The sequence below is a fragment of the Acidobacteriota bacterium genome (assembly GCA_020349885.1).
Classification (GTDB): domain Bacteria; phylum Acidobacteriota.
Genome location: CP070701.1, coordinates 1,910,339 through 1,968,009, shown reverse-complemented (window position 1 = coordinate 1,968,009; position 57,671 = coordinate 1,910,339). Strand labels below are relative to the sequence as shown.

Genomic DNA, 57,671 nt, shown 5'->3' with positions numbered 1-57,671 from the left:
AGCCTCGGCGGTTCGACGGCCCGGGCTTGAAGGCCATCCGCAAGGCGCAGGGCCGCGACCTTGAAAGCATCGCCCGCGTCACCAAGATTCCGCTCTCGAAGCTACAGGCCCTTGAATCGAACCGCTACTCGCATCTTCCGGCGCGCGTGTACCTAAAGGGGTTCGTCAAGGAATACGCGCGCTTACTCGGCCTCGACCCCGAGAAGGTGGCCGAGGAATACCTGCGCCGAAGCGGCCGGTAGGGGAGCGGCTCGCCCCTGGCGTGGGCGGCTACTGGTTTTCGGCTACTGGTTTCCGGGTACTGGCCCCTGGTCCCTCGTCCTTGGCTGACGGCTCCCCGCTGGCGGAATGCTCCGCTTGAAGGCGGGCCCACGCGAGGAGGCCCTGCATGCGTTTTACAAGAGGGAACGCGCCGAGAATTTCTTCCGCCTCGGCTTGATGTTCCGAGCTTGCCCCGCTCTTAGTGCCTTGGCGCTGGCCGGTCTCCCACAAGCCGAGGGCGCACTTGATCTCGATGCGGTAGCGGGCGTCCGAGCCGCCGTAGCGCCGCCGCACCAGGGCCGCCATCACCCGAAAGAGTCGCGCGCGTCCGACCTCGACGGCGTCAGGTCGCAGCAGGTCCAGAAAAGTTTCGGCGTCCTCGACGCCGCTTCCGTCCCCGAGCGGGGTGACCTCGGCCTGGTTCAGGCCGCGCTCCAGGGTCTGTACGAACGACGGCGTGTCGTTCTGCCGGAGGTGGGAAAGGGCTTCGAGCGCGAAGCTCTGGAGCGAGCGCGCCTCGTCCTCGAAGCGGTAGAGCAGGCGGTTCGCGTCGGCGTAGCGCTCGCGGCGATAGAGGGCCCACGCGAGCTCCAAAACGGCCTCGTCGGGCGCCGTGGTGCCGAGGTAGCGCCGCGCCGCGTCGAGGTGCTTCTCCTCGCCCGTCGCCTCGTAAAGGCGCGCAAGCGTGCGGACGAAGTGAAAAAAAGCGCCGTGGATGAGCGGCTCGAAGGTTTCGGTGCGCGGCTTCGTGCGGTGGAGGAACGCCTCCATGCGCTCCAGGTGGCGCGGCTCGCGCGTCAGGAACACGATCTCGCCCAGGATTTCCATCAGGCGCGTCGCGAATCGGCCCCGCCGCGCCAGCAGGAAGGCGCGGTCGGCGCGCGCGAAGCTCTCGTCGAGGAACACGTCTACGTCGGCCCGGCGGCCGGCCTGCGCGCTTAGGTGCGCCGCCTCGGCCGAGGCGAGCACGCGCTGCGGCCGCTCGCCCATCGCCGAGAGAATTTCCAAAACTTCCCCGTGCGAAAGCGTGTGGCCGAGCAGCGGGCCGAACTCCTGGCCCGCGCGGTAGAGCAAGAATTTTCCGCGCATCACGTTGTAAGGATCCTGAAGCAGTGCCGCAATGCCCTCCAGGACGGGAAGATAGTTGACGCTCGTCGAGCGCCCCACCTGGGCGTAGCCTTCCGCGAGCGCGTAGAGAAGGTCTCCGTCGAGGGACTCTACGTGTTCCGTGCGATGCGGAGTTTTTTCGAGGAAAGCCCTCGCGCATTCGAGGTAGTGCGTGTCGTTCGTGGCTACGGCGTAGCCGATGTACTCCGAGATGACCGCCTCGCGGAGCTCCGAGCGGGCGTCCGCTGAAAGCGCAAGCGCCGTTTCCTCGACCTTGTTGAGATGGGGCTGCGCTTCGAGGGGATGGAGCAGCTCGTGCTGGAGCGCCTGGAGCACGAAGGTCAGAAGCTCGCGCGCGAAGAGAATGCGGAATTGCTCGTTTCGGATTGCGAGCTTTTTGACCTGCTCGTTGAGGCGGCGCATGATGTCGCGCCGCAAGGCGTCGGCTTCGACGCCGAGTCCATGGCGACGCAGCAGTCGGTGCAGCGAAACGAAAAGATATTCCCGCCCCTCCATGTCGTGCGTGAAGAGGTCCAGCTTCTCCCGTGCGCCCAGGACGTTCAAGAGCACGTTTGCGGTCATGCCCGCCATCGTAGCACGCTCGCACCGCCCCCGCAAACCGCAGCAGTCGGTCGTTTGCCGTCAGGGGTGGCACGACGAGGTCTCGGAAGGCATGCAAAGTGCGCCGCCATGGGGTAAAATGTAGTGGTTATGCCCTCCCGCTCCTCCCGCGCACGTAAGGCAAAGCCGGCCAAGCGCCCTCCGAAAAAAAAACGCGCGTTCCGCTTTTCCGATTTGGCTGACGTGCATGCCGAACTGGGCGCCTTGTTTGCCGAGCACCGGGAGGCGCTCCTCGGGGGCGGGCTCAAGGCGGCCCTGGAGCTGCTGGAGCCGTTCTGGAAGATTCTGCGCGCCCATATCCGCGTCGAAGAGGTGCTTCTTCTCCCCGCCTACACCCAGCGCGTGGGGCGCGTCGAGGGGGGGACGGCGGAGTTGTTCCTGGCCGAGCACCGGAAAATGGAGCGTTTCGTCCAGGAGTTCCGCCGCACGATAAAGCGCATCGCCTCCCGCCGTGGCCCGCCCAAGCGCCGCGATATTTTGGCGCTTCTTGACCGCGAGGCGCTCTTTTTGAGACTCATGGAGCACCATGCGGAGCGCGAGAACACGTTTCTTTACGCCCTCCTCGACAGAGCGACCACTCCCGCCGAGCGCGCCCAGGCGGCCGAAGCCATCCGCCGCATCGAGGTGCGCCGGAGTCAAATCCGTCGTTAGCTGTCCGTTTTGGGGAGAGACAAAAGGGGAGCCTGCGTTGACGGGTCGTTGACCCTCAGAGAAAGCCGGGTAAGCCTGCCTTCCTACCAGGCCGTATGGCGGGCGGACGGGCCCCCAAGTATGGGGTCAGGCTTCGCAGGCGGGGTTCGGAGATTCCGGCGTACGTAGAAAATTTTTCCGGGAGCCTCAGCTTCGCCGCGAACGGCGCTTAGTACTCCTCGTCAAAGTCGTCATCCTCCTCCTCGTCCTCTTCGTCGTCGTCGTAGTCGTCGTCGTCAAAGTCGTCGTAATCGTCGTCATCGTCATCGTCGTAATCGTCGTCATCGAAATCGTCGTCATCGCCGCGTGCAAAGCCAACTCCCGGCGCTCCGTCGACGCCCGCAGAAATCCACGGCCTGCGCAGCGCTTCTTCTTCAACCACCGTCCAGTGACTCATATACGTTATTCTCCTTTTAATGGCGCTTATAAAAATTCTCACTCGTTCCTTTCGCTGAGGCGGACAAGCCCGCTTGAGGCGGACAAGCTTCCGATGCGCCGGAGTCGGCCGCAAAGGAACGCCTCATTCATACTTGATGCTATAGCAACTCTTTTTCAAAAAGCAAGTCCGCCCCCGGGCGGGGCTATCGGCTTCCCAGTGGCAGGGTAATCCGCGACGGATGCTCGGCCGTGTGGAAAACCGTCTGGGTTGCGGGGATTGTCTTGACGGCGGTCCCGAAGGGCTCTCCGGTGTTCGGGTTCCGGTCGTAGCGGTCGAAGTTGCTGCTCGAGACCTCGACGCGAATCCGGTGACCGGCCCGCGCGACGTAGCGGGCCGCGGATTACGAATGGCACATCTTGTAGAATTCACGGAACGTCTTGTTCTCGGCGAGCGTCTGGTTGATTCTCATGTAGTCGTTCAGGGTCTTGTTGGTGAAGCGCAGGCGCTCGCTCAAAATCTCGGCGAGCGCCCGCCAGAATTTTCTTCCGATCTCGCGCTCGTCCTCGATGAGGTGCAGGAAATGCGGACGCGAGAGGCACCAGAATACGCACGGCTCGATGGTCTCGACCGTGGCGGAGGAGCCCTTGCCGTCGATGACCGCCATGTCGCCGAAATGCTCGTGGGGGCCGAGCGTGGCGAGCACCACCGTCTGGCCCCCCACCAGGTTCTTGACGCGCACCGCGCCCCGCTCGATGAAGTAGAGCGTGGAGCCCGGCTGTCCGCCTTCGAGGATGACGGTTCCCGCGGACGCCTCGGCGCGCTCCAGGTGGTCGAAGATGCGGTTGAGTTCCTCTTCCGTCATTTCCCGGAACATGCGCAGGCGGCGCAGGTCGATGGTATGGCCGTAGGTCGTCATTGGGGTGCGCGGCTTTCTTCACGCCATGGTAGCAGAGGAGCGCGGGCGTGCCAAGCGGGGCCGGAGGGCCGCGTTGACGCGCGGAGCGTGTGTGCGCTATTCTGGAAAATGGCGAAGGCGCGCCGGACTTCCAAGGCCAAGAAACCCTCCAAGTGGGAGGCCATGCGCGAGGAGCTCGAAGCGCTCGCGCAGCGCCTCGACGTCAAGGTCCGCTACGACGCCCGCGTGCCGGGCGAGGGGGGCTTCTGCCGCATCCGCAGCGTGCCGTTCGTGTTCGTCAACTCCACGCTGCCCGCGAGCGAGCAGGTGCACGTGCTCGCGCAGTCGCTCCGCGCGGCGCGGGGAGAGGAGGGAGTCGAAGCCGCCTACGTCCGCCCCGACCTGCGCGACCTCTTCGAGTCGCTCGTAGAGCGCTCCTAAGTGCCGCTCCAACGCAACGAGCCGGAAGCTTTTCTTTATACCCTCTTTAGAAGAGGGAAAACTTGGCTGCCGAATAGCGTACAATGCACAACGCCGACGTGATCCGCGTCCTGGCCGAGATGGCCGACCTGCTGGACATCGAGGGCGGCAACCCGTTTCGCATCCGCGCCTTCCGCAACGCCATCGAGCTTCTGGAAAATTTTCCCGTCGACCTGGGGCAATACCTCAAGGAGGGCCATGTGCTCGAGGAACTGCAGGGAATCGGCAAGGGGCTCGCGCGCGACATCCGGGAAATTCTCGAAACCGGCGACTGCGGCGCGCACCGCGAGCTCTTGAAAAAATATCCCGCGAGCCTGCTTTCGCTCCTGCTCGTGCCCGGCCTCGGCCCTAAGAAGGTGCGCAAGTTGTTCGACGAGCTCGGCGTCGAGTCGCTCGATCCTCTGGAGGAGGCGTGCCGCTCGCACAAGGTGCGCGCCCTCGCGGGCTTCGGCGCCGTGACCGAGGAGAAAATTCTAAAAGGCCTCCTCCACGCGAAGACCACGGCCGGGCGATTTCTTCTGAGCGAGGCCGATGACGTCGCCCGGGCCCTGGTCTCGCACCTGCGAAAGGTGAAGGGCGCGGAGCGCATCGAGACGGCGGGTAGCCTGCGCCGCCGGAAAGAGACCGTCGGCGACATTGACGTGCTCGCTGCCGGCGGGGCCGCGCTTGCGCCCCGGGTGATGGACGCGCTCGTGCGCTATCCCCGCGTCGAGGAGGTGCTCGCCCGCGGCGACACGAAATCGAGCGTGCGTCTCCGGGGAGGCATGCAGGTGGACTTGCGTTTTCTCAAACCCTCGGAGTTCGGCGCCGCGTGGCAGTACTTCACCGGCTCGAAGGAGCACAACGTCGCGCTGCGCCAGCGCGCGAAGCAGCGCGGCCTCAAGCTCAGCGAGTACGGCATCTTCCGGGACCGCGACGAGAAACGCGTCGCGGGTGCGACGGAGGAGGAGGTATACGAAGCGCTCGACCTCGTGTGGATTCCGCCCGAGTTCCGGGAGAACCGGGGCGAGATACTGGAGGCGGAGAAGGGAAAGATTCCCGCCCTGGTGGAGCTCGCGGATTTGCGCGGCGACCTCCACACCCACACGGTCGAGACCGACGGCTCGGCCACCATTGAGGAGATGGCCGAAGCGGCGCAAAAGCGCGGCCTCGAGTACCTCGCCATCACCGACCACTCGAAGGCCGTCACCGTCGCGCGCGGCATGGACGAGCGAAGGCTACTGCGGCAAATCGAGGCCGTCCGGCGCGCTCAGGAGAAGTTCGAAAAAATTCGGCTTCTCGCCGGCGTCGAGGTGGACATTCTCAAGGACGGCTCGCTCGATCTCAGGGACGATGCGCTCGCCCGCTGCGACTTCGTCGTGGCGTCCGTCCATTTCGCCCTCTCGATGGGGGAATCGGAGATGACGAAGCGCATCGTCAAGGCTATGCGGAGCCCGCACGTGGACGCCTTGGGCCACCCGACGGGACGCCTCATCAAGGGGCGCGGGGGCTACGCCGTCAACCTGCGCGCCCTCATCGAAGCGGCGGTGGAGACGGAAACGTTCCTCGAGCTGAACGCTTATCCGATGCGGCTCGACCTCGGCGACGCCGCCCTGCGCGAGGCCAAGGCGGCCGGCGCCGGGGTGGTCCTTTCGACCGACTCGCACGACACGAGCGATCTGGAAAACGCCCGCTATGGCGTCGACACCGCCCGCCGCGGCTGGCTCACGAAGCACGACATCGTGAACACGCTCGCGTGGCGGGATTTTTGCAAAGCGCTCGGGGCGAGGAAGAAAAAAAGCACGCCCGGCGGCATGTGATGGCCTCTCGCCCTCGCGGAGCCGCCCCTCGCTTTCGCTTTAAATAAAAAGGGGTGCTCGCAGGCAGCACCCCTTTGCAAGAAATTATTACCGGTTCAGGAAATCGCCGCGACTCCAGCCAGCGCGACCGTGTGGTCGTTTTCGACCGTGCTGCCCGACACCCCGATGGCGCCGATGATCTCTCCGGCCGAGTTCTTGATGGGAATCCCGCCGGGGAAAGTGATCAAGCCGCCGTTCGAGTGCTCGATGTTGTAGAGCGCCCCGCCGGGCTGCGAGAGTTCTCCGATTGCTCCCGTGTTCATGTCAAAAAAGCGGGCGGTTTTGGCCTTTTTGATGGCGATGTCGATGGAGCCGAGCCATGCGCCGTCCATCCGGCCGAACGCCTTCAGGTTAGCGCCGGCGTCGACAATCGCGATGTCCATCTTAGTCTCAATCTCCTCGGCCTTCTTGGCGGCCGCTTTGAGCGCGACATGGGCCTGTTCCCAAGTGATGTCGCTTTTCGGCTTGGGGGCGTCCTGAGCGCTTGCGACGGTGAATACGAGCGCGCCCAGACAGAGCACGACCGCTGAGGCGAAAGCGTACCTTGCGAGATGTTTCTTCATGGGATTTTCTCCTGAGTCGAAGCGTTGTTTTTCGACTCGCGTTTGTCCGTGAACGTTGTTGGGTCTATTTAAAAGCGTAGGGCGAGATTACCACGCAGGCTTCAGCTTGTCAAGCATGCGGAACACGGCGGACGCTTCGGACCGCCCTCTACCGCTCCAGCCAGAGGTCTTCGGGGCGCAGGAGCGGCGGCGTGAGATTTAGGCGCACGCCGCCCACGTAGGGCTGCGTGACGACGTAGGCGCGCTCGTGCAGGAGGAAGACGACGGGCGCGTCCCCGACCACGAGGTCCTCGGCCTTGCGGTAGAGCCGCTCGCGCACGTTCACGTCCGACTCGCGGCGCGCCTCGTCGATTAATATGTCCACGCGGGGACTGCCGTAGCGGATACCCGCGACGTCCTGGTTCTTCGAGTGAAAAAGGTTCGAGAAGAAGTTGTCGGGGTCCGGGTAATCCGCATACCAGCCCGCGTAGGACATGGGCGGCTGGTCTTCGCCGCGCTGCATCTCGCGGAGCTCGGCCTCGCTCACGTCGCGGACTTCGACCTCGACGCCCACCCGCGCAAAGGAGGCGAGAACGAATTGGACCTCCCTGGAAAGGCCGAGGTCCGAGCGCGATTTGTAGTACACGGTTTTGAAGCCGTTCGGATAGCCCGCCTCGCTCAGCAAGGCCTTGGCCTTTTCAGGGTTGTAGGGATAGCCTTCAAGCTCGGGATTGTGCCCCAGGATCCCGGGCGGAAGAATGCCCTCGGCCGCTTCGTGGGCGCCGTGGTGAACGCTTTGGTTGAGCTCCCCGCAGTTCACCGCATGGTTGAGGGCCTGCCGGACGCGCTTGTCGTCGAAGGGGGGCGCGTCGTTGCGCAGGGCTATGTAGGAAGTGTGGAGCTGAACGCTCGAGTGGATGTTCGCCTCCCATGCGGGGTCCTGGCGGAGCTCGTGGAGAAACTCGGGCTGGAGGTGCGCCGTGAAATCCACCTCGCCGCGCCGAAGCAGGGGCAGTGCGTCGCGCACGTCGAGGCGAATGACCAACTCGTCCGCGTAAGGACATCCCTGAAGGAAGTAGTCGGGGTTCCGCTTTAAGACGATGCGCTCGCCGGGCGTGATTTCGGCAAGCTGGTAGGGGCCCGTTCCGACAGGCTGCTTGTTGAACTCCGGGCCCTTTCGGGAGCAGAGCTCGCGAGGGAGCACCGACGTGGCGGGGAGCGTCAAATAGGAAAGAAAGAAGCCCACGGGCTCCTGAAGCTCGATATCGAGGGCGTAGTCGCTGAGGATCTTGATCCCCTCGACCTCTTTTGCTTCCCCTGCGTGAAAGGCCGGAGCCCCCTGGATGGGCATGAGGGCCCATACCGCAGGGTAGTTTCCTCCGGGCCGCAACATTCGCTCGAACGAGGCCTTGACGTCATGGGCCGTGAGGGGCTGGCCGTTGTGGAACTTGACGCCTTCCCGCAGGTAGAAGGTGTACTTGATGCCGTCGTGCGAGACGCTCCATCGCCGCGCGAGCGCCGGGTGCAGGTCCGTTCCCTCGCCGAAGCGCACAAGGCCGTCGTAAAGGCTATAGACCATCTCCGTCTGCTTGATCGTCTCGGCGAAGCCCGGGTCGAGGTTAAGCTCGCCGGAGTCCGCCATGGTATAGCGAAGCGTGCCTCCGCGCTTCGGCTCGGGAAGCCGGAACTTCGCCGCCGCATCCTGGAAGAGAAGCGTTTCCTGGCGGAAGGCCGTCAGCGTCGTGTAGAGACTGCGCGCGCCCGCGGTGTTTTGCTGGGTGGCCTCCTTGATGACGTCGACGGCGCGGAGGACGGTCTCGCTCGCCTGCGAAAGGCTCGTGATGGCATCCTCGATGCCGTTGACGATGGCGTTGACGCGCTCCATGCCTTCGGAGATGGCGTGGCTTCCGGCCTTCTGCTCCTCCATGGCCCGCGAGATGTGGGCGGTGACTTGGGACATGTGGCTGGTGCGCTTCTTGATCCGCTGGCCCGTCTCGCTTTGCTCCTCGGTCGAGGAGCTGATTTTTTCGATCATCGATGTCATTTCGTCGATGGACTGGGTGATGCGCCGGCTGCCGAGCGTCTGCTCGCTGGTCGCCTTGGCGATTTGCGCTACGTTCTCGACGGCGCGCCGGGTGCGCTCCATGATGACGCGCAGCGACTCCTCGGCCTTCACCCCGAGGGTCACCCCTTCGGCCACGCGTCCCGAGGTGGTCTCCATGAGCTGCACCGCCTTGGTGACCTCGCGCTGGGTGGACTTCACCATGGAGGTGATTTCCGAAACCGAGGTGGCCGTGCGCTCCGCCAGCTCGCGAATCTCCTCGGCCACAACCGCGAAGCCGCGCCCCTCCTCCCCCGCCTGCGCGGCAAGGATGGACGCGTTGAGCGCGAGCAGGTTCGTCTGGTCTGCGATCTCTTTGATGACCTTGACGATTTTTCCAATCTCGACCGACTGCTTGCCCAGGCCGTGAACCACGGCCATCGCCTTGCCGACCGACTCTTGGATGTTCTTCAGGCCCTCGGACGTCTGTTGAACCGTGCCGCGGCCTTCGAGGGCGCTCCGCTGGGCGGCCTCGGAAAGCTCGGCGGTCACCTTGGCGCTCTCGCCCACCTCCTCGATGGCCGTGTCCATCTCGGCCATGGAGGCTGCGTTGTCCGAGGCGCGGCTGAAGATCTCGCGCGCCGCTTCGGCCACCTGCGCCACGCTTTGCGCCATCTCGTCGACGGCCACCGTGGTTTCCTCCACGTAGGCCGCGCCGCTTCGGGCCGACTCCGTCACCTCCTCGATGTTCGCCGCCATCTCCAGCACGGCGCTCGACGTGTTGCCCACCACGTCCATGAGGTTGTGGACGTTTTTCCGAATCTCGGCGACCGAGGCGTTCGTGTCCGCCAGGCTCTGGCGGACATCCTCGACCGAGTCTCCCTGCTCGCGGGCGCTGAAGGAAAGGCTGTCGGTCATGTCGAGCAGACCCCGCGACACCGACTCGAGCTCCTGGGAGAGGCGGCTGAATTTCCCCACGGCGCGCCGCAGCTCGAGCACCATCTTGCGCACGGCGAAATAAAGCGCCCCTGAGAGGTGCGCGCGCTGGGAGCCGCGGAAAACGTCGTCAGTGAGGTCGCCCCCGGTGATTCGCTCAAGCGCTTCCCCGACGCCGGAGCGCGGCGCCTTCGCGCTCAGGATGCTGCTCGCGGTCAGCGCGTGCAGGCCGGCGCCCGCGGCCCACGAGACCGCGAACACGACGATTCGCGCCCAGGCGCTTCCCTCGAGAAAAAGTGAAGCGCACGTGACGATCAGGGCCAGCAGAAACCCTGCGGCCGCCGAGCGGGCGTGTCGTCTGGCCACGCGCGTCACGCTTTCGAGAAGTCGTATATCCATAAGGAAACCACGGAGGAGGTTATTATGCCATGTCTTTCGAGCCATGCGAAACGCCCGCCCGAACGGCGGGGACGACGAGGCGGCTCCGGTCTCGCCCCGCTCCTCCCGTGCAGAAAGTGCGGAAAGTACGGAAAGTGCGAAACGGCAGACGCGCTTTCCGCACCTGCTGCACCTTCCGCACCTGCCGAACCCTTCAGGAACGGTTCATCGGTTTTATCAGAAGTCTCGTAATTGTATGCCGCGTAAAAAGATTGGAGGCCCCGCTTTCCCGGGCGCTGCGGATTTACTCCCGGTCCTTGTCGCGGTGCTCGATGTGGGGCGCGTAGCCCAGGTTCGAGAGCGCCTCGGCCAGGGCGTTCGCCACGGCCACCGAGCGGTGGCGCCCTCCCGTGCAGCCCACGGCGATGCCCAGGTAGGAGTGCCCCTCGCTTTGGTATTTCGGAATGAGGTAGGCGGCAAGGTCCATCGCTTTTTTCAAAAACTCGCCGCACTCGGGCGAGGTTTCGACGAAACGGCGCACGAGGGGATGCGAGCCGTCGAAGGGGCGCAGTTTTTCGTCGTAGTGCGGGTTCGGCAGGAAGCGCACGTCGAAGACGAGGTTCGCGTCGCTCGGGATCCCGTACTTGTACCCGAAGCTCGTGAGCGAGAGGCGCAGCGTCTCCTGCGTCGTGTCGCCGCCGAACTTGCCTCGCAGAAACTCCTTGAGCTTGGGCGCCTGAAGCGTCGTCGTGTCCACGACCACGTCCGCGAGCTCGCGTATGGGAAGCAGGAGGCGGCGTTCCTCCTCGATGGCCGCCTCGAGCTCGAGGGACGCGTTGGCCTGGGCGCTCAGGGGATGCCGGCGGCGCGTTTCGCTGAAACGCTTTAGAAGCGCCGGCGTGTTCGTCTCGAAAAAAATGAGCGTGCTTCTCATGTCCCCGTCGCTCAGCATCTCTTTGTAGACGGCCGGGAAATCTTTCAGGAAGCCGCGCTCCCGGACGTCCACGACGAGCACGGTCTTGGGGATGTCGGTGCGCGAGGCCATCACGAGCGTCTTGAACCTGGAGAAGAGGCCCACGGGGAGGTTGTCCACGCAGAAGTAGCCCATGTCCTCGAAGCACCGGCTCGCGAGCGTTTTGCCCGAGCCCGACATGCCGGTGATGACTATCCATTCCGCGGTCTCGGACGCCGTCGCGCTCATCGCTTTTCCCTTTTGAGCCCCGGCGCATTTTCCGCCGCGTCGGCCGCCTTGCCCTTGATGGCGTGGAGCACCTTGCGCTCCACCTCGCGCGCGGGGTGACGCCCCTGGCGAATGAGGATGTGGTTGCGCGCCGCCACCTCGATGAGAGCCGCGAGGTTGCGCCCCGGCATCACGGGAACACGGATGAGCGGCACCGAAAGGCCCATCAGCTCGGTGTGCTCATGCTCGACGCCCAGGCGCTCGTAATCCGTCTCGTCCTTCCAGCTTTCGAGATTAACGATCAGATCCACCTCCTTGCGGCGCTTCACGGCCGTGAAGCCGAACAGGTCGCGCACGTTCACAATGCCCAGCCCCCGAAGCTCGATGTTCTGGCGCACGAGGTCCTTGCCCTCGGCTATGAGGACGCCGCTCTCGCGCCGCTTGATGTTCACCGCGTCGTCGCCCACGAGGCGGTGGCCGCGGGACACGAGATTCAGGGCGCACTCGCTTTTGCCGATGCCGCTTTCGCCCAGGATGAGGATGCCGACGCCGAACACCTCGATCATCACGCCGTGGAGCGTGATGCAGGGAGCGAGCTTTTCCTCCAGGTAGGTCGTGAGACGGAAGACGAGGACCGAGCTCGAATGGGGCGTCGCGAAAAGCGGCAGGGCGTGCTCGCGGGCGTGATAGCGCACTTCTTCCGTCGGGTCCACGTCCTTGGTGACCACTATGGCGGGCACATCGGGCACAAAGACCGGCTCGAGCACCTCGCGCCGCTTCTCGGGCGTGATGTCGCGAAGATACTGCATTTCGCTTCCGCCGAAGACCTGGATGCGGTTGGCGCGAAGGTACGAACGGTAGCCCGCGAGCACGAGGCCGGGCTTCTGAATCTTATGCGTGCGCACCTCGCGTTCGAGGCCCGCCTCGCCTTCCAAGAGCCGCAGGGCGATGTGTCCCGCTTCTTCGGAAAGAAGATTCTGCACGCGAAGCGCGGGGTATACGGGCTCAGGCAAGTGGCGCAGCATCGGTTCTTGCGTTTGAAAGTTTCCCTTTGGCCGTCTTCGGGGCTGCCCCTTCTTCGTCCGCCGGCCGCGTCCGGGGGGCCGCGGGACGGCGCTTCACGCGTATGTCGCGGCGCCGGCGGCCGATCTTGCGGTCCACGTACTTGCGGACGGCGCGATCGAGGTTGTCCGCCGCCGCGGCGAGCGCAAGGCGCACGTCGCCGGTCTCCTCCTTCACCTTGAACGTCTTGCCCTTACCGCGCAGGACAATCTCGGCGTATCGGCGGTCCTTCTCCCGGCCGAGCACCACGTGCGCCTCCTTCGCCGAAGGCAGGCGCCGCGCGACGCGCTCAAGACGCTCCCGCGCCATGGTGCGGACGGAGGAAGGAACGCGAATCCCCCGGCTCGTGAAATCAATGCGCATGGCCAAGCAGCCTCCTGTTTATCGAGGATTGCCCGGATGTTCCAACCTTTCATTATAGCGGAAAATGCGCGCCGGCGCATGCGAGAAAGTTTCACTTGACATGAGCCGCCCGAACGCTCTATCATTAGGTTGCCCGCGGCCTTCGGGCAGCGGGCGGGGGCAAACATGGCACTGGCAGAGCTTTTCTCGGAGCGGCGAGGAAACGAGCTGGTCGGCATTCTGATTTTTGCCGCGACCACGCTTGTTCTCGTGAGTCTCGTCACCTACCACCCGGCCGACCCCGCATGGTTTTTCAGCGAGGGCGGCGAGCGCTTTGCGGCGCAAAACGCCATCGGCCGCTTCGGGGCGTTCCTTTCCATCGTTTTGTACGAAAGCTTCGGCCTCGCGGCTTTCGCGCTGCCGGTGCTCTCGGGGATTCTGGGCTGGTTTTTCTTCTGGGGGAAGAACGTGAACCCCCTCTGGTTGCGGGCGCTGAACTTCGCGGTTCTTATGGGCGTGCTCGCGGGCCTGAGCGATCTGGTGCTCGAAAAAGTCGTTCTTTTCGGAAGGCCCATCGCCGCGGGCGGGCTCGTCGGCGCGGGAATCGCGAGCCTGCTGGTTCCGTATTTGAACGTGTTCGGCGCGATGGTGGTCCTGGTGGCGGTGGCGCTTGCGGCGTTCTCCATGGCCACCAGCCTTTCCTACCAGCACGCGGCGTCCTGGGCGGCGGCCCTTGCAAAATCGCTCGCACAGAAGGCGCGCGTGTTGTTCTTTTACCGGCAGGAGGTTCGCCGCAAAACGAAAAAACGCACCGAAGTGCTGAAGCGCCATGCGCAGCGCGCCGCCGAGACCAAACACGAAAAGCGTGACCCCGCCGAGGCCCTGCGCGGAGAGGCCGAGGGGACGCTTTTCGAGAGCACGCCCGAGGCGGGGCTGCGCAAGGGGACGTACCTGTTTCCCCCGGTGCGGCTCCTGGACCTTCCCGAGCACGGGGAGACGCTCCGCCACGAGGATCTCGTTGAGCGCGGCCGTGCGCTCACGGCCAAGTTCCTGGAGTTCGGCATAGAAGGCGAAGTCACGGAGATTCACCCGGGGCCCGTGGTGACGATGTTCGAGTTCCGGCCGGCCGGCGGCATCAAGTACAGCCGCCTCATCTCGCTTGCGGACGACCTCTGCCTCGCCCTCCGGGCCGAGTCCATTCTCGTCGACCGCATTCCCGGAAAACCCACCGTCGGCATCGAGGTCCCGAACGAGCACCGCGAGACCATCTTCCTGAGGGAGCTTCTGGAGGACGCGACGTTTCAGAAATCTTCGGCGAGCATGCCGCTCGCGCTCGGGAAGCAGATTCAGGGCGAGGTCTGCGTGTCGGACCTGGCCGAGATGCCGCACCTTCTCGTGGCCGGAACGACGGGCGCCGGAAAGAGCGTCGCCATCCACGCGATGCTTCTCAGCCTTCTCGCCTGCCGGACGCCCGACGAGCTGAAGCTGATTCTCATCGACCCGAAGCGCGTCGAGCTCGGCCTCTACGACGGCGTGCCGCACCTCTACGCCCCCGTCGTCGCGGACGCCAAGCAGGCCGCGCAGGTTCTGAAGTGGCTCGTCAAGGAGATGGAGAACCGCTACAGGATGCTCGCTTCCTACGGCGTCAAGACGCGGAATATCGAGCAGTTCAACCGCTACCTCACAAACTACGGCGGCCACCTCCGCGACGAGGGCGGCGAGCCCCTGAAGCCGCTTCCCTACATCGTCGTCGTCATCGACGAGTTCGCCGACCTCATGATGGTCGCGCCGCGCGAGGTGGAGGACGCCGTGGGACGCATCGCGCAGATGGCGCGCGCCGTGGGTATTCACCTCGTCATCGCCACGCAGCGTCCCTCGGTGGACATCATCACGGGCGTCATCAAGGCGAACTTCCCGTCGCGCCTCTCGTTCCGCGTCTCGTCGAAGGTGGACTCGCGCACCATCCTGGACGGAAACGGCGCCGAGCGCCTTCTCGGAAAAGGCGACATGCTGTTCCTTCCGCCCGGCACGTCGCGCCTGCGGCGCCTCCACGGGGGGCTCGTGACCGAGAAGGAGATCCAGCGCGTCACGCACCATCTCAAGCTCCAGGGCGTGCCGGAGTACAACGAGGTGCTCGCGCACCCCTCGCAGCTCACGGACGAGGGCGAGGGCGCCGCCTTCACGGAGATGGAGGACGAGCTCTACGACGACGCAGTGAAGCTGGTCGTGTCCACGCGCACGGCCTCGGTCTCGAACCTGCAGCGCCGCTTCGGAATCGGCTACAACCGCGCCGCGCGCCTCATCGACATGATGGAAGCCGACGGCGTCGTGGGGCCTGCGCGCGGCGCAAAGCCGCGCAAATTGCTGGTCAGCTCCGTCGATAACCTTCCCCAAAGGGCCGCCCCTTAACGCGCGCGGCGGGGAAAGTTCTCAAACCGCATTCCTGCCGTAACCACGCTCTAGACGCCGCGGTTGACTTGCCGAGACGGCGAATTCTATAATGGTGTGTAAAAAGGAGACCGGGAATGAAAGGAGCGGCAACGTGGATTTGCTTCACGCTGGCGGCCGCCTCGGCCGTATGGGGAGGTGAAGCGCCTACATCCCCAGGGAAAGGCCCACCGCGCGTTGGAGGGGAAGTCGAGATAGCCAACGTTCCCTTCGACATAAACGAAGTCATACGCAAGGTAAGGAAGAACCGCGGCCTTCCCGAAGAACCTCCAAAGCAGGGCTTCCATGCCGAAGCACGCGGCGAGCGTCCGTTTGCGCAGAAGGGAAATGTCTTCTCGCATGAGACGCCGCGATTCCAGGCGGAGATTGGCGAGAGCGGGTTAAGATATTTCGCGCAGGGAAGCAGGGGGCGACCTGATTTCGAAATTCTCTCGGTGAGCTTCGAGTGGGGAGGCAACACGCAGACGGTGTTTGGAAAAGGCCGCCTGGAGGAACACGCGCCCGGCCTGCTTCAAGGAGAAGCGCGCGGCAGCGTTACGCCTTATGCGAGAAACCGCGGGGAGGAAGGGATAGAACTCTACTGGACGATCGGCGGGCCGCTAAGCCCTGAGGCTTCGGCGCTGCGCGTGCGACTTGCGATCCGAGCCGCTGGCGAGCCGCAGGAGCATGATGAAGGGCTTGTTTTTCCAACCTGGAATGGAAGCGGCCAGGTGGCGTTCTCCAACGTAACCGTGGCGGACAGCGCGGGGCGGCGGGAGCGGGTTCGGCCTTCGCTTGCAACCAGACACAAAGTCCTGTTCAAGGTACCACGCGAGTTTCTTGAAAACGCACAATATCCCATCCTGATCGACCCGACGGTGGGGCCGGAGATTTTGGTGGATCCGAGTCCGGTGATTGGGCCAGCGTCAGGCAACCAGGAGGTTCCCTCCGTGGCTTCAAACGGGACGGACTATTTCGTCGCGTGGGAAGATCGGCGAAACGGCACGGACGACGACATCTACGGGGCGCGCGTGACCTCGGATGGGACGGTGCTCGACCCCATGGGTATCCGCATCACCACGACGACAAACGGCCAGTGGGATCCCTCCGTGGCTTCGAACGGGACGGACTATTTCGTGGCGTGGTGGGTGAGTGGGAACATCTACGGGGCACGCGTGGCCTCGGATGGGACGGTGCTCGACCCCTTTCCCTTTGACATCGCCGTCTCCACGGCGGCGGGCACCCAGCGGAATCCCTCGACGGCCTCGAACGGGACGGACTATTTCGTGGTGTGGGAGGACGAGCGAAACGGCGCGGACTTCGACATCTACGGGGCGCGGGTGCGGGCGTCTGATGGCTTGCTCCTTGATGGCCCGTCTGACACGGGAGGCATTGCTGTCTCCACGGCGGCAATCTGGCAGGAGTATCCCTCGGTAGCTTCAAACGGGACGGACTATTTCGTCGCGTGGCAAGACTACCGGAACTGGGCCACGACAGACTACGACATCTACGGGGCGCGTGTGCGGGCGTCCGATGGCTTGCTCCTTGACGGCCCGCCTGACACGGGAGGCATCGCCGTCTCCACGGCGGCGGACGACCAGGAGGATCCTTCCGTGGCCTCGAACGGGACGGACTATTTCGTCGCGTGGCAGGATAGCAGGAATTACGGAGCATCGAAATACGACATCTACGGAACGCGAGTGACCTCGGATGGGACGGTGCTCGACTCCACGGGCATCGCCGTCTCCACGGCGACAAACCACGAGAGCACACCTTCCGTGGCTTCGAACGGGACGAACTATTTCGTAGCGTGGGAGGATAGCCGAAGCGGGAGCTGGGACATCTACGGCGCGCGCGTGGCCTCGAATGGGACGGTGCTCGATCCTGCGGGCATCGCCGTCTCCACGGCGGCAAGCAACCAATACAACCCCTCGGTAGCCTCAAACGGAACGGACTATTTCATCGCGTGGAATCAATATCTCGTGGGCTACGACGTCTACGGGGCGCGCGTGGCCTCGAACGGGACGGTACTCGACCCCACGGGTATCACCGTCTCCACGACGGCAAGCGGCCAGATTGCCCCCTCAGCAGCCTCGAACGGGACGGACTATTTCGTGGCGTGGCAAGAGAACCGAAACGGCACGGACTTCGACATCTACGGGGCGCGCGTGGCCTCGGACGGGACGGTGCTCGATTCTTCGGGCATCGCCTTATCCACGGCGGCGGACGACCAGGAGCGTCCCTCAGTGGCTTCGAACGGAACGGACTATTTCGTCGCGTGGGCGGACTACCGAAGCGGTACGAACTTGGACATCTACGGGGCCCGAGTAACGTCGGCGGGGGCGGTGCTCGACCCTGCGGGCATCGCCGTCTCCACGGCGGCGGATATGCAATATTGGCCTTCCGTGGCTTCAAACGGGACGGACTATTTCGTCGCGTGGTATGATAAACGAAACGGCACGGACACGGACATCTATGGGGCGCGGGTGCGGGCGTTCGATGGTTATCTCCATGATGGTCCGCCTGACACGGGAGGCATCGCCGTCTCCACGGCGGCGGACGACCAGTCCGTGCCCTCGGCAGCTTCGAACGGGACGGACTATTTCGTCGCGTGGGATGACTGGCGGAACGACGGTGGATGCTTCTGCGATTGGGATATCTACGGGGCGCGTGTCACCTCGGCGGGGACGGTGCTCGATCCTGCGGGCATTGCCGTCTCGACGGTGGCGGACGGCTACATGCCTCCCTCGGTAGCCTCAAACGGGACGGACTATTTCGTCGCGTGGGTGGACGAGCGAAACTGGGCCACGACAGGCTGGGACATCTACGGGGCGCGCGTCACCTCGGTGGGGACGGTGCTCGACCCCGCGGGCATCGCCGTCTCCACGGCGTCTGGCAGCCAGACGTACTACTCGGCAGCCTCAAACGGGACGGACTATTTCGTCGCGTGGGATGATAACGGTAACAACATCTACGGGACGCGCGTGGCCTCGGACGGGACGGTGCTCGATGCTGCGGGTCTGCTCATTCAACAGAGCCTTTCTAAAGATCAACCCCTGGCTGTAGCCTACTCGTCCTGCGGAAAATATCTCGTGGCCTACATCCGTTTCCACGACGACCCGGACTTTCAATCCCAGCGCGTCATGGCGCGCCTCTTCTACGACGGGCTCAAGGCGTGCGTGGCGGAGGTGAGCGCGCCCGCGGGAATCGTGCCGCTCCTTGTCGAGGACGCCGGGGGCGGCCAGGTGGAAATCTGGTGGGAAAACCATGGCGAGCTTCTCCAATACAACATCTACGAGGGCGACCTAGACGCTCCCTTCTACAACCATCTGTCGCTCGTGTGCTGGACGGCGGGGACGGACGAAGGAGAAGGCTATCTGAGCGGGATAATTACGCCGGGCTTTGCGAACGCCTACTATCTCGTCACCGAATGCGACACGGCGACGGAGGGCACCTCGGGCTACGACAGCGCCGCCGTCGAGCGCAACCCCGCGCTCAACACCTGCGGCCCGCATCCGTAAAAAGCAGCGGCCAGGGGATAGGGTTTAGGGATTAGCAAGAATTCCTTTTGCTAACCCCGACTGAGCCGGGCAAGCCCCTAACGACTGATCCCTAACCCTTTTTCAAAAATCCGGCATATTGACTGACGGACGGGTCCGTTATATAATGTACCGCTGCTACCATGAAAACGAAAACCGCACGCAAGAGAAAACCCGGCCGCCCGAGGGACGAGGCCCTCGCCGAGCGACGCCAGGAGGAAATCCTGGAGACGGCGACGAGCGTCTTCGCCGAGCTCGGGTACCGCGCCACAGACGTGCAGGTCATCGCCGACCGGCTGGGCGTCGGAAAGGGGACCGTCTACCGCTACTTTTCGAGCAAGCGCAAGCTCTTCCTGGCTGCCGTTGACCGGGGGATGCTCATGCTCCGGCAAGAGGCGGACGCTTCCTCGGAAGGCGTGGCCGACCCCCTGGAGAGGGTCGCGAAGGCGATCCAGACGTACCTGTCCTTTTTCGACTCCCACCCCCAGTTCGTCGAGCTGCTGATGCAGGAGCGCGCGGAGTTCAAGGACCGGAAAAAACCCACGTACTTTCAGCATTACGACGCGAACTTGGGTCCGTGGAAGAAGCTCTTTCGCGGCCTCATGGCCGAGGGGCGCGTGCGAAAGGTGCCGGTCGACCGGATCATAGACGTCATAAGCGACCTTCTCTACGGCACGATCTTCACGAACTACTTCGCGGGGCGAAGGAAGTCCTTCAACGTCCAGGCCCGCGACGTCATTGACGTCGTTTTTCACGGGATCCTGGGCGAGGGGGAGCGCCGGCGCCGCGGACCTCGTTCCGCCGTAGCGGCTACGCGAAGGCGAGAGCGCCCGTCCGTCCCCGAAGGGAGCCGCATGAGATGAGAAGCAGGTCCTCCCTGCCGTTTCTTGCGGCGTGTCTGCTCCTGGCGGCCGTCGAAGCCGTGCCTGCCCAGGAAGAACTTCCCAAGGCGACGGTCGCGGCGGCGCCCGCCGTGGAGCGCGAGGTCCGCCGGACGCTCACGTTCACGGGGACCGTGGAGCCTCGGGCGAGAAGCGCGGTCGCGAGCGAGATCGAGGGCCTCGTCAAGGAGGTTTTCATCGAGGAGGGCGACTTCGTCGCCAAGGGCACGGTAATGATCCGGCTCAAGGACGCAACGACCCGCCTCGCCCTCGCCAACGCCGAGGCCGCCTTCACGGAAGCGAAGGCGGTCTACGAAAAAACCCGAAGGGACCTGGACCGCGCCCTCCGGCTCCACGAAAAGGGCTTCCTTTCGGACGAGGAGCGCCAGGACAAGAAGACGGACGTGACGGTCGCGGAGCAGCGCATGCAGCAGTGGCAGATTCAAATTACCGGTTACAAGGGCGATCTCGAGAAAACGCGCATCAAGGCCCCGTTCGGTGGCATGGTGAGCGACCTGAGGATACAGGTGGGAGAGTGGGTCAGGGAGGGGGGCGTGGTGGCCGAGCTCATCGACCTGGACACCGTGCACGTCACGGCGGACGTTGCTGAGCGCTACATCGGCCTGGTCAGGGCGGGGCAGGAGGCCCGGGTGCGCGTCGACGCCTATCCGGAAAAAAGCTTTCAGGGCAGCGTGTTCGCCATCGTGCCCCAGGCGCAGTCCCAGGCGCGGAGCTTTCCGGTAAAAATCGCCGTGCAGAACCCCGAGCACGTTCTTCGGAGCGGCATGTTCGCGCGGGCCGACTTTGCCATAGGCGACGCCTACAGTGCGCTTCTCGTGCCCAAGGACGCCCTCGTGAGCCAGGGGGGGAATTACATGGTCTACATCGTCCAGGACGGGACCGCCCTGCCCGTTCCCGTGAAGCTCGGCGACGCTTTCGAGGAAATGGTTTCCGTGGAAGCGGAAATTCCGGCCGGCGCTCCCGTGATCGTGCGCGGGAACGAGAGATTATTTCCGAGCCAACCCGTCGAGGTACTTCCGCCCGAGCCGTAACGCCGTCCCATGAAGCTCGTTGACCTCGCCGTCCGAAATGCCGTAAGCGTGGCCGTGGCCGCGCTTTTGCTCATCCTGTTCGGGGTGATCTCGCTTACGCGCCTGCCCGTGCAGCTCACGCCCGACGTGGACCGCCCCGTGGTCACCGTGACCACGGTCTGGCCTGGCGCGAGTCCGCAGGAGGTCGAGCGGGAAATCACGGACCCCCAGGAGGAGCGTCTCAAGAGCGTCGAGGGGCTGGTGCGGCTGACGAGCGAGAGCCACGACAGCCGGGCCGAGGTGCAGCTGGAATTCAAGGTCGGCGTGAACCTCGACACGGCGCTACTTCACACGGCCAACACCCTGGACCGGGTTCCGAGCTACCCGGAGAACGTGGAAAAGCCTTTCCTGAGTGGGACGGGGGGCGACGATTCGAGCGCCATCGCCTGGTTCATTCTCCAGCCCGTCGAGGGGAACGACGTGGATGTCTCGACGCTGTTCGATTTCGCGGAGGACGAGATCAAGTCCCGATTCGAGCGGGTCCCCGGGGTGGCGCGAAGCAACGTCTACGGCGGCCGGGAGCGTGAGCTCCGGGTGATCGTCGACCCGGAAAGGCTGGCCGCCCATGGGGTCAGCTTCCGGGAAATGGCCGGGACCATCGACGCGGAGAACATGAACCGGAGCGCGGGCTCGCTGGACGAGGGCAAGCGGCGCTACGTGCTCCGGACCGTGGGAGAGTTCAGGAGCATCGAGGACGTCGAGAACACCGTCGTGGCCGTTCGCGACGGCGCGCACGTGTACGTCAAGGACCTCGCCGAGGTCCGCCTCGATTACAAGAAGCCCGGGGCCTCCGTCTGGCACAAGGGCGAGCGCTCGCTGGCCATCAACGCCCTGAGGGAGACGGGGGCGAACGTGCTCGAAACCATGGCGGGCCTAAAGCAGGCGATGGAGGAGCTAAACAGCGGCCTGCTTCGCGACGAGGGCCTCTACCTGCAGCAGGCCTACGACGAGACGCTCTACATCGACAGCTCCATCGGGCTGGTCAAGCAGAACCTGGCCGTCGGGGGCACGCTCGCCGTGATGGTGCTCCTCGTGTTTCTTCACAGCGTTCGCGCCACCATCGTGGTGGCGCTGGCGATTCCCCTGAGCGTGATAGGAACCTTCATCGCCATGAACGCCCTCGGACGGAGCCTGAACGTTATCAGCCTCGCGGGCCTGGCTTTCGCCGTCGGCATGGTCGTGGACAACGCCATCGTCGTCCTCGAAAACATCCACCGCCACACGGAGATGGGCAAGCCCGTTCCCCAAGCCGCGAGCGAAGGGACGTCCGAGGTCTGGGGGGCCGTGCTCGCCAGCACGCTCACCACGGCCGCCGTGTTCCTGCCTGTCCTTTTCATCGAGGAGGAGGCCGGCCAGCTTTTCCGCGACATCGCCCTCGCCATCAGCGCCGCCGTCCTTTTGAGCCTCGTGGTCTCGCTCACCGTCATACCCACCCTGGCCGTCCGGCTGATAAGGCCCAAGGGAAGGTATTTTTCCGGAAAGGGCGACCGGTGGCTGGAGCTCCGCGAAAGGCTCCTCCCCGTCGGCGTGGCCGTGCGGGGCATGGTCGTGAAGGGGGTGGAGCGCGTTCTGTCGACGCGGCGCATGCGAATCGCGACGCTCGTCGCCATGACGGTACTTTCTCTCGGCTTGAGCTGGCTTCTGGCCCCGAAGGTCGAATACCTCCCCACCGGGAACCGCAACCTCGTTTTCGGGATGCTGCTCCCGCCGCCGGGGTACAACCTCTCCGAGGTGGAGCGCATGGGTCAGGATCTTGCCGAGTCTCTCCGCCCCTACCTCGAAGCCGAAAGCCGCCGCAAGGCCGGCCTGGACGCCCCCCCTATCGAGAATTTATTCTTCGTCTCATGGGGCCGCTTCGCTTTCCTGGGGGCCATCAGCGCGGAGCCCCGGAACGCCCGCGAACTGATCCCCGTCATCCGCCGCCCCCTGATGAAGGTTCCGGGCCTCATTCCCGTGGTGTCCCAGTCGAGTCTCTTCTCGAGGCACGGCTCCCAGGGCAACAACATCGACATCGAGATAACGGGCCCCGACATCGAGAATCTTCTTCAATTGGGCATGGAGGTGTTCGGGCGCGTGCAGCAACTGATTCCGGGCGCCCAGGCCCGGCCCATACCGAGCCTCGATCTCGGAAACCCCGAGGTGCGCATCACGCCCGACCGGGCCCGGGCCTCGGAGCTGGGACTATCGACCCACGAGATAGGTTTCGCGGTGGACGCCATGGTGGACGGCGTGAAGGTGTCCGAGTACCGGCTGCACGGGGACGCCATCGACCTGACCCTCACGGGCCGCGCGCGGGAAGAGGGCGGCGTAAAGCACGGCCACGAGCTGAGCGATCTCCGGCTGTACACCCCCGCCGGCAAGACGGTTACGCTCGGCACGGTGGCGTCGGTGGAGATGGAAAGCGGACCCGAGCAGATAAACCACATCGAGCGCGAGCGCGCTATCACGGTTCAGCTCCAGCCTCCCGAATCCGTGCCGCTCGGAGAAGCCATCGAGATTATCGAGTCGCAGATCGTCGCTCCGATTCAGGATGCTGGGCGCCTTTCTCCACACGAGCGCATTCACCTGTCCGGCGCCGCCGACGCCCTCTCGCAGGCCCTCCGCTCTTTCCGGTGGAACTTCCTTCTCGCGCTCGTCATCACCTACCTTCTCATGTCCGCCCTGTTCGAGAACTTCCTCTACCCCCTCGTGATTATGTTCAGCGTCCCGCTCGCCGCGCTCGGCGGCTTCGCGGGACTGCGCCTCGTCCACGTGTTCGTCCCGACGCAGGGCCTGGACCTTTTGACGATGCTGGGCTTCGTGATCCTCATCGGCACCGTGGTCAACAACGCCATTCTGGTGGTCCACCAGGCGCTCATCGGGATGAGGGAGCGCGGCCTCGACACCCGCGGCGCCCTGCTAGACGCCGTGCGGGTTCGCGTGCGCCCGATTTTCATGAGCATGGCCACGAGCGTTTTCGGCATGCTGCCGCTCGTGCTGTCTCCGGGGGCGGGCTCCGAGATTTACCGCGGCCTCGGAAGCGTGGTGGTCGGCGGGCTTCTGGTGTCCACCGTGTTCACGCTGTTTCTGATCCCGGCGCTTTTCAGCCTTGTGCTCGAGGCGTACGAGGCCGCGCCCGGAATCCTCCAAAGAATCCGCCGGAAGGGATTCACCGCTTCCTGACGCATCCTGCGCTCCTCCTTGACTTCCGCGGGACAGCGCCGCTATTATGGAGGTGCTGAAACCCATGAGCATGAAACCTTTAGTCCCGTGGAAGGGATGGTGTGTCCTCATATCATTCTCCGTAGCGGGCGCCACTCTGGTTAACGCGGACGAGACATTACCTCCCTCGGCGGGGCCGACGTTGGTCGTATCCGTCAGCGGCCCGATTCACCCCGTGGCCGCCGAAGTCATCGCGCGCGCCGTCGGGAAGGCCCGGGAAGATGACGCCGCCCTCCTCGTCATTGAGCTCGACACCCCGGGCGGACTCATGAGCTCGATGCAGGACATCAAAAAGGCCATCCTCAACTCGCCGGTTCCCGTGGCCGTGTTCGTCTCGCCCAAAGGGGCGCAGGCCGCCTCCGCGGGCTTCTTCATCGTCATGTCGGCGGACCTGGCCGTGATGGCGCCCGGCACCTCGACGGGTGCGGCCCATCCCGTGGACATCTCGGGAGGGGAGGAGATAAGCGAGGTCATGGGCAAGAAGATTCTCCACAGCGCCGTCAAGGAGCTCCAGAGCGTCGCCGAGGTGCGGGGACGCAACCCCGAGCTCGCCATCGAGGCCGTGCAGGGCGAGGTCAAATCCTTCACGGCCGAAGAGGCCTTGGCCGAGGGACTCATCGACTTCATCGCCGAAGACGTCCACGACCTCATCCGCAAGGCGAACGACCGCGCGGTGACGCGCTTTACGGGCGAGGAGGAAGTGCTCACGCTTGACGAGAGGGAAATCGTCGAGCTGGAACAAACGCTCCGGGAGCGCGTCCTGGGCGCCATCGCCAACCCCAACGTGTTGTTTCTGCTCCTGGGACTGGGCGTCCTGGGACTCTACGTCGAGATCAGCAACCCCGGCCTCATCTTGCCGGGCGTCGTCGGAGGCATCTGCATCATCCTGGCGCTTTTTTCCATGCAGGCGCTTCCCATCAACTACGCCGGGGTTTTGTTGATGCTTTTGTCTTTCGTCCTCTTTCTGGTAGAATTAAAGGTGGCGAGCTATGGCCTGTTGACATTGGGAGGCATCCTGTCTCTCCTGCTGGGCGGCATGCTCTTGATTAAAGAGCCGGTGCCGGGGCTTGCCATTAATTGGACGACGCTCATTTCCGTGGCGGTCTTTATCGGAGCCCTGGTCGCCCTAGTCGTCTATCTGGTGGTGCGGGCCCACGGCGAGGACGTTTGGACCGGCCAAGAAGGCATGGTCGGAAAGCGCGGCGTCGCCGCCACCCCCGTGCACCGCGAGGGCAGGGTTTTCGTGCAGGGGGAATACTGGCGCGCGATTTCCGCCGCTCCCATCGAAAAGGACGAGCCGGTCGAAATCGTGGGCGTCAGCGAAATGACCCTTAAGGTCCAGCGGGTCACGGAAAGCTAACCCAAACAAGTCACAAAAGGAGAAACCAAAATGCCCATAGGCATCATTTCCATCGTTGTCATCGTCTTGGTCATTCTGTCCAATGCGATCTACATCCTCCGCGAGTACGAGCGGGGCGTCGTCTTCCGGCTGGGGCGCATGCGTCCCCATCCCATGGGGCCGGGGTTGACTATCATCATCCCGGGCATCGACAAACTCCTCCGTGTCAGCCTGCGCACCATCGTGCTCGACATCCCGCCGCAGGACGTCATCACGCGGGACAACGTATCGGTGAAAGTGAACGCCGTGGTCTACTTCCGCGTGATGAACCCTCTCAAGGCCATCGTCGAGGTGGAGGACTACGTCTACGCGACGAGCCAGCTCGCCCAGACGACGCTTCGCTCGGTGCTCGGTCAGGAGGAGCTCGATGCGCTCCTGAGCGAGCGGGAGAGGTTGAACACGTCGCTTCAGGAAGTCATCGACAAGCACACCGACCCGTGGGGCATCAAGGTTTCCACGGTGGAAGTCAAGCATCTCGATTTACCGCAGGACATGCAGCGCGCCATGGCGAAGCAGGCCGAGGCCGAGCGCGAGAAGCGCGCGAAAGTCATCCACGCCGACGGCGAGTTCCAGGCCTCGCAGCGCCTCCACGACGCCGCCGAAATCGTCGACCGGAATCCGGTCACCATCCAGCTGCGCTACCTGCAGACCCTGACGGAGATCGCCACCGAGAAAAACTCGACCATCATCTTCCCGCTCCCCATCGACGTTTTCAGGCAGCTCATGGGCGGCAGAACACGGGAAACGCCCTAACCGCACCTACGTTCCATGGCTCCGGAGCCGCGCGTACTCATTGTAAGCAGGACGAAGCGCTTCGCGGAGCAGGCGCGCAAGCGCCTCCGCTCCGAGCCCTGCCGTCTCAAAACGCTGAACGGCAGCGTCTCGAAGGTGGTCCTCCGCTCGATTGGGAAATATCAGCCGGACCTCGTCCTGGTGGAGGCGACACCCGCGACGCTCCGCCGGACGCTCGACCTGCTTCCGGAGCTGGCCAGCGTCGACCATGCGGCTAGGGCCATCGTGGTGCTTCCCTCGCCCGATGCCGCGGCGCGCGCCGAGGCGCTCCGCAGCGGCGCCTTCGACACCGTGGCCTTTCCCGACGAGGAGAAAACGCTCGCGCACCGCGTGCACCAGGGACTCGAGGCCCGGCGCGTCTCGCGCGAGAACCTCCGGCTCGCGCGCGAGCTGGAGCTTCTGCGAACCCTGAAATCGATCGCCAAGATCCTCGAGCTCGACCGCCTCGTCACCGCGCTCACGGACACCACGATGGAGCTCATGCAGGCGCAGTTCGGCGCCTTCGTGCTTGCGCGCCCCGGCGGTATTTTTGAAATCGCCGAGCTGCGCGGCCTTTCCCAGGACTACACGAGCGACGGCATCTTCGGCTTCACGTACGTCACGCTTCAAAGGATGCTGGCCAAGAACAAGCCTTCCCTTGTTTCCGAGGGCGGCCGGGCGTTTTCGCCGCGCAAGATCGGCTCGGGCGTGCGCGTCGGCTCCGTCGTCGTGGCGCCCATCGTCGCGCGCAGCGAGCGCCTGGGCCTCGCCATCGTCGCCCGCGAGCGGGGCCGCCCGCCGCTTCGGAGCGAGGACGCCGACATTCTCCGGAAGCTCCTTCTGGAATCGTCCGACATCGTCGAGAACGCACTCGCGCACAAGCGCACGCAGGAGCTCACGATGCGGGACGACCTTACGAGCGCCTACAACCGCCGCTACTTCGAAACGTACGTCGAGGACGAAATCAGGCGCGCCCGGCGCTTCCAGGCGAAAGTGGCGCTCATTTTCCTCGACCTCGACAACCTGCGGAGCGTGAACGACCGCTACGGCCATTTCATGGGAAGCCGCGCCCTGATGGAGGCGGCGCACCGCATGCTCGCGAGCGTCCGCAGCATTGACAAGGTGATGCGGTTCGGGGGGGACGAGTTCTGCATCGTGCTTCCCGAAACGGGCGTCGAGGGGGCGTTCAGGGTCGCCAACCGCGTCCGCGATCGAATCCGAACGGAGCCGTTCCTCGGCGACGAAATCGAAGGCGGCGTGTACCTGACGGCCAGCATGGGGATCACGACCTATCCGGAGCATGCGCTCACGAAGGAAGAGCTCATCCAGCGCGCCGACGAGGCCATGTACAACGTGAAGCAGAAGGACAAGGGCGGCATCGCCGTCGCCAAACCGCTCCCAAAACGCGCCGCCGGGCCCGGCCCAAAAGGCCGCACCCGCGCCCGGCGTTCCGGAACCGCCGCATCCAGGCGCATGGCCTAGGAGCCGCCCGCCCGTGGCCGAAGACCTGGTTCTTCAAGGGGCGCTTGAGAGCAACTCGCTTCCCAACATCCTGCAGCGGCTCTACCATGACCGGGAAACGGGAAAGCTGACGCTGAGCTTTCTCGAAACGCGCAAATCCCTTTTCATTAAAGAAGGGCGTATCGTTTTCGCCACCTCGAACAACCCGGACGACCGGCTGGGGGAATTTCTACTTCGGCGCAAGATCATCACGGTCCAGCAATACCTCGAGTCCGCAAAGCACATTCGCCCGGGCAAGAAGCAGGGCGCCGTCCTCTGCGAGCTGGGATACCTCTCGCCCGAAAATCTCATCGATCTGGTCAAGAAGCAGGTGCAGGCCATCGTCTATAGCCTCTTTGAATGGACGCAGGGCGACTATTCGCTCAGCTTGCATGACCTCGACACGACCGACCTCATCACGCTCAACTTTTCGACCGAGGACATCATCGTGCGCGGCATCAAGCACATCAACTCCTGGAGCCGCATCTTCGGCGCCGTGGGAGGCCCGGACGTCGTCTACGCCAAGACCCCGGAGTGCGACTCCATCTACTACGGCATGGCGCTCAAGGAGGAGGAGATTCATGTGCTTTCCTCGGTCACCGGCCGCGCCTCGGTGGCCGACATCTGCACCATGAGCTATCTTTCGGACTTTGAGACCTACCGCCTCCTCTGGGGCTTTCTGGCCGCGGGCTGCATTGAGCGCACCGCGCAGCTCGACACCCGGAAGGTGGAGAGCGAGGCGCAGGTCGAAACCATGGTGGACGTCTACAATCAGATGTTCGCGTACCTCCACGACACGCTGTTTCAGGGCGTGGGCGAGACGGCCGAGGATCTCATGATGCGGGCCATCAAGGATGTCACGCCCCAGTATCCCGATTTGTACCGCGACGTCTACGTGGACGCCTCGGGGTGCGTGGACACGAACCAGTTCTACCAGAACCTGCTCATCTCGGCGACGGGCCGGCGCTTCACGACGGCCATGGCGGCCCTGAACGAGCTTCTCTACAACCTCGTCTTCGTCGTCAAGCGCGAGCTCGGCACCGACGCCGAGCGTAAAGTGGCCAAACGGCTTCAGGAAATGAAGGCCAAGCTGCCCGCCTGAGGGCCGCTTCTTTACGGGGAGGGCATGGGGTTTCTCCGCCAGAGGGGTGTCCCGGCGCATGCGTCGGGGCAACCTGCGGACCCGAAGGCTTCTTAGTTTTGCTCTTTACCCCGCGCGCCGATAAGATAGAGGCCTATGGAGCAGAACCTTACAGAGGTCGTTCTGCACCTCGTCTTTCAGCTGGCGGTCATCCTGTGCGCCGCTAAGGTGGGTGGTGAGATTGCGGAAAGATTCCTGAAGCAGCCCGCCGTTCTGGGCGAGCTCGCAATGGGCATGCTCATCGGCCCGTTCGCCCTGGGGCAATACGTCCATTTGCCGCATATCGGCGCGCTTTTCCCTCCGCCCGCTGGGCACACGCCCATCGCGGTCTCGGGCGAGCTCTGGGCCTTCGCGCAGGTTGCGGTCGTCGTCCTTCTCTTCATAGCGGGCCTCGAGACCGACCTGAAAAACATCCTGCGCTACGGCGCCAAGGCCTTCGTAATCGGGCTGGGCGGCGCGATTTTCCCGTTCTTCCTCGGCGCGTGGGCCACGTCGGTCTTTACGGAGCATGGGATGATGTCCCCCATGGCGCTGTTTACGGGCTCCGCGATGACGGCCACCTCGATCGGCATCACGGCGCGCGTGCTGAGCGACATACGCAAGCTCGGAACGCCCGAGGGGGTCTCCATCCTCGCGGCGGCGGTCATCGACGACGTGCTGGGCCTGCTTGTCCTGGTCATAGTGATTGCCATGGCGGCGGGGGCCGCGGTGGACGATGCGGGGCTTGCCCGCCCTAACGACCTTGGCGGGCTTGCCGCGGCGGACGGGGCGCAGCCCGGCCTCGATTGGGGCGAGCTGGGATGGGTCGCGCTCAAGGCGTTCGGCATCTGGGTCGGCATCACGGCCGCGGGCATCTTCAGCGCGAAATACATCGAACGCCTCTTCTCGGCGTTCAAGGCAAGCGGCGCGAAGATCACGCTCTCGCTCGCGCTTTGTTTCCTCATCGCCGGCCTGGTCGAGCTGTTCGGCCTGGCGATGATCATCGGCGCCTACTCCATCGGCCTCGGGCTCTCGCAGACCGAGATGTCAAAGGAGCTCATCAAGGAAATGGAAGGCCTCTACCACGCCCTGGTGCCCGTCTTTTTCGTCGTCATGGGGATGCTCGTGAGTTTTTCCGCCATGCGCGAGGAGCTCGTGTTCGGCGTCGTGCTGAGCCTTCTCGCCATCGCGAGCAAGGTGTTCGGCTGCGGCCTTCCGGCCCTTGGGCTCGGCTTCAACGTCCGAGGAGCGACGCGCATCGGGCTGGGGATGCTCCCGCGCGGCGAGTTTGCGCTCATCATCGCGGGCATGGCCCTGGCGCGGGGCGCGATAGACACGGGCCTTTTCGGCGTCGTCGTCATGATGACCGTCGTGACGGCGTTCCTGGCGCCCGTGCTTCTGGTGCCGGCCTTCCGGGGCGGGGGCGGCCTGAGGAATCCCTAAATCGACTTTGCTTTTTTTCCCCCGCGCCGATAAGATAGAGGCCTATGGAGCAGAACCTTACAGAGGTCGTTCTGCACCTCGTCTTTCAACTGGCGGTCATACTGTGCGCCGCTAAGGTGGGGGGGGAGATTGCGGAAAGATTCCTGAAGCAGCCCGCCGTCCTCGGGGAGCTCGTGATGGGCATGCTCATCGGCCCGTTCTTCCTGGGGCAATACATCCATTTGCCGCACGTCGGCGCGCTTTTCCCCCCGCCCGTGGGGCACACGCCCATCGCGGTCTCGGGCGAGCTCTGGGCCTTCGCGCAGGTTGCGGTCATCATCTTGCTCTTCATCGCGGGCCTCGAGACCGACCTGGGAAATTTCCTGCGCTACGGCGCCAAGGCCTTCGTGATCGGGCTGGGCGGCGTGATTGCCCCGTTCTTCCTCGGCGCGTGGGCCACGTCGGTCTTCACGGAGTACGGGATAATGTCCCCCATGGCGCTCTTTATGGGCTCCGCGATGACGGCCACCTCAGTCGGCATCACGGCGCGCGTGCTGAGCGATATCCATAAGCTCGGAACGCCCGAGGGGGTCTCCATCCTCGCGGCGGCGGTCATCGACGACGTGCTGGGCCTGCTGGTCCTGGCCATAGTGATTGCCATGGCGGCGGGGGCCGCGGTGGACGAGGCGGGCCTTGCCCGCCCTAACGACCTTGGCGGGCTTGCCGCAGCTGACGAGACGGGGCATGCCGCCGCGGACGGGGAGCAGCCCGGCCTCGATTGGGGCAAGCTGGGATGGGTCGCGCTCAAGGCGTTCGGCATCTGGATCGGCGTCACGGCCGCGGGCATCTTCAGCGCGAAATACATCGAACGCCTATTCTCGGCGTTCAAGTCGAGCGGCGCGAAGATCACGCTCTCGCTCGCGCTATGTTTTCTGATATCGGCTTTCGTCGAGCTGTTCGGCCTTGCCATGATCATAGGCGCCTACTCGATCGGCCTCGGGCTCTCGCAGACCGCGATGTCCAAGGAGATAATCAAGGAAATGGAAGGCCTCTACCACGCCTTGGTGCCCGTCTTTTTCGTCGTCATGGGGATGCTCGTGAGCTTTCCAGCCATGCGCGAGGAGGTCGTGTTCGGCATCGTGCTGAGCCTCCTCGCCATCGCGAGCAAGGTGTTCGGCTGCGGCCTTCCGGCCCTGGGGCTCGGCTTCAACGTCCGCGGCGCGACGCGCATCGGGCTGGGGATGCTCCCGCGCGGCGAGGTGGCGCTCATCATCGCCGGCATGGGCCTCGCGCGGGGCGCGATAGATACGGGCCTCTTCGGCGTAGTCATCATGATGACCGTCGTGACGACGTTTCTGGCGCCCGTGCTTCTGGTGCCGGCCTTCCGGGGCGGGGACGGTTTGAAGAGTTCCTAAACCAGCAAGAGGAAAGATACCCCATGGAAATTCGATTCGAACTCAGCGAAGAGCGATCCGCACTTCTCATTGCGAGCCTCCGCCGCTACCTGAAAAAATCGAGGTTCGAGGAAAGGCTGAAGGTCCGGCAGATCGAGGGAAATTCCATTTTCGAGTTCGGCAAAGAGAAGCGCCTCGTCTCGCTCGTGGAGGAGAGGACCACCGAGGAGACCCGCACGCTGGTCTTTTCCTGCGACTCGGAGGACGTGGACTTGGAAGAATTGCTCCTCGGAGGTTTTTCCCTTTTTGCCCGAGAAGTCCACAAGTCCTTGCTCGGCGCCGTCCCCTCCGGGGCGGGCAAGAATAAATTCCTCAACGAGCTGAGGAAGTCCGTCGCGGAACTCCGGGCCAAGCGGGCCTCGAAGAAGAAGCGCTCGAAGTAAGCTGCACCCATGACAACAAAACGGGGCAGGGGAAAGAAGCGGCGAAAGAAGGCGAAAAAATCCCCGGGCGCAGCGGCTCCCGGACCCTCGTCCGCTTCGACTTGCCCCGACCCGCGTCGGGGCGGACCCGGAGCGGGCTTGAGGGACTGGGCGTGGCTGGCCGTCGCCGCGCTCTTGTCGGCGCAGTGGATCGTCCTTCGCGCCGCGGCGGTTCCCCTCGGCCACGAGGCGCAGGCCATGCTTGCGGGCCTCGCCATCCTCGGGGCGGCGTTCATCCTCTCGTGGGCGGCGGAGGCTGCGCAGAAGGACATTCCGCAGGCGCTCGCGCTGATCGCCCTCGCCTGGATAGCCGTCCTGCCCGAGTACGCCGTGGACCTCTACTTCGCATGGGTGGCCGGCAAGGACCCTTCCTACGCGGCCTACGCCACGGCGAACATGACGGGCGCGAACCGCCTCCTCATCGGCCTCGGATGGCCGGCGGTGCTCCTTGCGATCTGGTGCAAGGGGCGCGTGCGGGAGATCGCGCTCGAGCCGACGCGCCGCATCGAGCTCGGCGCCCTCGGCCTCGCGACGCTCTACGCCTTTCTGATTCCCCTCAAGGGAACGCTCTCGCTCCTCGACGCCGTCGTGCTCATCGGCATCTTCGTGCTCTACGCCTACTGGGCGGCGCGCTCGCCGATGGTGGAGATCGACCTCGAGGGCCCCGCCGGGCGCGTCGCCTCGTGGCCCGCGGCCCCGCGGCGCGCGATGGTCGTCGTGCAGTTCGTGTTCGCGGGCGCCGCCATCCTCTTCGCCGCCGAGCCCTTCGCCGAGGGGCTCCTGGGCGTGGGGCGCGAGCACGGAATCGAGGAGTTCATCCTGGTCCAATGGCTTGCGCCGCTTGCTTCCGAGGCGCCGGAGTTCATCGTCGCCATCCTCTTCGCCCTTCGCGGAAGGGCCGCCGTGGGCCTCGGGGCGCTCCTTTCGGCCAAGGTCAACCAGTGGACGCTCCTCGTGGGGGCGATCCCCGTGGTCTACGGCATCTCCGCGGGCGCGGCGGCGCCGATGCTTCTCGACTTCCGCCAGCGGGAGGAAATCCTCCTCACGGCGGCGCAGAGCCTCCTTGGACTCATGGTGCTCGTAAACCTGCGCTTCGGCCTGCAAGAGGCGCTTTTACTGGCGATGCTTTTCATGGCCCAGCTCTTTTTTCCCACGACGGAAGTGCGCATCGCGTTCTCCGTGCTCTACGGCTTTATGTGCGTCGCGCTTTTGTTCCGCCGTGGAGAGTGGAAGGCCCTGAAGGCGCTCGCACACCCCCTCTCCCCCGCGGCGGGCGAAAAACCGTAGCGCGCCTGCTATACTTGAGCGCATGCCGCGCTCCCGGAAATTATCTTCGAAAGCGCTCGAGCGCGAGGCCCTCGCGGTCGTCGCACGCCTCCGCCGGGCGGGCTATAAGACCTACTTCGCGGGCGGTTGCGTGCGCGACCGGCTCCTGGGCCTCGCCCCCGAGGAGTACGACATCGCGACCTCCGCGACGCCGGACGAGGTCGAGAAACTCTTTAAGAAAACCGTCGCCGTGGGGAAGGCCTTCGGCGTGGTGCGCGTGCGCCGGGGAGGGGCGGAGTTCGAGGTGGCGACGTTCCGCCGCGACCTCCCCTACCGGGACGGCCGCCACCCGGAGGGCGTCCGGTTCACCTCCGCCGAGGAGGACGCCCGCCGCCGCGATTTTTCTCTGAACGGGCTCTTTTACGACCCCGCGAGAAAAAGGGTGCTCGACTTCGTCGGCGGGCGGGACGACCTGAAGCGCGGCCTCCTGCGCGCCATCGGGCGCGCCGAGGAGCGCTTCGAGGAGGACAAACTGCGCCTCCTGCGCGCCGTGCGCTTCGCCGTGCGCTTCGGCTTCCGGGTGGAGTCGAAGACGCTGGCCGCCATCAAGCGCCTGGCGCCCCGGGTCGTGCAGGTGAGCGCCGAGCGCATCCGCGACGAGCTTCTTAAAATCTTCCTCGGGCCGCGCCCTCACCGGGCGCTCGACCTCCTGGACGAGACCGGACTCCTCGAAGCGGTGCTTCCCGAAATTTCTTCCATGAAGGGCGTCGAGCAGCCGCCGGCGTTCCATCCCGAGGGCGACGTCTACACGCACACGCGCCTGATGCTAGAGATTTTCGGGACGGCGAAGAAATTCCGCTCCGAGTCGAAGCGGAGGATTCTCGTGATGGCGGCGCTCCTCCACGACGTGGGAAAGCCGCCGACGTTCGAGCCGGCCGATCCGCGCGAGCGCCGGGGCCGCATCCGCTTCGACGGCCACGCCCCGCAGGGGGCCGAGATGGCCGCGGCCGTCATGCGGCGGCTCAAGCTCCCGACGCGCGACATAGAGGCGGTCGCGGCCTGCGTGCGCGACCATTTGAAGTTCATCGACGTCTTCCGGATGCGCCCCTCGACGCTCAAGCGCCTCCTGCGCGCGCCCCACTTCACGCTGCTCCTCGAGCTGCACCGCATCGACTGCCTCGCCTCGCACGGGAAGCTCGACGCCTACCGCTTCTGCCTCCGAAAGCGCCGCGAGTTCGCGAAGGAGGATTCCCTTAAGCCGCCGCGTCTTCTTGCGGGCGGCGACCTCATCGCCCTGGGCTACGCGCCCGGGCCGCGCTTCAAGGAGATCCTCGCCGCCGTGGAGACGGAGCAGCTTGAGGGGCGCGTCCGCACGCCCGACGAGGCGCGCGCCTTCGTGAAAAGAACGTTCAAGCGGAAGACCCGCTAGGCCGCCTCCAGGGGCCAGAACATCCAGACGCCCGCGAGCACCACGAGCCACAGCAGGAGCTTCAGCAGAAGGCCCGCGCGCAGGTAGTCGGCGAAGCGGTAGTGCCCCGCCCCGTACACGAGGGCGTTGACCTGGTAGCTCATGGGCGAGGCGAAGCACGACGAGGCGGCGAAGAGCACCGTCACGAGCATCGCCTTGGGATTGATGCCGGCAGCCTGCGCCGCCGACATGGCAAGCGGCACGATGAGCACGGCCGTGGGCGTCTTCTGGATGACCTCCACCAGAAAGGAGCCTATCCAGTAGACGACGGAAAGGACGGCAAGGGGGCCGAGCACCTCGGCAAAGGGAAGCAGGCTCCTGGCCAGGAGCTCCGCCGCGCCCGTCTTCTGGTACGCGATCCCGAGGGGAATGATGCCCGCGATCATCAGGATGATGCGCCAGGGAATGGCGCTGTAAATTTCCTTCAGGTCCATCGCGCGCAGGAACACCAGGAGCGCGATGCCCACCAGCTGCGCCACGACGAGCGGGAGGACGTGGAGGGCCGCCGCCAGAATAACCCCGGCAAGCACGAGCACCGACGTGAGCGCCCGGCGCGGCTCGGGGACGGGAGGAAGGGTCACGGTCTCGAAGAAAAGAAAGTCGGGGTGCTTGCGGAGGGTTTCCAGCTCGCCGCGCCGGGCGTAGATGAGAAGCGTGTCGCCCACCTTGAGGCGGACGCGGCCGATTTTGTCGAGGAGGGTCGTGCCGAAGGTGCGCACCGCCAGCACGAAGACGCCGTAGCGGGCGCGGAAGTTGATTTCCTTGAGCGTCTGCCCCACAAGGGCCGACGTGGGAGAGATCACGCCCTCGGCCAGCACGCCCTCGCCCTTGGTGAGGTCTTCGAAAATATCCTTCTCCTTGCTCGCCAGACCGGTGTTCCGCTGGAAGAGCAGGAGTTCGTCAATTCCCCCGTGGACGAGGAGGACGTCGCCCGCGGCCAGTGCCGTGTAGGGCGCGCCGCCCCAGATGCGCTGCTCGCTGCCGTCCGGCATGCCGCGTATGACGCCCAGAAGACTCACCTTGTAGCGCTCCGCCAGCCCCGCCTCGGCGAACGTTTTTCCCGCCGAGGCCGAGTCCTCTGGCACGAGGAGCTCGGCCACGTATTCGCGAAAGGCGTAGCGCTCCGTGATGTCCTTCACGGGCGTGTGCGACGGAAGGAGCCGCCGCCCCACCAAGACGCAGTACAGGAACCCCGCACCGAACGCGAGCAGCCCCAGGCGCGTGATTTCGAACATGCCGAGCGGCGCGAGCCCGTAGTCGCGCTGCCCCATTTCGCTCACGACGATGTTCGTGGAGCTGCCGATGAGCGTGCAGGTGCCCGCCAGGATGATGGCGTAGGACATCGGGAGCATGAGGCGCGAGGTGGCGAGGAGCTTCGTGCGCGCCAGGGTCAGGGCGAGGGGGATGAAGATGAGCGCCGTGGCCGTGTTGCTGACGAACATCGAGACGATGCCCGCGGCGAGAAGCACCACCACGGCGGCCGCCGCCTCGCCCTCGAAGGGCAGGGCTTTCAATTGGCGCGTCAGGGCGTCGAGCGCCCCGGTGCGGTTTACGGCCTCGCTCAGCACCAGCATGGCCGCCACGGAAATGGTGCCCGGATGGCTGAATCCGGAAAGGCCTTCCTCGATGGAAAGCACGCCCGTCATGACCAGCATGAGGAGGATGAGAAGCGCCGTAAGGTCGGTAGGGACGAGGTCCCCGCGCGCAAAGAGCACGATGGCGCAGAGCGTGATGGCGTAAACAATCAGGATGTGTTCCATCGTCTGATAAGCTATGCAGGGGAAGGAAAGGCGGGTATCAGGTTTGCGGCATTCTTAGTAAAGCTGAAAACGCGCGCTCTCCCGGCGGGCGTCCCTAGCGGCTAGGGGGAGGGCCCCTTCGATCGCGGTCGCTGTCGCGGCGAGGGCGGTCGTCGCGGCGAGGGCCGCGCCCCCGTCCACCGCCGCCGTCTCGTCGAGGGCCGCGTCCCCGTCCGCCGCCGTCCCGGCGGGGGCCGCGTCCCCGCCCCCTGTCGTCGCGCCTGGGCGGCGCGGGAGCCGGCTCGTATCCTTCGGCCGCGCGCTTGCTCAAGCGGAGCTTGCCCTGCTCGTCCTGGGAGATGACCTTCACCTGAATGACGTCGCCTTCCTTGAGAACGTCTTCCACGCGCTCGATGCGGTGCGGCGCGATTTCAGAGATGTGCAGCAGGCCGTCCTTGCCCGGAAGAATCTCCACGAACGCCCCGAACTCCCGCAGGGAGATCACCTTGCCGTCGTAGATTTTTCCCACCTCGGGCTTTTCGACTATCTGCTTGACCCTCCGCATGGCCTCGTTGGCCGCTTTCTCGTCCACCGAGGCGATGAAAACGCGCCCGTCCTCCTCGATGTCGATGGTGGCGCCGGTCTCCTCGACGATGCTCCGGATCATCTTTCCGCCGGGGCCGATGACCGCGCCGATGTCCTCCTTGTCGATCTGGATGACGAGCATCCGCGGGGCGTGGGGAGAGAGTTCCTCGCGCGGTGCGGGAATCGCGGCGTTCATGGCGTCGAGGATCTCGAGCCGCGCCCGCCGCGCCTGCTCGAAGGCCTCCTTCAGGACCTGCGCCGTGACGCCCTTCACCTTGATGTCCATCTGGAGCGCGGTGATGCCCCCCGACGTGCCCGCCACCTTGAAGTCCATGTCGCCGTAGTGGTCCTCGTAGCCCGCGATGTCGGTCAGGATGGCGTAGCCGTCGCCCTCGCCGTCGCCCTCTTTCACCAGCCCCATGGCGATGCCGGCCACCGCCGCCGAAACGGGCACCCCCGCCTCCATGAGGGCGAGGCTTCCCCCGCACACGGTCGCCATGGAGGATGAGCCGTTCGATTCGAGAATGTCCGAGACGACGCGGAGCGTGTACGGAAAGTCCAGCTCCGTGGGAGCGACGGCTCTAAGGGCGCGCTCGGCCAGGACGCCGTGGCCGATCTCGCGGCGCTTCGGCCCGCGCATGAACGCGACCTCTCCGACCGAGAAGGGCGGGAAATTGTAGTGGAGCATGAAGCGTTTCTCTGTTTCGCCTTCGAGGGCGTCCACCGTCTGCGTGTCCGAAGGCGTGCCGAGGGTCACGGTGACGAGCGCCGTCGTCTCGCCTCGGCGGAAGACGGCCGAGCCGTGCGTGCGCGGAAGGACTCCGATGCGGCAATCGAGGTCGCGCACCCGGTCGAAGGCGCGGCCGTCCGTGCGGCGGTGCTCTTTCAATATCACCTCGCGCACGAGGCTCTTTTCGAGCTCGTAAAAAGCGCGTGCGTAAAACGGCTCCTTTTCCTCCCGCTCCTCTTCGGTGAGACCCTCCACGATTTCCTTTTTGAGCAGGCGCGTGGCCTCCTCCCGCTCGCTCTTGACGGGGGTGGGAAGAATCTGCTTGAGCCGCTCGAGCGTCTTCCCGCGCACATCGTCGGCGATCTCCTGCGGCACGGGCGGAATCGGCTCAAACGACGTCTTCTCGACGCCCATCTCCCGGTACATTTCCTTCTGCACCTCGACAATCTTCAAAATTTCCCGGCGAGCCACCTCGATGGCCTCGAGCACCATGGCTTCCTCGACCTCGCGCGCCGAGGCTTCGATCATCACGAGGGCCTCGTCCGTGCCCACCACCACGAGGTCGAGGCGGCTCTCCTCCCGCTCCTTGAACGTGGGACAGACTACCAAGCGGTCCTCGACGAGTCCCACGCGCACGGCCGCGAGCGGGTGCGTGAAGGGAATGCGGGAAAGGTAGAGCGCGGCGCCCGCGCTCGTGATGGCGTGGACGTCGGTGTCGTTTTCCTGGTCGGACGAGAGCACCATGCCGATAATCTGCGTCTCGTAGGCGTAGCCTTCGGGAAAAAGCGGCCGCAGCGGCCGGTCAATCAGCCGGCACGTGATAATCTCTTTCTCGCTGGGGCGCCCCTCGCGCTTGAAGAAGCCGCCCGGGATTTTCCCGGCGGCGTAGGTGTACTCCCTGTAGTCCACCGTAAGTGGCAGGAAGCTCATGCCCTCGCGCGGCTCGCGCTGGGCGCATGCGGTTACGAGGACGACGCTGTCGCCGTAGCGCGCCATGATGGCGCCGTCGGCCTGGCGCGCGAGCCCGGTGGATTCCAGCGTGAGCGTACGGGTGCCGATAGTAATGTCACGTTTGCCCTGGGATGGCATGTTTTTTCAGTTCTCCTTTTGTCCTGTCGGGGAAGATGAGGGGTGGTGGGTGAAAAAGGGCGCCGGCGCCCGCGGCTTACTTGCGCAGCCCGAGGGCCGCGATGAGGCTCTGGTACCGCCCGCGGTCGCGGGAACTGAGGTAGCGCAGAAGATACCGTCGCTGCCCCACGAGCTTCATAAGACCCCGTCGCGTACTGTGGTCTTTCTTGTGCGCCTCCAGATGCTTGGACATGTGCTCGATGCGCTTCGTAAGAAGCGCTACCTGAACCTCGGGGGAGCCGGTGTCTCCGGGCGAGCGCCCGAATTTTTCAACAATTTCCCTCTTTTCCATTCGGTTTCTTTGTTTTTCTCTTTCTTCTTTTTAAGAAAGCAAGCATACCCTCCCTGAGGGACGTTGTCAAGTTTCGGCGGTACGGGACGATTTTTTTGAAGCCGCGCAGGCGCGGGCCCTCCCATTTATTGTGCAGAGAGTCGAGACGAAATTCCGGGCTCCGGGACTTCGTCTAATCCCCGGCTCCCGTCCAGTAGCGCATGACGTCCATGAGGCGCGCGACGTAGCCCCACTCGTTGTCGTACCACGCCAGGACCTTGACCTGCGGGCCGCAGGTGCCGCACATCGGGGCGTCCACTATGGACGAGTACGTCGAGCCCTTGAAATCGACCGACACGAGCTCCGCCCGCTCGACGGCCAGAATGCCGCGCAGCTTTTCCCGCGTCGCTTTCTCCAAGGCCGAAACGAGCGTCTCGGCGTCCTTGGGAGGCTTCGCCACAAGCGCGACCAGGTCGATGAGCGACACCGTGGCCGTGGGCACGCGCACGGCGATGGCGTCTATTTTTCCCTTCATCGAGGGCATCACGAGGCCGATCGCCTTGCCGGCGCCCGTCGTGGTGGGAACCAGGGAAAGCGCCGCCGCGCGGTTGCGGCGCATCTTGCCCCGGGGCGCGTCCACGAGGGCCTGGCCGCTCGTGTAGCAGTGCACCGTGGTCATGAGCGCGCTTTCGACGCCCCACGTCTCGTCGAGAACCTTGAGCACGGGGGCCAGGCAATTGGTCGTGCACGAGGCGTTCGAGACGATGCGGTGCTTTTTGCTAATCTCCTTGTGATTCACGCCGTAGACGACGGTCAGGTCCGCCGCCTTCGCGGGGGCCGAGACGAGCACGCGCTGCGCGCCCGCTTCGAGGCAGCCTTCGAGCGCCTCGCGCGAGTTGTGGAACACGCCCGTCGCGTCGAGCACCGCGTCCACGCCGTAGTCTCCCCAGGGCACGTCCCCGGGCGTTTTTTCACGGTGCGCGGCGATGGCGTGCCCGCCGATCGAGAGGGCCTCTCCTTTCTGCGTGACGTCCTCGGCCAGGACGCCGTAGACGGAATCGTATTTGAGCAGGTAGGCCGTCTCCTCCAGCGAGGCGATATCGTTGACGACTACGACTTCCACGTTGCTTTCGGCGAGCGCCATGCGGACGAAGCAGCGCCCGATGCGCCCGAGACCGTTGACACCGATTCGTTTTTTCTTCATATGCTATATGCTACCCGGAAGGTTCAATGTCTCGCGTGCCACAGTGGATTCGCGCTCCGGCCCCGTCGAGATGAGGCCCACGGGACAGCCGAAAGCGTCCTCGATGTGCCGGACGTAATCGCGTGCGGCCTGCGGCAGGGCGTCGAACCTGTTGGCGCCCTGCGTCTTCGTCTTCCATCCCTTGACTTTCTTGAAGACCGGCTCACACACGGCGAGGACCCGGACTTCGGACGGAAGGTCTTTCAGGGTGGAGCCTTTGTACTTGTAGGCCGTGCAGATGCCGATTTCCTCGAATTCGTCGAGAACATCGAGGAGCATGAGCGCCGCCTGGGTGAAGCCGTTGACCCGCACGGTGTAGGCCCCGGCCACGGCGTCGAGCCAGCCGCAGCGCCGCGGCCGGCCCGTCGTGGTGCCGTACTCTTTTCCGAGGCGGCGGATGGTGTCTCCCGTCTCGTCCTTGAGCTCCGAGGGGAAAGGCCCTTCGCCCACGCGCGTGGAGTAAGCCTTGAAAACGCCGACCACGGCGTCGATCTTGCGCGGGCTCACGCCCGTTCCCGTGCCGACTCCGCCGATGGAAGCGCTCGAAGACGTCACGTAGGGGTACGTGCCGTGGTCGAGGTCGAGAAGCGTCCCCTGGGCGCCCTCGAAGAGCGTATTTTCCTTCGCGTCGTTCAGGAATTTCTGCGTATCTGCGATGAAGGGGCGCATCCGCTCGGCGTGCCCGGCGTACTCGTCGTAGACCGCCTGCGCCTCAAACGGCTCGAAGCCCGCGAGTTTGAAAAGGCGGTTCGCCTGCTCGACGTTCTCAAAAACCTGCTCCCGCAAGGCGTCGAGGTCGCGCAGCACGCCGGCGCGGACGCCGCGCCTTCCGGCCTTGTCCTCGTAGGCCGGGCCGATGCCGCGCTGCGTCGTGCCGATTTTCTGCACCACGGCGGACTCCTCGCGGAGTCGGTCCATCGCGCGATGATAGGGAAACACGAGATGGGCGCGGTCGCTTATCAGAAGCCGCCCCTTCACGGAAAGCCCGGCCGCCTCGATGCGGTCGATTTCCTCGAAAAGCGTCGGCGGGTGGATGACGACGCCGTTCGCGATGACGCACGTGCGGTCGGGCCGGACCATGCCGGAGGGCATAAGGTGAAAGAAGTGCGTCTTGCCGCCGAAGCTCACGGTGTGGCCGGCGTTCGCGCCCCCGTTGAAGCGGACGATAATTTTAAAATGCTCGCCCAGCCAGTCCACGACCTTCCCCTTCCCCTCGTCGCCCCACTGTCCGCCCAGAACGGCCAAGCGATAGCTCATGCGGCACTCCCGAGCCGAGCCGTTTCCGCCATGCGAATCATGTTTAAAGACATCCGTTCCGAGAATCCCTCAAAGCGAGAGGGGCTCTCCCGCGAGCTGTTCGTAAGCATCGAGGTAGAGCCGCTGCGTGTTTTTCACCACCTCGTCGGAGAGCATCGGCGCGGGCGGCTTGCGGTTAAACGCGATCGAATCCAGGTAATTGCGCACGTACTGCTTGTCGAAGCTCTGCGGCAGCGCCGCCCCGGGGCGGTATTCCTCGGCGCGCCAGAAGCGCGACGAGTCGGGCGTGAGCGCCTCGTCGATGAGAAAGAGCTCACCGTCGCGCATCCCGAACTCAAACTTGGTATCCACCAGAATGAAGCCGCGCGAGGAGGCATAATCTGCCGCATGGCGATAGATCTCGATGCTCAAGCTGCGAAGGCGCTCGGCCAGCTCGGCCCCCAGGAGGCGCTCCACCTCGGAAAAAGAAATGTTCTCGTCATGCCCAGTGTGCGCCTTGGTCGCGGGCGTGAAGAGCGGCTCCTCCAAGCGCTCACCCTCGCGCAGCCCTCCGGAAAGCGCGATACCGCACACCGCGCCCGTTTTCTGGTAATCCTTCCATCCCGAGCCCGCCAGGTAGCCCCGCACGACGCATTCGACCTCGACAGGCTCCATCTTCCAAACCAGCATGCTGCGCCGATGGAGGGTGTCGTAGTGGGGTGTAAGCATTTTCGGATAATCGGAAACCTGGGCGCTTACGAGATGATTTTTAACGACGTCCTTCAGCTGCTCGAACCAGAGGAGCGACATCTGCGTAAGCACGATTCCTTTTCCGGGAATGCCGTTCGGCATTATGACGTCGTAGGCCGAGATGCGGTCGGTGGCGACCATGAGGAGCTGCTCGCCGAGGTCGTAGATGTCGCGCACCTTGCCGCGCCGAAAAAGCGGCACGTCGTCGATACGGGTTTCGAGAAGGGCGTCTTTCATGGGTGGGGTTCTCCAAGCATAGCGTTCGCGACGGCCACGACCGACTCGCCGAGCGCCTTCAGATCGTAGCCGCCTTCGAGGGTAAAGAGTACGGGAATCTCTCCGGCACGCCCGAGCACCATGGAGGCCATCCTGCCGAAGCCTTCCGTCGTCACACGCATGCCCGCAAGGGGGTCGCGGACATGGGCGTCGAAGCCGGCCGAGACGAATACCATGGCAGGGTTGACGCGCTCCCAGAGCGGCGGAAGGTCGTCGGCCAGGGCGGCCAGGTATTCCGAGTCGCCGCAGCCGGCAAGGAGCGGGACGTTCGCCGTGTAACCCTTGCCCTCGCCTCGGCCAGTTTCATCGCGCGCACCGCTTCCGGGGTAAAAAGGATACTGGTGCACGGAGAAATAGCCGACCGCCGGGTCTTCGTAGAAAAATTCCTGGGTCCCGTTCCCGTGGTGAACGTCCCAGTCCACGATAAGAATTTTTTTAAACCCTTTCCGCTGCGCGTAGCGGGCGGCCAGGGCCACGTTGTTAAAAAGGCAGAAGCCCATGGCGCGAGTCGGCGTGGCGTGATGCCCGGGAGGCCGCGCGAGCGCAAGGACCCGCCCCACCTCGCCGCGCTCCACCGCGTCCACGGCCGCAAGGAGCCCCCCCGCCGCATGGCACGCCACCTCGAACGACCCCTCGCCGATGTACGTGTCCGGGTCGGCCATGCCGCCCCCGTTTTTAGACATTTCCCGCACGAAAGCGCAGTGCTCGCTCGTGTGCACGAGCTGCAGGTCGTCGAGGGTGGCGCGCCGCGGATAAATCGTCTGAAATTCCTTGGCGAGCCCCGAGCCCTTAAGCGCCTGAACGATGGCCTTGAGCCGCTCGGGGTTCTCGGGATGCCGCTGCCTGCAATAGTGCCTCAAGTATTCCGAGGAATAAAGGAGGCCCGACGCTTGCGTCGGAACGGCGCGGGGCATGGTTCGCAGGGAAGTTGCCATGTTCTTTCGGTGCACGCAGAAGCTCGATTTTAGCATGCGCTTTGCCTGCAGGCAAGGGTAGCGAGGCAGGCGGAGGGAGTCAAACGCCCACGCGCGCCGCGGCGCAATTTTTTCGAAGAGCCATGCGCGTTGACAGCCCTCCTTCGGCATGCTACACTGCTCACTCTGACAAGGAGGATGCAGACATGGCGAATCATGTACGACGTTGGGCGAACCGGACCGCGCTTGCGGGATTTTCTCTCATCCTCGCGGCGTTTCCCGCTTATGCGGACGTGTTCGGTGATACGGCGAAAGGAAACGTCTACCTCGAGGCCTACGGCGGCTACTTCACGGGTGACCGCGAGGAGCTGGACAAGATAGAGACGAATCTGGAAGGGGATGTCACCTACGGCGTCCGCGGAGGGGGGTTCTTCCTCGACCACTGGGGCGCCGAGGTCACGCTCGGTTTCGTGGAGAGCAAAATCGAGAGGGAGTTTCAGCCTCCCGTCGAGACCGACACCAACGCGTGGCTTTTTGAAGGCACGCTGTTTTACGCCATTAATCCCTTCTCGAAGGGCATGCTCACTCTCGGCGGCGGGGTCGGATATATTAATATTGATTCCGAAATTGCTCCCGAACTCAAACTCCCGTCGGGAGAGGAACCGAACGAAGGCGCACTCGTGCTCCATGCGAGCGTTTCCCTCCGCATCAGGCCCGGGCAGCACTTTTATTTTCGTCCCGACGTCCGCTACCGCTTCGTCCGGGACGTGAAGTTCGGGGCCGTGGAAGATAAGAATTTGGACACGTTCGAAGGAACCCTGGCTCTGGGCTGGAAGTTCTGGTAAGAAACAAGGAGCAACGAACCCCCAAGAAAGGCAAGGAGCAACGAACCATGAAACACACAAAACACCCCGTGCATTCCGTTGCGCTTGCGGCCATGGCCGTCTTGGTGTTTATGGCAGCCCCGGCGGTTGCCGAAGTCACGGAGGACACCGCGCACCTCGAAGGCGGCCTCGGCTACTACGTCGGCGACAGCGTCGACATATACACTGAGGAATTTGAAATCGAGAGCGATCTCCTCATCAACGTCCGCGGAGGCTGGTTTTTCACGGAACGCTGGGGATTGGAAGGCCAACTCTGGCGAGCCGACACGGAGGCGACCTTGAGCGGTCCTTTAACCACATTTCTTTTCGGAGGTGACATCTCTGGCGATGTGACCGTTTGGGGTCTCGACGCGAGCGCCGTGTACTGCACCAACCCGGCGGGAAAACATAACTTCCTTGTTGTGGGCGGCGTCGGCTATTCCTCCGCTGAAGACGAGGCAGGCGACGACGAAGGGTCCCTCACGCTGAACCTCGGCGTCGCGGGAAGAATCAACGTCACGGACAACTTCTACGTCCGCCCCGATGCCCGCTATCTCTACGTCAACGACATCATGGACGAGAGCTTCAACAATTTCTTAATCACGGTAAACGTAGGATGGGTGTTTGGAGGATAATAAGTGGAGAAAGTGTGCTGAAGCGATTCCTGCCATTAAGCCTCGTCGTCCTGGCGCTTGCGGCGGCCCCGGCGCTTGCCGAAGTCACGGAGGGCGACTGGTATCTCGAGGGCGGCCTCGGCTACTACATCGGCGAGGGCGACGACACCAAAACCGACGAGGGATTCCCTGATGAACTTGAAATCGAGAACGATTACCTCATCAACTTCCGCGCGGGTTGGTTTTTGGCGGAAGACAGGGGCGTGGAAGGCCAGCTCTGGTATTCGGAGACGACCGGCACTAGGACGTTTAGCGCCACTTTTACCGGTGGTATCAGACATATCGCGTTGAACTTCGACACGAACGTTTACGGCTTAGACGTGGGTGTCATTTTCTGTCTCAACCCGCCCAGGAAACATAACCTCTTTGTCGTGGGCGGCGTCGGCTACGCAAATCTCGACATGTCTGGAGTCGAGGACGAGGACACTATCACGGTGAACGTTGGCCTTGCGGCCAGGATTTCTATGACGAGACACTTTTACTTCCGCCCCGATGTTCGTTACCTTTACCTGAGCGGCATCGATTTCAAATTCCGCGAAGGTGACAGCAAGCTCAACAATATCTTGATTACCGTGAGCACCGGATGGGCGTTTGGTAAGCAGAAAGAAGAGTAGAAAAGTTGTGATGATTCGATTTCTTTGCTTGAGCCTACCCGTAGCGCTGGTGTTCATGGCGGCCCCGGTGCTTGCCGAAGTCACGATGGGCACTTGGTACCTTGAGGGCGGCACCGGTTACTTTTTCGGCGACAGTGACAGCGAAGTCAAAGCCGACACCGAAATCATAGTTACCGACCCGGGACCCCCTCCTGTAGAAGTAGAAACAAAATATAAGATCGAGGCCGAGGCGAAAATTGAGAACGGCTACCCCATCAACTTCCGCGTGGGCAGGTTTTTCTCGAAGCATTGGGGGGTGGAAAGCCTGTTGTGGTTCTTTCCCACGGAGCTCACCGGCAGCGTTGGGGTGGACGGCGTTGCTGTGACCGCGGGTACCGGTGAGGCGCGCCCCTACGGCAAGGGGTTCACCGACAGCGTTGAGGTGGACATGGCGGGTTTCGACGGGAGCGTCGTTTACTGTCCCAATCCGTCCAGAAAAATCAATTTTCTTCTGCTAGGCGGCTTAGGCCTCATGAGCACTGAATTGTTTGAGGGATCCAGAGGCACCGGCGCTTTTACTCTGCACGTTGGCGCTGCGGCCAAGATTTTTTTGACAGACAGACTTTATATCCGCCCCGACGTCCGTTACTTGAGTGTGGGGGAATCAATACGATGTTGCCCTTTTCGATACATTAACAGCATCGATTTAGACTTCGACGTTTACGGCCTCGATTCGATAGAGCGGGCGAAAGAATATCTTGAGGACGAGTCAGACTTCGACATTAGCGGCCCCGGTTTTGACTTCGACGAAACACATAGTCTTAATTTCACCACCGCCACTGTGAGTATCGGATGGGTGTTCGGTAAGTAGAGAAAAGAGTAGAGAAGTTGTGATGTTTCGATTTCTTCGCTTTAGCCTCCCCGCCGCGCTGGTGTTCATGGCGGCTCCGGCGCTTGCCGAAGTCGGAGCAAAGACCGGGTACGTCGAAGGCGGGGTGGGTTTCCTCGTCGGTGACAGCGACGACGGCACCGATCCAATCCTAGGGTACGGAGAGGCGAGGCTCGAAAGCTCTCCCCTCATCGATTTCCGTTTCGGCGGATTTTTCACGGAACACTTCGGAATGGAAGGCCAGGTCTGGTATTCACCGAGCGATCTCGAGTTTGAATTTCAGGGGGCGGAGTTGGGCAACCTTGACGTCGACATTTGGGGGTTCGACGCCAGCATCGTCCTCTGCCCCAATCCGTCCGGAGAGTACAATTTTCTCGTCCTGGGCGGCATCGGCTACCTGAACGGCGACATAGACTTAAACATACCTGGAGAAGACAGCAGCGAGAGCGAGGACTCCACCACACTGCACGTTGGCGCCGCGGGGCGAATCAACGTCACGGACAACGTTTATATCCGCCCCGACGCCCGCTACCTTTACGTTGAGGGCTTCGACCTTTTTGGCTCCGGTAAGGAGAGCCGGCTCAACTTTTTCACGATTTCCGTGAACGTCGGATTTATTTTTGGTAAATAGCTCTGGAATACAGAAAGCAGCCTATGAGTCGGGTCCTTTGCCTAAGCCTCGCCCAGGGAAGTTTCCTTGTTGCCATGGTCGCGCTGGTGTTCATGGCGGCTCCGGTGCTTGCCGAAGTCGAAGCAAAGACCGGGTATGTTGAGGGCGGCGCCGGGTACTTCCTCGGAGACGGCGCGAGCGGTACGTTCCTCGGACAGCCGGCGAGAGCGGAAATTGAAAACAGCCTCATGGTCGGCGGCCGCGGGGGCATGTTCTTTACGAATAACTGGGGTCTCGAAGGCTGGCTCGCTTATTCTCCCGCAGAAGTGACCCGGTCGGCCTCCGCCCTGGGCTCCGGGATCGACGACATGGCCATTTTGTTTCTTGATGCGAGTGCCGTATACTGTCTCAATCCGTCCGGAGAGAAGAACGTTCTCCTGCTGGGCGGCATCGGCTATATGCAAGCTCGTATCGAAGGTTTCAACAGTCAGAGCTCACCGACGTTGCATCTCGGCGCCGCCGCCAAGCTTTTCCGCACGGAGAGTTTTTACATCCGCCCCGACGTCCGTTACCTCTACGTGGACGGCGTCGATTTCGGCTTCGACGGCGGCAAAAAAAATCAACTTAACTCGTTTGCACTGTTCCTGACAATTGGCGTGGAGTCCCGCAGGATTTGAAGTTGTGGCGATTCGATTTCTTCGCTTAAGCCTTATCACAGGGTTTGCGCTCCTGGCGGCCGGCCCTGCGCTCGCGCAGATAGAAGTGTGGCCCTCGCACTTGGAGATTCTTGGGGGCTACAATGCAAGCAAGGAACTGGACGGGGCAACGGTGTTCGGTGTCCGCCTCGGAGGCGTGATACGCGATCCGTTGGGGGCCGACGTTTCTGCGAGTTTCTTAAAAACAGACGTTTCAGAAAACTGCTCTATGTTTGATGACGCGGATCCGGAGTGTCGCCGTATAAAGGAAAAAGTCCACCGCTGGGCCATCGACGCTTCCGTTGTGCGATACCGGAAAAAGCCCGAAACCAAAACGTGGTTCGCCGCCTTGGGCGGTGTCGGCTTCGCTTCGACCAGGGTAGAGCGTGCGATAGACCTTTCAGAATTTTTAAGCCAAGGCGTCATAACTGAGGACGATTGCGTCTTCCTTGTCGGAAGCCGGACATGCACCGCAGGGGAAGTCCAGACGGACAATTCCGTTTCCTTCCACGCCGGCATTGCGGCGAAGTGGTTCTTCGGCAAACGCTATTACGTCCGCCCGGACATACGGGCGCGCATGGTCGCGGACGGCGAGTACCGCAGGGGCTGGGAAGGCAGCGTCGCCATCGGCTTCGTGTTGAGAAAACAAAAGTAGCGGGCGCCGCCGCCCGCGCGAAAGGGGGGGCCACGGTCGCCTAGTGTAATGCACCTTACCACGGGGGGCATCAAACCGTTTGACTTCCTCGGAGGCATGGAAGTGCTGCATGTGCCGAAGGTGCCGCAGGTACAGACCGCACATTCCGCACCCCTGGCCTGTCCGCCAGGACAAGCTCCCGCACTTTCAGCACGTTCGTCGAATGCGGTAACCTCAAAACGACTTTGCGCCTGCTCTGTTGAAAAAACCCCATTTCCCCCTTTACCCAAGGGGGCACGTTAGATACCCTGCAAACAAAGCGAGGGGGGCTTTCCGCGGTCGCTTGGGGACGGCGTTCGCGCTATAATGAGGGATGTTCGCCAAAGGAGAATCCTTCGGCAAGTACCAAATCCTTGACGTACTGGGAAGCGGCGGCTTCGGCACGGTCTACCTTGCGGAGGACAGCATGATCCAAAAGAGGATGGCCTTGAAGGTGCCGCACGAGCAGACCCGCGAACTCGAAAAACTCCTCGCCGAGGCCCGTCTCCTCGCCCGCCTGGACCATCCTCACATCGTTCGCGTGTACACTGCCGACATCGTGAACGAGACCTTTTTCATTGTCATGGAATACGTCGAGGGGGAAACGCTCATGGACCGCCTCAAGAACGGGAAAAAACTTCCCGTGGAAGACGCGGTAGACCTGCTTATCCCCATTGGCGAGGCTGCCGAATACGCCCACCGAAAGAATATCCTGCACCGCGACATCCGCCCCTCGAACATCCTCGTGGAGGCCGCGAGCGGGGTGCCGAAGGTGGCTGATTTCGGCACCTCGCGCCTCCTCGACGCCGTGCCGTTTGCGAAGACGCGCATCGGCTCGCCGCCGTACATGCCGCCTGAGCAGTTCGACGGGCGCGCAACCTATGCTTCCGACGTCTACGCCCTCGGCGTGATGGCGTACCGCATCATGAGCGGAAAGCTCCCTTTCTTCAGCGGTGAAGTGCGCGAGCTCGAGCAGATGATTAAGCGGGAGGCGCCCGTGCCGCTGCATCTACAGGAGCGCTCGGTGCCGAAGCGCGTGAGCGACATCGTCATGCGCGCCATGGAGAAGGACGTCAAACAGCGCACGCCGAGCGCGGCTGCGCTTGTGGCGGACCTTCACGACGCCGTGGAAAAGTCTTACCGCACCCCGGAAATCGAGGAGATTCGCACCCGCATCCTGGAGCGCGAAAAGCCGCGGAGCGGAACCTGCTGGAACTGCAAGAAGCCCATTCCCGCACGCGCCAGGGCCTGTCCCCACTGCCAGTCGGAACAGTAGCCTTGCCGTGCGTTGGAAAGAGCATCTCAACGAGCAGCAACTGGCCGCCGTCGAGGCGACTGAGGGGCCGTGCCTGGTGCTCGCCGGCGCCGGAACGGGGAAGACGCGCGTCATCACCTACCGCGTCGCCTACCTCATCCACGAGCGCGGCGTCGCGCCGGAGCGCATCCTCGCCGTCACGTTCACGAACAAGGCCGCGGACGAGATGTCCGAGCGCGTGGTGCGCCTCCTGGAAAAAATTCCCCGCAGGCCGTGGGTGAGCACGTTCCATTCGCTCGGCGTGCGCGTCCTGCGCGCCCACATCGAGCGCCTGGGACGCCCGCGTGACTTCGTCATCTACGACGAGGCTGACCAGCGGAGCCTCATGAAGGAGACGCTTGAGGCGCTCGACATCGGCGAGGCGTACTTCGAGCCGCGCGGGGCGCTCGAGGCCGTCGGGCGCGCCAAGGACAAGCTCCTTGCGCCCGGGGACGTCCGGGAGCGGGCCTCGGAGCCCCGCGAGAAGCTTCTATCCGACCTCTACGAGGGCTACCAGGAGCGCCTCCGCGCCGCGAACGCCCTCGATTTCGACGACCTCCTGTTCCTGACGGTCCGCCTGCTGCGCGAGCACAAGGACGTTCTCGCCCATTACGCCGAGCGCTTCCACTACGTCCTCGTGGACGAATTTCAGGATACGAATTACAGCCAGTACGAGCTCATGCGCCTTCTCGCCGAGGGCCGACGCAACCTTTGCGCCGTGGGCGACGAGGACCAGAGCATCTACCGCTGGCGCGGCGCCGAGATCGGAAATATTCTAAAATTCCGCGACGAGTACCCCGACGCGACGCTCGTAAAGCTGGAGCGCAACTACCGCTCGACGGACGTTATCCTTCAAGCCGCCTCCGCGGTTATTTCCCAAAACCGCGAGCGCATCGGAAAGACGTTGTGGAGCGACCGCCCGGGCGAGCACAAGATTGTCACCCACGCCGCCCTGACCGATTTGGCCGAGGCGGCCATCGTCGCGGACGAAATCTCCGGCCTGCGCGCGCGATACCCCTACGCCGAGATGGCTGTGCTCTACCGCACGAACGCCCAGTCGCGCCTCATCGAGGACTCCCTGATGCGACGCCGGATTCCCTACCTCGTGGTGGGCGGCCTTCGGTTCTACGAGCGCAAGGAAGTCAAGGACATCCTCGCCTACCTGCGCTTCCTGCTCAACCCGAGCGACGATGTCAGCCTGCGCCGCATCCTGAACGTTCCGCCGAGGGGCATCGGCGCGAGAACGTTCGGCCGGCTGCAGGACATCGCGGCGCGCGAGCGCCTTTCCCTGTGGGAAGCCGTCCGGCGCATGCTGGAGGGTGACGAGCCCAGCCCCAGGGAGCGAAACGCCCTGACCGCTTTCTCGGAGCTCGTCGGGCGCCTGCGCGACGAGGCCCTTCCCCTTCCACTTCCCGAATTAATTCTCTCGGTCCTCGAAGCCACGGAGTATTACAATTACCTCGAAAAGGAAGATTCCCGGCGCGCCGAGGAGCGGCGCGAGAATTTGCAGGGGCTGGTTTCGAGCGCCGCCGACTTCGTCGAGCTCGCCCAGAGCCCGGAAGAGGGGCGGGAGCCGCGGGAAGCGAGCCTCGTTTCCTTTCTCGACCGCGTGGCGCTCGTCTCGGACGCCGACCAGGTGAACCCGGAGCGCGGCGTCCAGTTGATGACGCTCCACTGCGCCAAGGGGCTCGAGTTTTCCGTGGTGTTCGTGGCGGGCCTGAACGACGGCCTCTTTCCCCACGCGCGCTCCAGCGAAACGCCCGAAGAGCGCGAGGAGGAGCGCCGCCTTTTCTACGTCGGCATGACCCGCGCCAAGGACGTTCTCATCCTGACGAGCGCCGAGCAGCGGCGCGTGTTCGGCCAGGACACGACCTTCGACCCCTCGCCCTTTTTGGAAGAAATTCCAGACGAGTGCCTCGAGCGCCCCGCGCCCGCCGCCTCAATCGAGCCGGAAGACCAGACTGCGGGCGGCGCCCTGTTCGAGGAGGAGGTTTTCTCGCACGACGCGCCCGCCCCGCGCGCCCACGCGGGGATGAGCATCTACCACAAGCAGTACGGGCGGGGTAAAATTTTAATGGTGGAATCGTCCGCACATGGGGAAAAGCTTACCATCGAATTCCAGCGCGACCGCAAGCTGAAGAAAATTCTCGCCCGGTTCGTGGAACTGGAACCGTCGTAGGGGCGATTCGTGGCGCAGCGCAAGGAACGACTCGACGCGGCGCTTGCACGCAGGGGACTCGCGCCGACGCGCGCGAAGGCGCAGGCCCTGGTCATGGCGGGCGCCGTGTGGGTGGACGGCGTGCGCGTGGAGAAAAGCGGTGCGAGCGTCGCCCCGGACGCGGTCATCGAGGTCAGGGACAAGCCGCATCCTTACGTCGGTCGCGGCGGCGTGAAGCTGGAGGCCGCTCTCGACTCGTTCGGCGTCACCGTCGAGGGGGCGCGCTGCCTCGACATCGGCGCCTCGACGGGCGGCTTCACGCACTGCCTGCTTCTTCGCGGTGCGGCGCACGTCACGGCGCTCGACGTCGGCAAAGGGCAGCTGGACGCTTCGCTGCGCCGCGACCCCCGCGTCGCGGCGATCGAGGGCGTCAACGCGCGCTACCTCGACGAGGTGGAGTTCGAGGAGCCGTTTGATCTCGTCGTCATGGACGTTTCCTTCATTTCCGTGCGCAAAATCGTTCCTCACATCCACCTTGTCCTCAAGGAGGGCGGAAGCGCCGTCGTCCTCATCAAGCCCCAGTTCGAGCTTAAGAAAGGCGAGGTCGGCAGAGGCGGCGTCGTCCGGGACGGGGCGCTGCACGAGCGGGTGCTTCGTGAAATCTCCGAGTTCCTCGGCGAAAAGGGCTTTAACGTTCGCGGCATGCTACAATCTCCTATAGAAGGGGCCGACGGGAACAAAGAGTTTTTCGTGCATTTCGGCGGCGAAAAATGAATATGAAACTCATGAACAACCGTGCCCCTTCGGAGGTTTCGACATGATAAAACCGAAACCCGTTCGAACGCTCGGCGTCATGGCCAAGCAAAAGCAGCCGGCCGGCTCGCTTTTGAGAAAGCTCATTTCGAACACCCGAAAGCGCGGCCCCGCGCTGGTTTTTGAGGAGGAGACGGCCAAGTGGGCGAAACTGAAAGGCGTGTCGACGTTTGCGCGCTCCGCATTCCCGAAAGGCCTCGACATGCTCCTCGTCCTTGGGGGCGACGGAACGCTTCTCAGCGCGGCGCGCGCGGCCGTGGGCCATCGCTGCCCCATCATGGGCGTCAACGCCGGAGGCATGGGCTTTCTGACGAGCGTCCGGCGACAGGAAATGCTCCCGGCCCTCGACGCCCTGCGGAGAGGGAGATACCTGATAAGACCCCGCGGAATGCTCACGGTCCGCCTCCTGCGCAAGCGCAAGGTCGTCGGGACGCACCACGCGCTCAACGACGTCGTCGTGCACAAAAGGGACATCGCGCGCCTGCTTTCCGTGGATTTACACGTGGGCAGCCGCTTTCTCGCAACGTGCAGCGCCGACGGCATCGTCATCTCGACGCCCACGGGCTCGACGGCCTACTCGCTCGCGGCGGGGGGGCCCATCGTCTACCCCCATATGAGCGCCTTCGTCATCACCCCCATTGCCCCGCACTGTCTTACCTTCCGCTCTATCATCATCTCGGATCTATTGCCCATCAACATCACCCCGTCCCCCGAAGCGCCGGATGTTTTCCTGACGCTCGACGGCCAGATTGCCGTTCCCATGGAGCGCGGCGACTCTATGCGCGTCCAGCGCAGCCGCCACAAGACGTACCTCGTCCGCCTCGAGGAACAGGATTACTTCAGCGTCCTCAGAGAGAAGCTGCACTGGGGGAAACGCTAAGCCCTCGGCGGCCGGAGCCGTCCTTTTTTCCATGGCCGGTTCCCGGATGCCTGAAACGGGCCCGTGATTCACAATGCCCAGCCGCCGAGAAAAATCCCCCTCCGCTCCGTTCCCGAAAGAGGCGCGCTTTCTGTCGCGCTCGCCCGGGGAGACGCGACGCCTGGGCGCAAGGCTCGGCGAAGCGCTCCGGGCCGGCGACCGCGTGCTTCTGGTCGGACCGCTCGGGGCCGGAAAGACGCTCTTCATCCGCGGGCTGGCCGAGGGTCTGGGCGTCCGGGACGCGGACGAGGTGGTGAGCCCCACCTTCATCCTCGCCCAGCGCTTTGCGGGACGCGGCGGCCTGGCTCTCCACCATGTGGACCTCTACCGCATCGAGACTCTTTCCGACTGGCACGGCGCGGGCCTCGACGAGATTGCCGCGGACGAATCTAGCGTCGCCGCCTTCGAATGGGGCGAAAAAATTCCTTACGCCCTGCCCGGCGCTTTTCGCGTGACGATCCGCCTCGGGAAGAAAGAGACGGAGCGGGAGATAGAGATAGAGCGCGGGGCGATGTAAAATAATCGAGGTGCCATGAAAAAGCACGCCTCTTTTCTCCATAGAAAAAAGCCCGCCATGGCTATGCTCTGGATTGCTGTCGCGGCGGCAGCGTGGTCGGCCGCGCCGACAGAACAGAGAAAAACTCTCGAAGAGCTTCAAGAAGCCGTCGCCCAAGAGCCGAGCGCCCCCCAACGTCATGCCGATCTCGGCGACCACCTCTTGGAGACGAATCGCTTCGAGGAAGCCGCTGCCGCCTACCGTCAGGCATCGGAGCTCGGCGGGGATTATACGGCTAGGCGGGGCATTTTCTACGACGGGAAGCTCTACCTCAAGGAAGTCTATAGCGGTGGCTTCATGAGAGACCGTCCGATCGAGACGGCCTACCTGCTCGCGCTTGATCCTAAAGAGGGAAAGGTGCTTGAACGCCACCGCCTTCCAGGCATTGCAGAATCTTTTGTCATAAAAAACGACGCCGTCCATATCACGTACCACGTCTCGGGAACGAAGGGTTCAGAGGCCGTGATCATATTCTCCCGCGGCGCGTTCGACCGACCCATTTGGTACGGAGGCAATCTTCTTGCACGACTGAACTCGATGCGCGGCGGGCAAATTCTTGCCTCGAACTTTGGCGGCGATCTTAAAACGAGAGAGTATGTTTCCGGCGCGAAGTTTGACTCGCGGCCCGAGGAATTCTACGACGACGCTCCCAAAACGCTCGACGAACTCGAAGCCGCCCTCCGCGAGGCCATCGAAAGGGACCCGACGCAACCCTGGCATCTGTTCTATCTCGGACAGACTCTCTGGTCGCAGGAGCAAGGTGAGGAAGCGGAAAAGATATGGGAAGCCATGTTCACCGAGGATTATCCCGCCATTCCTTACTATGAATACGCGTGGATGGCGAATTACTATGAGCGCCTCGGCCAGCGGACGTGGGCCGACCGCTCCTTCGAGGAGGCGCTCAGGCGCCGCAGGCGAATTCCGCAGCCCATCGAATGGTGCACGCTTGTAGAGCGGCTCATTAATATTCCCTTCGTCCGCGCCGCGGCGTGGGCGAGCCAAAAAGGCGTGGACCCCGAGCGCCAGCACCTGTGGATAGAGCGGGCGCGGGAAATCTCTGGCGTCTGCGAGGCGGACGAGTTCGCGGCGGCGGCGTGGGAGAAGCATTTTCGGGAGCGGGGAGAAACGGTAAAAGCCGAACGGGAAGCGGCGTTCTTTGAAATTGCTCGCAAGCATCCATCAAACACTGTCCAGAGTCTCGCCCATCTCGACTATACCTTAAGCGTTCTTCTCGGCACGAAGTTTGGAGTGCTCTGGTGTTGGCTAGGCTTACTCGGATACGCCGTCCAACGCAGGTTGCTAGAACAAGATCTACAAACCCAAACTGAGAAATCGCCGTGGCACGTCCTGTGGGAAGCTTGGTTAGGAATTCAATCTATCCTACGGAAAGGGCTGAACCAGCTACCCCGATGGGCAATAGTTTCGCTTCTCAACCTGGCCCTGGTGCTCCTTGTGTGGGGAGTTGCCTACTTGATCATCCTTAAATACCTTCGCATCACAACCCTTCTTTTGATGCTCCTCGTCGCGGCCATTCTCCTTTTGTTTCTCGGCTTCCTCTATCATCGGAGCGTTTCCCTGCATTCCCTCATCAGTGCGCTGACTTCCAAGGAACGCGTTGCCGTCCTCTTAAGTGCGCTTTCTTTCCTCGTTTCAGTGATTGCGTTTATTGCACTGGAACACCGCATTGTGACTAGTTGGGGAACGTCCATCGGAGTGATGGATTCTCTTGGACACACCGCGTTCGTTCAGAGCCTTGAAAAACACTTAGAGAGTAACAACACAGGCTCCGTTCGCTACGCGGCAGCCGTCGTCAACCACATGGCCGGAAATGTCGAGCGATCGATCGAACTTTACGAAGCGCTCCCCGACAATCCTCACGCCCAAGCAAACCTCGCTGCGCTTCGGGCAGGTGATACCGTTCTTTCAAAACCGCTTACGGCAGAAGCGCTGTTTCAAGCCTACGGCTCCACGCTGAGAAACCTGCAACTCCATGATTTGTGGAAGCCCCCGAAAGGAGTCATCATACCCTTCCGGATTGAAGCTGCGGTAGTCTTCATCGTCTTGCTCGCCTTGGCTGCAGCGTTTCTGCTGATCCCTTCGGAAGCGCCCCAAACCGAATGGCGACCGAAGACCCGTGCCCAGCGCTTCTATTGGAAAGGATCGTTGCTGCTCATTCCCGGCGCCTACGACATGGAACGTCGCTCTCCCATCCTAGGCTGGTTCCTCGTAACTTGTTTTCTATTCTGCCTTTGGTCAATTACCCTCACATTATTTGCTTGGCAGGCCAATCCCGCAAGCACTGGAATGTTCACAATGTTCGGAATTCCCAACCTCCTCGACGCCTTTCCTTATCCCCATGCCATAGCCGAAGGCCAAGACTGGCAGGGCGTTTATCGCTGGGACATTTTCGGGGCCTGGAGCGGCGCGAAAATTTTCTGGCCCGTCGTGGTGCTCGCAGGCGTTTTCTCCCTCGGGGTTCACGTCTCCCGCCTCCGCCGAATTTGGAATTTGTAGCAGGAAATTAAAAATATGGCGGAGAGAGTGGGATTCGAACCCACGAGGCCACTTTCGCAGCCTACGCGCTCTCCAGGCGCGCCCCTTCAGCCACTCGGGCATCTCTCCGACTCACCATCTGCGGCAGCCTATCCCGACGGCTTCCCCGTCGGGACCCCTTCAGCCACTCGGGCATCTCTCCGACTCACCATCTGCGGCAGCCTATCCCGACGGCTTCCCCGTCGGGACCCCTTCAACCGCTCGGGCATCTCTCCGCAGAGCACATGCTTTGATATGGAATGCTGGCGGAGAGGGAGGGATTCGAACCCTCGAACCCGGTCACCCGGATTAACTGCTTAGCAGGCAGCCCGATTCAGCCGCTCTCGCACCTCTCCGCAGAAAGAATGCTCGCACCGCCTACCGAATATCAGGATAAAAGGATACCTTCCTCATGTCAACGAAAACGAGTCTTGGGGTAGGATTCTTGAAGAATCTTTGCTATACTGCCCCATCGTTCCAAGCTGGCTTTTGGAAACCTGTGGGTTGGGTTATGAGAAGGAGCCATTGACGCAAATCTTCAATTGGAGGTTCAAAATGAAAAAAGCGACCATCTTTACGATTCTCTTGGGAATCCTCGCACTTGCTGCATGGAGCGACGACCCGTTGGCGTGGAACCGGGCAGACCCGAGCGAGCCGCCGGCCTCGGTGACGCCCTTCGACTCGAGCGAGCGCGAGGTGTCGACTCCCGTCCCCGCTCCCGCTGAGGAGCCTCCCGCCGAGGAGCCCCCCGCTGAGGAGCCTCCCGCTGAGGAGCCTCCCGCCGAGGAGCCTCCCGCCGAGGAGCCTCCCGCTGAGG

Annotated in this window: 48 protein-coding genes and 2 tRNA genes (1 of these 50 cut by a window edge); 32 read left to right on the top strand and 18 right to left on the bottom strand. The window is 63.5% G+C overall.

The window, feature by feature from the left end; translation table 11 throughout:
• Positions 1–242, top strand: partial view of a helix-turn-helix domain-containing protein gene (locus JSV08_08420; GenBank protein UCF80519.1) — the final stretch only. It extends 538 nt beyond the left edge of the window; 242 of the gene's 780 nt are visible here — the last part of the coding sequence; its start codon lies off the left edge, out of view; the stop codon is at positions 240–242.
• A gap of 28 nt (positions 243–270) precedes the next feature.
• On the opposite strand, the gene JSV08_08415 is transcribed toward JSV08_08420, so the two are convergent.
• Positions 271–1,950, bottom strand: coding sequence for a hypothetical protein (locus tag JSV08_08415; protein ID UCF80518.1), 1,680 nt, complete (start codon positions 1,948–1,950; stop codon positions 271–273).
• 222 nt (positions 1,951–2,172) lie between these two features.
• Here JSV08_08415 and JSV08_08410 point away from each other — a divergent pair, with 222 nt between their 5' ends.
• Entirely contained in the window at positions 2,173–2,640 is a 468-nt protein-coding gene (locus JSV08_08410; GenBank protein UCF80517.1) for a hypothetical protein, read from the top strand.
• Between the two features lie 208 nt (positions 2,641–2,848).
• On the opposite strand, the gene JSV08_08405 is transcribed toward JSV08_08410, so the two are convergent.
• The 3 genes from JSV08_08405 to JSV08_08395 form a co-directional block, all read right to left on the bottom strand.
• Positions 2,849–3,076, bottom strand: a complete 228-nt coding sequence (locus JSV08_08405) for a hypothetical protein (protein ID UCF80516.1) — start codon at positions 3,074–3,076, stop codon at positions 2,849–2,851.
• A gap of 184 nt (positions 3,077–3,260) precedes the next feature.
• Positions 3,261–3,422, bottom strand: coding sequence for a hypothetical protein (locus JSV08_08400; protein ID UCF81868.1), 162 nt, complete (start codon positions 3,420–3,422; stop codon positions 3,261–3,263).
• 36 nt (positions 3,423–3,458) lie between these two features.
• A complete protein-coding gene (locus tag JSV08_08395; GenBank protein UCF80515.1) occupies positions 3,459–3,974 on the bottom strand; it encodes a cyclic nucleotide-binding domain-containing protein in 516 nt (171 codons plus the stop codon).
• 108 nt (positions 3,975–4,082) lie between these two features.
• On the opposite strand from JSV08_08395, the gene JSV08_08390 reads away from it, so the two are divergent.
• Both JSV08_08390 and polX read left to right on the top strand, forming a co-directional pair.
• A complete protein-coding gene (locus JSV08_08390; protein UCF80514.1) occupies positions 4,083–4,394 on the top strand; it encodes a hypothetical protein in 312 nt (103 codons plus the stop codon).
• An 83-nt stretch (positions 4,395–4,477) separates the two neighbouring features.
• The gene (gene polX / locus JSV08_08385; protein ID UCF80513.1) at positions 4,478–6,232 is read left to right on the top strand and encodes a DNA polymerase/3'-5' exonuclease PolX; all 1,755 of its coding nucleotides are present in this window, start codon (positions 4,478–4,480) and stop codon (positions 6,230–6,232) included.
• Between the two features lie 95 nt (positions 6,233–6,327).
• On the opposite strand, the gene JSV08_08380 is transcribed toward polX, so the two are convergent.
• The 5 genes from JSV08_08380 to JSV08_08360 all read right to left on the bottom strand — a co-directional run bounded on the left by JSV08_08380 (position 6,328) and on the right by JSV08_08360 (position 12,773).
• Positions 6,328–6,834: a heme-binding protein gene (locus JSV08_08380; protein ID UCF80512.1), complete on the bottom strand. Its 507-nt coding sequence runs from the start codon at positions 6,832–6,834 to the stop codon at positions 6,328–6,330.
• Positions 6,835–6,982: 148 nt separating this feature from the next.
• A complete protein-coding gene (locus JSV08_08375; GenBank protein ID UCF80511.1) occupies positions 6,983–10,189 on the bottom strand; it encodes a hypothetical protein in 3,207 nt (1,068 codons plus the stop codon).
• A 283-nt stretch (positions 10,190–10,472) separates the two neighbouring features.
• Positions 10,473–11,369 (bottom strand): RNase adapter RapZ, encoded by an 897-nt coding sequence (gene rapZ, locus JSV08_08370; protein UCF80510.1) that lies wholly within the window; start codon positions 11,367–11,369, stop codon positions 10,473–10,475.
• The gene (gene hprK, locus JSV08_08365; protein ID UCF80509.1) at positions 11,366–12,361 is read right to left on the bottom strand and encodes an HPr(Ser) kinase/phosphatase; all 996 of its coding nucleotides are present in this window, start codon (positions 12,359–12,361) and stop codon (positions 11,366–11,368) included. Before hprK ends, rapZ begins: the two co-directional genes overlap by 4 nt.
• Positions 12,354–12,773, bottom strand: a complete 420-nt coding sequence (locus tag JSV08_08360) for an HPF/RaiA family ribosome-associated protein (GenBank protein UCF80508.1) — start codon at positions 12,771–12,773, stop codon at positions 12,354–12,356. Before JSV08_08360 ends, hprK begins: the two co-directional genes overlap by 8 nt.
• A 165-nt stretch (positions 12,774–12,938) precedes the next feature.
• Here JSV08_08360 and JSV08_08355 point away from each other — a divergent pair, with 165 nt between their 5' ends.
• The 14 genes from JSV08_08355 (at position 12,939) to JSV08_08290 (ending at position 34,674) form a co-directional block, all read left to right on the top strand.
• Entirely contained in the window at positions 12,939–15,161 is a 2,223-nt protein-coding gene (locus tag JSV08_08355) for a DNA translocase FtsK 4TM domain-containing protein (protein ID UCF80507.1), read from the top strand.
• A gap of 116 nt (positions 15,162–15,277) precedes the next feature.
• Positions 15,278–18,700 carry a hypothetical protein gene (locus JSV08_08350; protein ID UCF80506.1) on the top strand — a complete coding sequence of 1,141 codons (3,423 nt, stop codon included), beginning with the start codon at positions 15,278–15,280 and terminating at the stop codon, positions 18,698–18,700.
• 161 nt (positions 18,701–18,861) lie between these two features.
• Positions 18,862–19,581 carry a TetR/AcrR family transcriptional regulator gene (locus JSV08_08345; protein UCF80505.1) on the top strand — a complete coding sequence of 240 codons (720 nt, stop codon included), beginning with the start codon at positions 18,862–18,864 and terminating at the stop codon, positions 19,579–19,581.
• Positions 19,578–20,651, top strand: coding sequence for an efflux RND transporter periplasmic adaptor subunit (locus tag JSV08_08340; protein ID UCF80504.1), 1,074 nt, complete (start codon positions 19,578–19,580; stop codon positions 20,649–20,651). Before JSV08_08345 ends, JSV08_08340 begins: the two co-directional genes overlap by 4 nt.
• A gap of 9 nt (positions 20,652–20,660) precedes the next feature.
• A complete protein-coding gene (locus JSV08_08335) occupies positions 20,661–23,852 on the top strand; it encodes an efflux RND transporter permease subunit (GenBank protein UCF80503.1) in 3,192 nt (1,063 codons plus the stop codon).
• A 70-nt stretch (positions 23,853–23,922) separates the two neighbouring features.
• Positions 23,923–25,251, top strand: a complete 1,329-nt coding sequence (locus JSV08_08330; GenBank protein UCF80502.1) for a nodulation protein NfeD — start codon at positions 23,923–23,925, stop codon at positions 25,249–25,251.
• 30 nt (positions 25,252–25,281) lie between these two features.
• Positions 25,282–26,043: a slipin family protein gene (locus JSV08_08325; GenBank protein UCF80501.1), complete on the top strand. Its 762-nt coding sequence runs from the start codon at positions 25,282–25,284 to the stop codon at positions 26,041–26,043.
• Positions 26,044–26,058: 15 nt separating this feature from the next.
• Positions 26,059–27,543: a diguanylate cyclase gene (locus JSV08_08320; GenBank protein UCF80500.1), complete on the top strand. Its 1,485-nt coding sequence runs from the start codon at positions 26,059–26,061 to the stop codon at positions 27,541–27,543.
• A 13-nt stretch (positions 27,544–27,556) separates the two neighbouring features.
• A complete protein-coding gene (locus JSV08_08315; protein ID UCF80499.1) occupies positions 27,557–28,663 on the top strand; it encodes a DUF4388 domain-containing protein in 1,107 nt (368 codons plus the stop codon).
• Between the two features lie 135 nt (positions 28,664–28,798).
• A complete protein-coding gene (locus JSV08_08310; protein UCF80498.1) occupies positions 28,799–30,124 on the top strand; it encodes a cation:proton antiporter in 1,326 nt (441 codons plus the stop codon).
• 44 nt (positions 30,125–30,168) lie between these two features.
• Positions 30,169–31,518: a cation:proton antiporter gene (locus JSV08_08305; protein ID UCF80497.1), complete on the top strand. Its 1,350-nt coding sequence runs from the start codon at positions 30,169–30,171 to the stop codon at positions 31,516–31,518.
• 23 nt (positions 31,519–31,541) lie between these two features.
• The gene (locus tag JSV08_08300) at positions 31,542–31,940 is read left to right on the top strand and encodes a hypothetical protein (GenBank protein ID UCF80496.1); all 399 of its coding nucleotides are present in this window, start codon (positions 31,542–31,544) and stop codon (positions 31,938–31,940) included.
• Between the two features lie 9 nt (positions 31,941–31,949).
• Entirely contained in the window at positions 31,950–33,266 is a 1,317-nt protein-coding gene (locus JSV08_08295; GenBank protein UCF80495.1) for a sodium:calcium antiporter, read from the top strand.
• A 22-nt stretch (positions 33,267–33,288) separates the two neighbouring features.
• Positions 33,289–34,674: a CCA tRNA nucleotidyltransferase gene (locus JSV08_08290; GenBank protein UCF80494.1), complete on the top strand. Its 1,386-nt coding sequence runs from the start codon at positions 33,289–33,291 to the stop codon at positions 34,672–34,674.
• Here the strand turns inward: JSV08_08290 and JSV08_08285 are convergent.
• From JSV08_08285 to JSV08_08255, 7 genes are all read right to left on the bottom strand, one after another.
• On the bottom strand, positions 34,671–36,473 hold the full coding sequence (locus JSV08_08285) for an SLC13 family permease (GenBank protein ID UCF80493.1): 1,803 nt from the start codon (positions 36,471–36,473) through the stop codon (positions 34,671–34,673). The genes JSV08_08290 and JSV08_08285 overlap by 4 nt on opposite strands.
• Before the next feature lie 94 nt (positions 36,474–36,567).
• Positions 36,568–38,856: a polyribonucleotide nucleotidyltransferase gene (gene pnp / locus JSV08_08280; GenBank protein ID UCF80492.1), complete on the bottom strand. Its 2,289-nt coding sequence runs from the start codon at positions 38,854–38,856 to the stop codon at positions 36,568–36,570.
• Positions 38,857–38,932: 76 nt separating this feature from the next.
• Complete coding sequence (rpsO, locus tag JSV08_08275; GenBank protein ID UCF80491.1) at positions 38,933–39,187, bottom strand: 30S ribosomal protein S15; 255 nt, start codon at positions 39,185–39,187, stop codon at positions 38,933–38,935.
• Between the two features lie 172 nt (positions 39,188–39,359).
• On the bottom strand, positions 39,360–40,370 hold the full coding sequence (gene gap, locus JSV08_08270) for a type I glyceraldehyde-3-phosphate dehydrogenase (protein UCF80490.1): 1,011 nt from the start codon (positions 40,368–40,370) through the stop codon (positions 39,360–39,362).
• Positions 40,371–40,373: 3 nt separating this feature from the next.
• Positions 40,374–41,666 carry an adenylosuccinate synthase gene (locus tag JSV08_08265; protein UCF80489.1) on the bottom strand — a complete coding sequence of 431 codons (1,293 nt, stop codon included), beginning with the start codon at positions 41,664–41,666 and terminating at the stop codon, positions 40,374–40,376.
• A 69-nt stretch (positions 41,667–41,735) separates the two neighbouring features.
• Complete coding sequence (locus JSV08_08260; protein UCF80488.1) at positions 41,736–42,632, bottom strand: phosphoribosylaminoimidazolesuccinocarboxamide synthase; 897 nt, start codon at positions 42,630–42,632, stop codon at positions 41,736–41,738.
• On the bottom strand, positions 42,629–43,585 hold the full coding sequence (locus JSV08_08255) for a histone deacetylase (protein ID UCF81867.1): 957 nt from the start codon (positions 43,583–43,585) through the stop codon (positions 42,629–42,631). The genes JSV08_08260 and JSV08_08255 overlap by 4 nt, the downstream gene beginning before the upstream one ends.
• Before the next feature lie 206 nt (positions 43,586–43,791).
• Between JSV08_08255 and JSV08_08250 the strand changes: the two genes are divergently transcribed.
• The 13 genes from JSV08_08250 to JSV08_08190 all read left to right on the top strand — a co-directional run bounded on the left by JSV08_08250 (position 43,792) and on the right by JSV08_08190 (position 56,836).
• Positions 43,792–44,430, top strand: a complete 639-nt coding sequence (locus JSV08_08250) for an outer membrane beta-barrel protein (protein ID UCF80487.1) — start codon at positions 43,792–43,794, stop codon at positions 44,428–44,430.
• 47 nt (positions 44,431–44,477) lie between these two features.
• Positions 44,478–45,083: a porin family protein gene (locus JSV08_08245; protein ID UCF80486.1), complete on the top strand. Its 606-nt coding sequence runs from the start codon at positions 44,478–44,480 to the stop codon at positions 45,081–45,083.
• 14 nt (positions 45,084–45,097) lie between these two features.
• Entirely contained in the window at positions 45,098–45,736 is a 639-nt protein-coding gene (locus JSV08_08240; protein UCF80485.1) for an outer membrane beta-barrel protein, read from the top strand.
• 7 nt (positions 45,737–45,743) lie between these two features.
• Positions 45,744–46,586, top strand: a complete 843-nt coding sequence (locus JSV08_08235) for a hypothetical protein (GenBank protein UCF80484.1) — start codon at positions 45,744–45,746, stop codon at positions 46,584–46,586.
• Between the two features lie 19 nt (positions 46,587–46,605).
• Positions 46,606–47,235, top strand: a complete 630-nt coding sequence (locus JSV08_08230) for a porin family protein (protein ID UCF80483.1) — start codon at positions 46,606–46,608, stop codon at positions 47,233–47,235.
• Positions 47,236–47,258: 23 nt separating this feature from the next.
• Positions 47,259–47,891 carry an outer membrane beta-barrel protein gene (locus JSV08_08225; protein UCF80482.1) on the top strand — a complete coding sequence of 211 codons (633 nt, stop codon included), beginning with the start codon at positions 47,259–47,261 and terminating at the stop codon, positions 47,889–47,891.
• A gap of 247 nt (positions 47,892–48,138) precedes the next feature.
• On the top strand, positions 48,139–48,564 hold the full coding sequence (locus JSV08_08220) for a hypothetical protein (GenBank protein UCF80481.1): 426 nt from the start codon (positions 48,139–48,141) through the stop codon (positions 48,562–48,564).
• A gap of 352 nt (positions 48,565–48,916) precedes the next feature.
• Positions 48,917–49,858, top strand: coding sequence for a protein kinase (locus JSV08_08215; protein ID UCF80480.1), 942 nt, complete (start codon positions 48,917–48,919; stop codon positions 49,856–49,858).
• Positions 49,859–49,865: 7 nt separating this feature from the next.
• Complete coding sequence (locus JSV08_08210; protein ID UCF80479.1) at positions 49,866–52,055, top strand: UvrD-helicase domain-containing protein; 2,190 nt, start codon at positions 49,866–49,868, stop codon at positions 52,053–52,055.
• A gap of 9 nt (positions 52,056–52,064) precedes the next feature.
• On the top strand, positions 52,065–52,808 hold the full coding sequence (locus tag JSV08_08205; GenBank protein ID UCF80478.1) for a TlyA family RNA methyltransferase: 744 nt from the start codon (positions 52,065–52,067) through the stop codon (positions 52,806–52,808).
• 43 nt (positions 52,809–52,851) lie between these two features.
• Positions 52,852–53,727, top strand: a complete 876-nt coding sequence (locus JSV08_08200; GenBank protein UCF80477.1) for an NAD(+)/NADH kinase — start codon at positions 52,852–52,854, stop codon at positions 53,725–53,727.
• A 73-nt stretch (positions 53,728–53,800) separates the two neighbouring features.
• Entirely contained in the window at positions 53,801–54,283 is a 483-nt protein-coding gene (gene tsaE, locus JSV08_08195) for a tRNA (adenosine(37)-N6)-threonylcarbamoyltransferase complex ATPase subunit type 1 TsaE (protein UCF80476.1), read from the top strand.
• A 15-nt stretch (positions 54,284–54,298) separates the two neighbouring features.
• Positions 54,299–56,836, top strand: a complete 2,538-nt coding sequence (locus JSV08_08190; protein UCF80475.1) for a hypothetical protein — start codon at positions 54,299–54,301, stop codon at positions 56,834–56,836.
• A 16-nt stretch (positions 56,837–56,852) separates the two neighbouring features.
• Here the strand turns inward: JSV08_08190 and JSV08_08185 are convergent.
• Both JSV08_08185 and JSV08_08180 read right to left on the bottom strand, forming a co-directional pair.
• Positions 56,853–56,944: transfer RNA gene (locus JSV08_08185), tRNA-Ser, on the bottom strand.
• A 174-nt stretch (positions 56,945–57,118) separates the two neighbouring features.
• Positions 57,119–57,210: transfer RNA gene (locus JSV08_08180), tRNA-Ser, on the bottom strand.
• A gap of 199 nt (positions 57,211–57,409) precedes the next feature.
• Here JSV08_08180 and JSV08_08175 point away from each other — a divergent pair.
• Positions 57,410–57,671 (top strand): hypothetical protein (locus JSV08_08175; protein UCF80474.1); only part of this gene is annotated, 262 nt, incomplete at its 3' end.

Coding starts and splice junctions, on each gene's coding strand:
- tsaE (UCF80476.1), top strand. CDS start 53,801: ATGCCCAGCCGCCGAGAAAAATCCCCCTCCGCTCCGTTCCCGAAAGAG.
- JSV08_08225 (UCF80482.1), top strand. CDS start 47,259: ATGAGTCGGGTCCTTTGCCTAAGCCTCGCCCAGGGAAGTTTCCTTGTT.
- JSV08_08310 (UCF80498.1), top strand. CDS start 28,799: ATGGAGCAGAACCTTACAGAGGTCGTTCTGCACCTCGTCTTTCAGCTG.
- JSV08_08340 (UCF80504.1), top strand. CDS start 19,578: ATGAGAAGCAGGTCCTCCCTGCCGTTTCTTGCGGCGTGTCTGCTCCTG.
- JSV08_08395 (UCF80515.1), bottom strand. CDS start 3,974: ATGACGACCTACGGCCATACCATCGACCTGCGCCGCCTGCGCATGTTC.
- JSV08_08300 (UCF80496.1), top strand. CDS start 31,542: ATGGAAATTCGATTCGAACTCAGCGAAGAGCGATCCGCACTTCTCATT.
- JSV08_08320 (UCF80500.1), top strand. CDS start 26,059: ATGGCTCCGGAGCCGCGCGTACTCATTGTAAGCAGGACGAAGCGCTTC.
- JSV08_08285 (UCF80493.1), bottom strand. CDS start 36,473: ATGGAACACATCCTGATTGTTTACGCCATCACGCTCTGCGCCATCGTG.
- JSV08_08345 (UCF80505.1), top strand. CDS start 18,862: ATGAAAACGAAAACCGCACGCAAGAGAAAACCCGGCCGCCCGAGGGAC.
- JSV08_08245 (UCF80486.1), top strand. CDS start 44,478: ATGAAACACACAAAACACCCCGTGCATTCCGTTGCGCTTGCGGCCATG.
- JSV08_08350 (UCF80506.1), top strand. CDS start 15,278: ATGAAAGGAGCGGCAACGTGGATTTGCTTCACGCTGGCGGCCGCCTCG.
- JSV08_08335 (UCF80503.1), top strand. CDS start 20,661: ATGAAGCTCGTTGACCTCGCCGTCCGAAATGCCGTAAGCGTGGCCGTG.
- JSV08_08360 (UCF80508.1), bottom strand. CDS start 12,773: ATGCGCATTGATTTCACGAGCCGGGGGATTCGCGTTCCTTCCTCCGTC.
- JSV08_08255 (UCF81867.1), bottom strand. CDS start 43,585: ATGCCCCGCGCCGTTCCGACGCAAGCGTCGGGCCTCCTTTATTCCTCG.
- JSV08_08295 (UCF80495.1), top strand. CDS start 31,950: ATGACAACAAAACGGGGCAGGGGAAAGAAGCGGCGAAAGAAGGCGAAA.
- JSV08_08260 (UCF80488.1), bottom strand. CDS start 42,632: ATGAAAGACGCCCTTCTCGAAACCCGTATCGACGACGTGCCGCTTTTT.
- JSV08_08415 (UCF80518.1), bottom strand. CDS start 1,950: ATGACCGCAAACGTGCTCTTGAACGTCCTGGGCGCACGGGAGAAGCTG.
- rapZ (UCF80510.1), bottom strand. CDS start 11,369: ATGAGCGCGACGGCGTCCGAGACCGCGGAATGGATAGTCATCACCGGC.
- JSV08_08380 (UCF80512.1), bottom strand. CDS start 6,834: ATGAAGAAACATCTCGCAAGGTACGCTTTCGCCTCAGCGGTCGTGCTC.
- JSV08_08325 (UCF80501.1), top strand. CDS start 25,282: ATGCCCATAGGCATCATTTCCATCGTTGTCATCGTCTTGGTCATTCTG.
- pnp (UCF80492.1), bottom strand. CDS start 38,856: ATGCCATCCCAGGGCAAACGTGACATTACTATCGGCACCCGTACGCTC.
- JSV08_08390 (UCF80514.1), top strand. CDS start 4,083: ATGGCGAAGGCGCGCCGGACTTCCAAGGCCAAGAAACCCTCCAAGTGG.
- JSV08_08405 (UCF80516.1), bottom strand. CDS start 3,076: ATGAGTCACTGGACGGTGGTTGAAGAAGAAGCGCTGCGCAGGCCGTGG.
- JSV08_08200 (UCF80477.1), top strand. CDS start 52,852: ATGATAAAACCGAAACCCGTTCGAACGCTCGGCGTCATGGCCAAGCAA.
- gap (UCF80490.1), bottom strand. CDS start 40,370: ATGAAGAAAAAACGAATCGGTGTCAACGGTCTCGGGCGCATCGGGCGC.
- JSV08_08375 (UCF80511.1), bottom strand. CDS start 10,189: ATGGATATACGACTTCTCGAAAGCGTGACGCGCGTGGCCAGACGACAC.
- JSV08_08330 (UCF80502.1), top strand. CDS start 23,923: ATGAAACCTTTAGTCCCGTGGAAGGGATGGTGTGTCCTCATATCATTC.
- polX (UCF80513.1), top strand. CDS start 4,478: ATGCACAACGCCGACGTGATCCGCGTCCTGGCCGAGATGGCCGACCTG.
- JSV08_08215 (UCF80480.1), top strand. CDS start 48,917: ATGTTCGCCAAAGGAGAATCCTTCGGCAAGTACCAAATCCTTGACGTA.
- JSV08_08190 (UCF80475.1), top strand. CDS start 54,299: ATGAAAAAGCACGCCTCTTTTCTCCATAGAAAAAAGCCCGCCATGGCT.
- JSV08_08220 (UCF80481.1), top strand. CDS start 48,139: ATGTTTGATGACGCGGATCCGGAGTGTCGCCGTATAAAGGAAAAAGTC.
- JSV08_08265 (UCF80489.1), bottom strand. CDS start 41,666: ATGAGCTATCGCTTGGCCGTTCTGGGCGGACAGTGGGGCGACGAGGGG.
- JSV08_08290 (UCF80494.1), top strand. CDS start 33,289: ATGCCGCGCTCCCGGAAATTATCTTCGAAAGCGCTCGAGCGCGAGGCC.
- JSV08_08355 (UCF80507.1), top strand. CDS start 12,939: ATGGCACTGGCAGAGCTTTTCTCGGAGCGGCGAGGAAACGAGCTGGTC.
- JSV08_08250 (UCF80487.1), top strand. CDS start 43,792: ATGGCGAATCATGTACGACGTTGGGCGAACCGGACCGCGCTTGCGGGA.
- rpsO (UCF80491.1), bottom strand. CDS start 39,187: ATGGAAAAGAGGGAAATTGTTGAAAAATTCGGGCGCTCGCCCGGAGAC.
- JSV08_08305 (UCF80497.1), top strand. CDS start 30,169: ATGGAGCAGAACCTTACAGAGGTCGTTCTGCACCTCGTCTTTCAACTG.